The sequence below is a fragment of the Allobosea sp. Root670 genome (assembly GCF_001429415.1).
In the GTDB taxonomy this organism is placed as follows: domain Bacteria; phylum Pseudomonadota; class Alphaproteobacteria; order Rhizobiales; family Beijerinckiaceae; genus Allobosea; species Allobosea robiniae.
In genome coordinates this window covers 1-53860 of sequence record NZ_LMJU01000004.1, presented here as the reverse complement: position 1 = coordinate 53860, position 53860 = coordinate 1, and the positions used below count along the sequence as shown (strand labels likewise).

59 protein-coding genes, 4 pseudogenes and 1 other annotated feature (1 of these 64 cut by a window edge) are annotated in these 53860 nt (G+C 63.1%); of the genes and pseudogenes, 39 read left to right on the top strand and 24 right to left on the bottom strand.

What is annotated here, in order from left to right; all coding sequences use genetic code 11:
- Positions 1–109, top strand: the 3' portion of a protein-coding gene (locus ASE61_RS07830) for a hypothetical protein (RefSeq protein WP_156407014.1). 98 nt of this gene lie to the left of the window's left edge; the window shows 109 of its 207 coding nt (coding positions 99–207); the start codon falls outside the window, past its left edge; it ends in the stop codon at positions 107–109.
- 12 nt (positions 110–121) lie between these two features.
- Here the strand turns inward: ASE61_RS07830 and ASE61_RS07825 are convergent, their stop codons facing one another.
- Entirely contained in the window at positions 122–349 is a 228-nt protein-coding gene (locus ASE61_RS07825; RefSeq protein WP_061966334.1) for a hypothetical protein, read from the bottom strand.
- Between the two features lie 221 nt (positions 350–570).
- Between ASE61_RS07825 and ASE61_RS07820 the strand changes: the two genes are divergently transcribed.
- The 4 genes from ASE61_RS07820 to ASE61_RS07805 all read left to right on the top strand — a co-directional run bounded on the left by ASE61_RS07820 (position 571) and on the right by ASE61_RS07805 (position 3740).
- The gene (locus tag ASE61_RS07820; RefSeq protein WP_244492757.1) at positions 571–1182 is read left to right on the top strand and encodes a peptidase S14; all 612 of its coding nucleotides are present in this window, start codon (positions 571–573) and stop codon (positions 1180–1182) included.
- A gap of 217 nt (positions 1183–1399) precedes the next feature.
- Positions 1400–1702 carry a general stress protein gene (locus ASE61_RS07815; RefSeq protein ID WP_061966333.1) on the top strand — a complete coding sequence of 101 codons (303 nt, stop codon included), beginning with the start codon at positions 1400–1402 and terminating at the stop codon, positions 1700–1702.
- Positions 1703–1763: 61 nt separating this feature from the next.
- Positions 1764–2933 carry a zinc-dependent alcohol dehydrogenase gene (locus ASE61_RS07810; RefSeq protein WP_061966332.1) on the top strand — a complete coding sequence of 390 codons (1170 nt, stop codon included), beginning with the start codon at positions 1764–1766 and terminating at the stop codon, positions 2931–2933.
- Positions 2934–2945: 12 nt separating this feature from the next.
- Positions 2946–3740 carry an SDR family NAD(P)-dependent oxidoreductase gene (locus ASE61_RS07805; RefSeq protein WP_061966331.1) on the top strand — a complete coding sequence of 265 codons (795 nt, stop codon included), beginning with the start codon at positions 2946–2948 and terminating at the stop codon, positions 3738–3740.
- A 248-nt stretch (positions 3741–3988) separates the two neighbouring features.
- On the opposite strand, the gene ASE61_RS07800 is transcribed toward ASE61_RS07805, so the two are convergent.
- Positions 3989–4264, bottom strand: a complete 276-nt coding sequence (locus ASE61_RS07800) for a hypothetical protein (RefSeq protein WP_061966330.1) — start codon at positions 4262–4264, stop codon at positions 3989–3991.
- A 54-nt stretch (positions 4265–4318) separates the two neighbouring features.
- Complete coding sequence (locus ASE61_RS26340) at positions 4319–4480, bottom strand: hypothetical protein (protein WP_156407013.1); 162 nt, start codon at positions 4478–4480, stop codon at positions 4319–4321.
- A gap of 338 nt (positions 4481–4818) precedes the next feature.
- Here ASE61_RS26340 and ASE61_RS07795 point away from each other — a divergent pair, with 338 nt between their 5' ends.
- From ASE61_RS07795 to ASE61_RS07765, 7 genes are all read left to right on the top strand, one after another.
- Positions 4819–6342: a glucan biosynthesis protein gene (locus tag ASE61_RS07795; RefSeq protein WP_244492756.1), complete on the top strand. Its 1524-nt coding sequence runs from the start codon at positions 4819–4821 to the stop codon at positions 6340–6342.
- Between the two features lie 28 nt (positions 6343–6370).
- Complete coding sequence (locus tag ASE61_RS07790) at positions 6371–7651, top strand: phospholipase D-like domain-containing protein (protein ID WP_061966328.1); 1281 nt, start codon at positions 6371–6373, stop codon at positions 7649–7651.
- A 215-nt stretch (positions 7652–7866) separates the two neighbouring features.
- Complete coding sequence (locus tag ASE61_RS07785; RefSeq protein WP_061966327.1) at positions 7867–8616, top strand: Crp/Fnr family transcriptional regulator; 750 nt, start codon at positions 7867–7869, stop codon at positions 8614–8616.
- Positions 8617–8649: 33 nt separating this feature from the next.
- Entirely contained in the window at positions 8650–8922 is a 273-nt protein-coding gene (locus ASE61_RS07780; RefSeq protein ID WP_061966326.1) for a DUF6894 family protein, read from the top strand.
- Between the two features lie 161 nt (positions 8923–9083).
- Positions 9084–10580: a sensor histidine kinase gene (locus ASE61_RS07775; protein WP_061966325.1), complete on the top strand. Its 1497-nt coding sequence runs from the start codon at positions 9084–9086 to the stop codon at positions 10578–10580.
- Between the two features lie 26 nt (positions 10581–10606).
- On the top strand, positions 10607–11020 hold the full coding sequence (locus tag ASE61_RS07770) for a response regulator (RefSeq protein WP_061966392.1): 414 nt from the start codon (positions 10607–10609) through the stop codon (positions 11018–11020).
- A 22-nt stretch (positions 11021–11042) separates the two neighbouring features.
- Positions 11043–12110 carry a histidine kinase dimerization/phosphoacceptor domain -containing protein gene (locus tag ASE61_RS07765; RefSeq protein ID WP_061966324.1) on the top strand — a complete coding sequence of 356 codons (1068 nt, stop codon included), beginning with the start codon at positions 11043–11045 and terminating at the stop codon, positions 12108–12110.
- Positions 12111–12131: 21 nt separating this feature from the next.
- On the opposite strand, the gene ASE61_RS07760 is transcribed toward ASE61_RS07765, so the two are convergent.
- Positions 12132–14660, bottom strand: a complete 2529-nt coding sequence (locus ASE61_RS07760) for an HWE histidine kinase domain-containing protein (RefSeq protein WP_061966323.1) — start codon at positions 14658–14660, stop codon at positions 12132–12134.
- Complete coding sequence (locus ASE61_RS07755; protein ID WP_061966322.1) at positions 14657–15205, bottom strand: biliverdin-producing heme oxygenase; 549 nt, start codon at positions 15203–15205, stop codon at positions 14657–14659. The genes ASE61_RS07760 and ASE61_RS07755 overlap by 4 nt, the downstream gene beginning before the upstream one ends.
- Positions 15206–15387: 182 nt before the next feature.
- Here ASE61_RS07755 and ASE61_RS07750 point away from each other — a divergent pair, with 182 nt between their 5' ends.
- Entirely contained in the window at positions 15388–16620 is a 1233-nt protein-coding gene (locus ASE61_RS07750; protein WP_061966321.1) for a putative DNA modification/repair radical SAM protein, read from the top strand.
- Positions 16617–18056, top strand: a complete 1440-nt coding sequence (locus tag ASE61_RS07745) for a UdgX family uracil-DNA binding protein (protein ID WP_061966320.1) — start codon at positions 16617–16619, stop codon at positions 18054–18056. The genes ASE61_RS07750 and ASE61_RS07745 overlap by 4 nt, the downstream gene beginning before the upstream one ends.
- A 135-nt stretch (positions 18057–18191) precedes the next feature.
- Here ASE61_RS07745 and ASE61_RS07740 read toward each other — a convergent pair whose 3' ends face one another.
- A complete protein-coding gene (locus ASE61_RS07740) occupies positions 18192–18479 on the bottom strand; it encodes a hypothetical protein (protein WP_061966319.1) in 288 nt (95 codons plus the stop codon).
- A gap of 349 nt (positions 18480–18828) precedes the next feature.
- Between ASE61_RS07740 and ASE61_RS27380 the strand changes: the two genes are divergently transcribed.
- The 3 genes from ASE61_RS27380 to ASE61_RS07730 all read left to right on the top strand — a co-directional run bounded on the left by ASE61_RS27380 (position 18829) and on the right by ASE61_RS07730 (position 20283).
- A complete protein-coding gene (locus ASE61_RS27380) occupies positions 18829–18954 on the top strand; it encodes a hypothetical protein (protein WP_274532850.1) in 126 nt (41 codons plus the stop codon).
- 316 nt (positions 18955–19270) lie between these two features.
- The gene (locus ASE61_RS26775) at positions 19271–19939 is read left to right on the top strand and encodes a peptidoglycan-binding protein (RefSeq protein WP_061966318.1); all 669 of its coding nucleotides are present in this window, start codon (positions 19271–19273) and stop codon (positions 19937–19939) included.
- On the top strand, positions 19936–20283 hold the full coding sequence (locus tag ASE61_RS07730; protein ID WP_061966317.1) for a L,D-transpeptidase: 348 nt from the start codon (positions 19936–19938) through the stop codon (positions 20281–20283). The genes ASE61_RS26775 and ASE61_RS07730 overlap by 4 nt, the downstream gene beginning before the upstream one ends.
- Before the next feature lie 234 nt (positions 20284–20517).
- Here the strand turns inward: ASE61_RS07730 and ASE61_RS07725 are convergent.
- The 4 genes and pseudogenes from ASE61_RS07725 to ASE61_RS07710 all read right to left on the bottom strand — a co-directional run bounded on the left by ASE61_RS07725 (position 20518) and on the right by ASE61_RS07710 (position 22264).
- Positions 20518–20951: pseudogene (locus ASE61_RS07725) on the bottom strand (pyridoxamine 5'-phosphate oxidase family protein).
- Positions 20952–21280: 329 nt separating this feature from the next.
- Entirely contained in the window at positions 21281–21508 is a 228-nt protein-coding gene (locus tag ASE61_RS07715; RefSeq protein ID WP_061966315.1) for a hypothetical protein, read from the bottom strand.
- A gap of 155 nt (positions 21509–21663) precedes the next feature.
- A complete protein-coding gene (locus tag ASE61_RS26335; protein ID WP_156407012.1) occupies positions 21664–21870 on the bottom strand; it encodes a hypothetical protein in 207 nt (68 codons plus the stop codon).
- Between the two features lie 190 nt (positions 21871–22060).
- Complete coding sequence (locus ASE61_RS07710) at positions 22061–22264, bottom strand: DUF3606 domain-containing protein (protein WP_061966391.1); 204 nt, start codon at positions 22262–22264, stop codon at positions 22061–22063.
- Between the two features lie 219 nt (positions 22265–22483).
- On the opposite strand from ASE61_RS07710, the gene ASE61_RS07705 reads away from it, so the two are divergent.
- Positions 22484–22735, top strand: a complete 252-nt coding sequence (locus ASE61_RS07705; protein ID WP_061966314.1) for a hypothetical protein — start codon at positions 22484–22486, stop codon at positions 22733–22735.
- A 1-nt stretch (position 22736) separates the two neighbouring features.
- On the opposite strand, the gene ASE61_RS07700 is transcribed toward ASE61_RS07705, so the two are convergent.
- The 3 genes from ASE61_RS07700 to ASE61_RS07690 form a co-directional block, all read right to left on the bottom strand.
- The gene (locus ASE61_RS07700) at positions 22737–23087 is read right to left on the bottom strand and encodes a SemiSWEET family sugar transporter (RefSeq protein ID WP_061966313.1); all 351 of its coding nucleotides are present in this window, start codon (positions 23085–23087) and stop codon (positions 22737–22739) included.
- Positions 23084–23341 carry a hypothetical protein gene (locus ASE61_RS07695; RefSeq protein WP_061966312.1) on the bottom strand — a complete coding sequence of 86 codons (258 nt, stop codon included), beginning with the start codon at positions 23339–23341 and terminating at the stop codon, positions 23084–23086. The genes ASE61_RS07700 and ASE61_RS07695 overlap by 4 nt, the downstream gene beginning before the upstream one ends.
- Before the next feature lie 297 nt (positions 23342–23638).
- Entirely contained in the window at positions 23639–23827 is a 189-nt protein-coding gene (locus ASE61_RS07690; protein WP_061966311.1) for a hypothetical protein, read from the bottom strand.
- A gap of 266 nt (positions 23828–24093) precedes the next feature.
- Between ASE61_RS07690 and ASE61_RS07685 the strand changes: the two genes are divergently transcribed.
- The 4 genes and pseudogenes from ASE61_RS07685 (at position 24094) to xth (ending at position 26471) form a co-directional block, all read left to right on the top strand.
- Positions 24094–24618, top strand: a complete 525-nt coding sequence (locus ASE61_RS07685) for a cupin (protein ID WP_061966310.1) — start codon at positions 24094–24096, stop codon at positions 24616–24618.
- Between the two features lie 172 nt (positions 24619–24790).
- Positions 24791–25030, top strand: a complete 240-nt coding sequence (locus tag ASE61_RS07680) for a DUF2171 domain-containing protein (RefSeq protein ID WP_061966309.1) — start codon at positions 24791–24793, stop codon at positions 25028–25030.
- Positions 25030–25671 carry a dienelactone hydrolase family protein gene (locus tag ASE61_RS07675; protein WP_061966308.1) on the top strand — a complete coding sequence of 214 codons (642 nt, stop codon included), beginning with the start codon at positions 25030–25032 and terminating at the stop codon, positions 25669–25671. The genes ASE61_RS07680 and ASE61_RS07675 overlap by 1 nt, the downstream gene beginning before the upstream one ends.
- 23 nt (positions 25672–25694) lie before the next feature.
- Positions 25695–26471, top strand: a pseudogene (gene xth / locus ASE61_RS07670) (exodeoxyribonuclease III).
- Positions 26472–26619: 148 nt separating this feature from the next.
- Here xth and ASE61_RS07665 read toward each other — a convergent pair.
- The 3 genes from ASE61_RS07665 to ASE61_RS07655 form a co-directional block, all read right to left on the bottom strand.
- Complete coding sequence (locus tag ASE61_RS07665) at positions 26620–26823, bottom strand: CsbD family protein (protein ID WP_061966307.1); 204 nt, start codon at positions 26821–26823, stop codon at positions 26620–26622.
- 46 nt (positions 26824–26869) lie between these two features.
- Positions 26870–27271 carry a PRC-barrel domain-containing protein gene (locus ASE61_RS07660; RefSeq protein WP_061966306.1) on the bottom strand — a complete coding sequence of 134 codons (402 nt, stop codon included), beginning with the start codon at positions 27269–27271 and terminating at the stop codon, positions 26870–26872.
- 233 nt (positions 27272–27504) lie between these two features.
- A complete protein-coding gene (locus tag ASE61_RS07655) occupies positions 27505–27921 on the bottom strand; it encodes an Lrp/AsnC family transcriptional regulator (RefSeq protein ID WP_061966305.1) in 417 nt (138 codons plus the stop codon).
- 327 nt (positions 27922–28248) lie between these two features.
- Here ASE61_RS07655 and ASE61_RS07650 point away from each other — a divergent pair.
- Both ASE61_RS07650 and ASE61_RS27545 read left to right on the top strand, forming a co-directional pair.
- A pseudogene (locus tag ASE61_RS07650) lies at positions 28249–29475 on the top strand (M20/M25/M40 family metallo-hydrolase); the annotation flags it as partial.
- Positions 29476–29569: 94 nt separating this feature from the next.
- The gene (locus ASE61_RS27545) at positions 29570–29680 is read left to right on the top strand and encodes a hypothetical protein (RefSeq protein WP_413813528.1); all 111 of its coding nucleotides are present in this window, start codon (positions 29570–29572) and stop codon (positions 29678–29680) included.
- Between the two features lie 29 nt (positions 29681–29709).
- Here the strand turns inward: ASE61_RS27545 and ASE61_RS07645 are convergent, their stop codons facing one another.
- A complete protein-coding gene (locus ASE61_RS07645; RefSeq protein WP_061966303.1) occupies positions 29710–30591 on the bottom strand; it encodes an alpha/beta fold hydrolase in 882 nt (293 codons plus the stop codon).
- A 321-nt stretch (positions 30592–30912) separates the two neighbouring features.
- Between ASE61_RS07645 and ASE61_RS26330 the strand changes: the two genes are divergently transcribed.
- The 4 genes from ASE61_RS26330 to paoC all read left to right on the top strand — a co-directional run bounded on the left by ASE61_RS26330 (position 30913) and on the right by paoC (position 35124).
- The gene (locus ASE61_RS26330; protein WP_156407011.1) at positions 30913–31185 is read left to right on the top strand and encodes a hypothetical protein; all 273 of its coding nucleotides are present in this window, start codon (positions 30913–30915) and stop codon (positions 31183–31185) included.
- Positions 31186–31372: 187 nt separating this feature from the next.
- Positions 31373–31966 (top strand): aldehyde dehydrogenase iron-sulfur subunit PaoA, encoded by a 594-nt coding sequence (gene paoA / locus ASE61_RS07640; protein ID WP_061966390.1) that lies wholly within the window; start codon positions 31373–31375, stop codon positions 31964–31966.
- The gene (locus tag ASE61_RS07635) at positions 31963–32913 is read left to right on the top strand and encodes an FAD binding domain-containing protein (RefSeq protein ID WP_061966302.1); all 951 of its coding nucleotides are present in this window, start codon (positions 31963–31965) and stop codon (positions 32911–32913) included. The genes paoA and ASE61_RS07635 overlap by 4 nt, the downstream gene beginning before the upstream one ends.
- Before the next feature lie 3 nt (positions 32914–32916).
- Entirely contained in the window at positions 32917–35124 is a 2208-nt protein-coding gene (gene paoC / locus ASE61_RS07630; protein WP_061966301.1) for an aldehyde oxidoreductase molybdenum-binding subunit PaoC, read from the top strand.
- 233 nt (positions 35125–35357) lie between these two features.
- On the opposite strand, the gene htpG is transcribed toward paoC, so the two are convergent.
- The 4 genes from htpG to groES all read right to left on the bottom strand — a co-directional run bounded on the left by htpG (position 35358) and on the right by groES (position 39974).
- Entirely contained in the window at positions 35358–37253 is a 1896-nt protein-coding gene (gene htpG / locus ASE61_RS07625) for a molecular chaperone HtpG (RefSeq protein WP_061966300.1), read from the bottom strand.
- Positions 37254–37687: 434 nt separating this feature from the next.
- A complete protein-coding gene (locus ASE61_RS07615) occupies positions 37688–37918 on the bottom strand; it encodes a hypothetical protein (protein ID WP_156407010.1) in 231 nt (76 codons plus the stop codon).
- 57 nt (positions 37919–37975) lie between these two features.
- Positions 37976–39601: a chaperonin GroEL gene (groL, locus tag ASE61_RS07610; protein WP_061966297.1), complete on the bottom strand. Its 1626-nt coding sequence runs from the start codon at positions 39599–39601 to the stop codon at positions 37976–37978.
- Positions 39602–39659: 58 nt separating this feature from the next.
- The gene (gene groES, locus ASE61_RS07605) at positions 39660–39974 is read right to left on the bottom strand and encodes a co-chaperone GroES (RefSeq protein ID WP_061966296.1); all 315 of its coding nucleotides are present in this window, start codon (positions 39972–39974) and stop codon (positions 39660–39662) included.
- Positions 39975–40235: 261 nt separating this feature from the next.
- Here groES and ASE61_RS07600 point away from each other — a divergent pair, with 261 nt between their 5' ends.
- Both ASE61_RS07600 and ASE61_RS07595 read left to right on the top strand, forming a co-directional pair.
- On the top strand, positions 40236–40505 hold the full coding sequence (locus tag ASE61_RS07600; protein WP_061966295.1) for an usg protein: 270 nt from the start codon (positions 40236–40238) through the stop codon (positions 40503–40505).
- 174 nt (positions 40506–40679) lie between these two features.
- The gene (locus ASE61_RS07595) at positions 40680–40973 is read left to right on the top strand and encodes a DUF982 domain-containing protein (RefSeq protein ID WP_061966389.1); all 294 of its coding nucleotides are present in this window, start codon (positions 40680–40682) and stop codon (positions 40971–40973) included.
- A gap of 317 nt (positions 40974–41290) precedes the next feature.
- On the opposite strand, the pseudogene ASE61_RS07590 reads toward ASE61_RS07595, so the two are convergent.
- A pseudogene (locus tag ASE61_RS07590) lies at positions 41291–42188 on the bottom strand (MBL fold metallo-hydrolase).
- 394 nt (positions 42189–42582) lie between these two features.
- Here ASE61_RS07590 and ASE61_RS07585 point away from each other — a divergent pair.
- The 8 genes from ASE61_RS07585 to ASE61_RS07550 all read left to right on the top strand — a co-directional run bounded on the left by ASE61_RS07585 (position 42583) and on the right by ASE61_RS07550 (position 50690).
- Positions 42583–43500, top strand: a complete 918-nt coding sequence (locus ASE61_RS07585) for an MBL fold metallo-hydrolase (protein WP_061966294.1) — start codon at positions 42583–42585, stop codon at positions 43498–43500.
- An 87-nt stretch (positions 43501–43587) separates the two neighbouring features.
- Positions 43588–44340, top strand: a complete 753-nt coding sequence (locus ASE61_RS07580) for an SDR family oxidoreductase (protein ID WP_061966293.1) — start codon at positions 43588–43590, stop codon at positions 44338–44340.
- Between the two features lie 36 nt (positions 44341–44376).
- Entirely contained in the window at positions 44377–44802 is a 426-nt protein-coding gene (locus ASE61_RS07575) for a cupin domain-containing protein (protein WP_061966292.1), read from the top strand.
- 72 nt (positions 44803–44874) lie between these two features.
- Positions 44875–45822, top strand: a complete 948-nt coding sequence (locus tag ASE61_RS07570; RefSeq protein ID WP_082617285.1) for a mechanosensitive ion channel family protein — start codon at positions 44875–44877, stop codon at positions 45820–45822.
- A gap of 170 nt (positions 45823–45992) precedes the next feature.
- Positions 45993–48914, top strand: coding sequence for a PAS domain-containing protein (locus ASE61_RS07565; RefSeq protein ID WP_156407009.1), 2922 nt, complete (start codon positions 45993–45995; stop codon positions 48912–48914).
- The gene (locus ASE61_RS07560; protein ID WP_061966290.1) at positions 48904–49545 is read left to right on the top strand and encodes a response regulator transcription factor; all 642 of its coding nucleotides are present in this window, start codon (positions 48904–48906) and stop codon (positions 49543–49545) included. Before ASE61_RS07565 ends, ASE61_RS07560 begins: the two co-directional genes overlap by 11 nt.
- Positions 49546–49547: 2 nt before the next feature.
- Positions 49548–49910 carry a response regulator gene (locus tag ASE61_RS07555; RefSeq protein ID WP_061966289.1) on the top strand — a complete coding sequence of 121 codons (363 nt, stop codon included), beginning with the start codon at positions 49548–49550 and terminating at the stop codon, positions 49908–49910.
- 87 nt (positions 49911–49997) lie between these two features.
- Entirely contained in the window at positions 49998–50690 is a 693-nt protein-coding gene (locus ASE61_RS07550; RefSeq protein ID WP_061966388.1) for a response regulator transcription factor, read from the top strand.
- A 124-nt stretch (positions 50691–50814) separates the two neighbouring features.
- Here the strand turns inward: ASE61_RS07550 and ASE61_RS07545 are convergent, their stop codons facing one another.
- Positions 50815–51564: an SDR family NAD(P)-dependent oxidoreductase gene (locus ASE61_RS07545; RefSeq protein ID WP_061966387.1), complete on the bottom strand. Its 750-nt coding sequence runs from the start codon at positions 51562–51564 to the stop codon at positions 50815–50817.
- 425 nt (positions 51565–51989) lie between these two features.
- Here ASE61_RS07545 and ASE61_RS07540 point away from each other — a divergent pair, with 425 nt between their 5' ends.
- The gene (locus ASE61_RS07540; protein ID WP_061966288.1) at positions 51990–52820 is read left to right on the top strand and encodes an alpha/beta fold hydrolase; all 831 of its coding nucleotides are present in this window, start codon (positions 51990–51992) and stop codon (positions 52818–52820) included.
- A 105-nt stretch (positions 52821–52925) separates the two neighbouring features.
- Here the strand turns inward: ASE61_RS07540 and ASE61_RS07535 are convergent, their stop codons facing one another.
- Positions 52926–53552 (bottom strand): tyrosine-type recombinase/integrase, encoded by a 627-nt coding sequence (locus ASE61_RS07535; RefSeq protein ID WP_061966287.1) that lies wholly within the window; start codon positions 53550–53552, stop codon positions 52926–52928.
- A 239-nt stretch (positions 53553–53791) separates the two neighbouring features.
- Positions 53792–53847 (top strand) — a sequence feature (sul1 is cis-regulatory element that is thought to sense ions involved in sulfur or methionine metabolism; They are found in Alphaproteobacteria).
- The last annotated feature ends 13 nt before the right edge of the window (positions 53848–53860 follow it).

Here is a 53860-nt window from a genome sequence, read left to right as displayed (position 1 = left end):
CCGGCAGATACTCGAAAAGAATTCGGAGTTGCCTTCCGGCAAGGCCGATATCGACGATCTTCCGATGGCTGGCGTGCCGGAATTTCTCGGCAAGCTGCACAAGGATTGAAGCAAAGGGCTTTTATCCCGACTTCGACCCCTTGGTATCGCGCTCACGCCCGTGACCTTCGCCTTGCGTCGCGTCGCCCGATCCTGAGAGCACCACCGGGTTGGCGCTGACCAGGCCGCCTGCGTTCGGCTCGGCTTCCGTCGGAGCGAACTGGCCTTTCGCATCACGTTGCGCGGCCTTTCCCGTCTTCGCCTGCTGATCCAGCTTCTCGTCCAGCTTGTTCTTCCCGCGTGTGGGCATTGCGTTTCCTCGCTTTGTGAAGTGGCTCTGGACCATCAAAGCCGCCTTCTCTTCAACCCGGCGGGCGACCGATGGTTTCCGATTCACAGCCCGGCCGGCAGGGAGCGTTCGGCACAGCACGGTCGGAAGCTGAGCGCGGGCGCCGCCATCCGATTCCACGTGGGAACTGGCCGTAGGGCTCGCGAGTTTCGGCGCCAAATCAATCGATTGATGGAATGAGAATGAGCCTGTCCCTATCCACCGGGCCCGACGATGCCTCGCCCGACCTCTTCCGCCCGCTGCAGGCTCGGGATTTCCTGAACCCGCCGATCCTGCTGGCCGGCGTCGTCGATAACCTGATGTATGCCTTCTTCCGGGATCGTCTGATGACGGCGCCGCTGGAAGGTGTCGTCGTCATCGAGCTCAGCACCTTGGGAGGCGACCCAGAGGTGGCACGGATGATGGGAGAGGATATCCGATTCCACAGCGAGCAGGAACCGAACCGGCGCTTCGTCTTCCTCGGCAAGGCTGCAATCTACTCGGCCGGCGCCACATTCATGAGCTTCTTCGCCCGCCCGAACCGTTACCTGACGCGCGGCACACGGCTCATGATCCACGAGCGCAAGCTGCAGGCCACCGTCACGCTCGACGGCCCGCTGACCATGTGCATCGCCAACCTCAAGGCGAAGCTCAACGAGATCGAGCAGTCGATCCAGATCCAGAACGAAGGGTTCCAGAATCTCATCGCCGGCTCATCGGTCACCATGGAGCAAGTGCTCAAGCTGGCGCCCGAGAACTGGTATATCGAGGCCAACGAGGCGATGAATCTTGGCCTCATCGAAGGCGTCATCTGAGAAGCGGGAGCTGCGCACGGCCGCTGGCGTGATGCTCGACCGTCTCCCCTTTAGATGCCCGCGCTCGAATAAATCCACGAGGATACGGTTCGACCTGGCGGCGTACTCGGTGCGTTAGCGCACCGAGTTCCACGGCCCTCGAACATCTGAAGGCCTCCATCGGTTCCTCTCCCGAGCCTTCGGGTTCTCCCAGCAACCGAACAATTGGAGGTTTGCCATGGCAAACAACAACGACCAGCGCGGCTTCGGCTCCATGGATGAGGACAAGCAGCGCGATATCGCGTCGAAGGGCGGCCAGAGCGTGCCGGCCGAGAAGCGCAGCTTCTCGCAGGATCACGACCTCGCCTCCGAGGCCGGCCGCAAGGGCGGCGAAAACAGTGGCGGCGGCGACCGTCAGCAGCAGGCGAGCGGCAACGACCGCAGCCAGCAAGGCGGCGATGGCAACCGCGGCGGTTCCGGCAACTTCGCCAACGATCGCGAGCGCGCCTCCGAGGCCGGCCGCAAGGGCGGCCAGAGCTGATCTGGCGGTGGCTGTCCCGCTTTCGGCGGGACAGCCAGTTCCATCTCATCGGGAGGGTACCGTGAAGGCTCTGGTTTGGCATGGAAAGAACGACATACGCTGCGAGGCGGTGCCTGATCCCGCGATCGAGCACCCGCGCGATGCCATCATCAAGGTCACGGCCTGCGCCATCTGCGGTTCCGATCTTCATATATTCGACGGCGTCATCCCGCAGATGAAAAGCGGAGACGTGATCGGCCATGAGACGATGGGCGAAGTCGTCGAAGTCGGTTCCCAGAACAGCAAACTGAAGGTCGGTGACCGTGTCGTCGTGCCCTTCACGATCTCCTGCGGCGAATGCTTCTTCTGCCAGCGCGGCTATTTCTCCGGCTGCGAACGCTCGAACCCCGACCGGGAAAAGGCCGCCAAGCTCTGGGGCAATTCGCCGGCTGGGCTGTTCGGCTACTCGCATCTGCTCGGCGGTTATTCGGGCGGCCAGGCGGAATATCTGCGTGTGCCCTATGCCGATATCGGCCCCCTTAAAGTCCCGTCAGGCCTCTCCGACGAGCAGGTCCTGTTCCTCTCCGACATCTTTCCGACCGGATACATGGCAGCCGAGTTCTGCGATATCCAAGGCGGCGAGACCATCGCGATCTGGGGCTGCGGGCCGGTCGGGCAATTCGCGATCAAAAGCGCCTTTCTGCTCGGCGCCGAGCGGGTGATCGCCATCGACACGGTGCCTGAACGCCTCGAACTGGCGCGCCGGAGCGGCGCACTCACGCTCGATTTCATGAGTGAGGATATCTACGAACGCATCATGGAATTGACCGCCGGGCGCGGCGCCGATGCCTGCATCGATGCTGTCGGCACCGAGCCGGAAACCATGGCAAGCGCCGATTCGATCCTCGATCGGATCAAGGTCGCGACTTTCATGGGCACGGACAGGCCGCATGTGCTGCGCCAGGCTATCCACTGCTGTCGCAATTTCGGCGTCGTCTCGATCGTCGGCGTCTATGGCGGCTTTCTCGACAAGATACCGATGGGATCGGCGATCAATCGCGGCCTGACCTTCCGCATGGCCCAGACACCGGTTCAGCACTACATGCCGAAGCTGCTCCAGCTGATCGAGGACGGGAAGATCGACCCCGGCTTCGTCATCACACACCGGGCTTCGCTTCAGGAAGGCCCCGAGCTCTACAAGACATTTCGCGCCAAGCAGGACGGCTGCATCAAGGCCATCATGACCCCGTGAAAGGAGGATTCCATGGGACAGGCAACGCCAACGACCAAGCTCGCCGTGGTCACCGGCGCATCCTCGGGCATCGGCTATGAACTCGCCGTGCAATGTGCCGGGCAAGGCTTCGACTTGATCATCGCCGCCGACGAGGCGGAGATCGACCAGGCCGGCGACAAGTTGCGCCGGATGGGCGTGGCCGTGGAGGCTCTCGAAGCCAATCTCGCGACGACCGAAGGCTGCGACAAGCTCTACGCCGCCCTTCGGGGTCGCCCCGTCGATGCCTTGCTCGCCAATGCCGGGCGGGGCCTCGGCCGGGCCTTCGTCGATCAGGACTGGCAGGATATCCGCTATGTCATCGACACGAACGTCACCGGCACCGTCTATCTGATCCAGAAGATCGCCCGCGACATGCGCGATCGCGGTGCCGGCCGCATTCTGATCACCGGCTCGATCGCCGGCTTCATGCCGGGTACTTTCCAGGCCGTCTATAACGGCACGAAGGCGTTCCTCGATTCCTTCTCCTTTGCGATCCGTGCCGAACTTGCCGAGACCGGCGTGACCGTCACCTGCCTGATGCCGGGCGCGACGGAAACCGAGTTCTTCGAACGCGCCGACATGCTCGACACCAAGGTCGGCACCGACGCGAAGTACGACCCTGCCGAGGTCGCGAAGACGGGGTTCGACGCGATGATGGCGGGAGAAGGCGATGTCGTCAGCGGCTGGTACAACAAGCTTCAGTCCGCGATCGCAAATGTAACTCCGGCCAGCGTCCTGGCCGAGCAGCACCGCAAGATGGCCGCTCCCGGCACCGCGAAGCGCTGAGCGGGCCAAGAGCGCGAGGAGCAAACGATGTCTGGACGCCAGAAGACAGAGACTGCTTTCGACCGAGCCCGCGAGCGGGTCGAGGGAAAGGGCGACAAGCTGACACCGCCAGCTGGCCCACACTCCAGCGAAGAGACGACGGACGAGGCGAAGACCCCGGGAAGCGGCGCGCTATCACCGCCCCGGCCGCGTCATGATCTCGAGACGGGCACGGGCTGAGGCACGCATTCTTAGACTAAACAGTTTCGTTAGCCCTGCTTGTCGAGGTCGACAATCTTGATCGTTCCGCTCGGCTTGCGTTCTTGCGCCTCCCTCTGCTGTCCTCCCCCGACTTCCGAATGATGCTTTTCGGCCGCGAAGCCTTCGGGGTCATCCGCTTCATAGGGCGCATGAGGTCCCGTCGGGTGCGTCGAGCGTGGGCTAGAACCTGCGCGATTCTCGTTTTCTTCACCCGGCTGCCCAGGCCTGCGCGCGGTATTGTAGGCGGCCGACGCATCCGTAGCTTTGTTGGGAACCTTGTTCATTGATCTATCCTCCTGTGAGGTAAATGTCCTCCACCGGGAAGCTCGAGCCGCCCACTACTGGCGAGGGGCAGGCAGCTTTTGAAGATCAGTCGGGCTTTTCGGCGCGTCCTGCGGATCGACATGCCCGGACCGCTGCTCGCGCAGTGTGTCTGCATGGTAGAGATTGAAGCCTACGAAGATCACGACGATCATCGCGGCGATGACGGCAACGATCATCAAAGCGGCTCTTCCGGCCTTGCGTGGCGGCGGCGGTACACGATTTGCGGTCATGAGGGTCCGACTTCGGCATAATCGGTGATCTTGATCGAACGCGAGCCGGCCCGGCGCGTTCCCTCGATCGAGAATCCGCCGATCTCGAAGAAGGCCGTTTTCCTCTTTGATCGTCCGGCCAAGCGCGGGAACCGGGCTCGTCTTGGTGGTGTTCTAGAAGCGCCCGCCTGTGGAGGCCGGCCGCCAATCCGGGGGATTCAACCTTGTCCGCACCGTCTCGTCGCGCGATGCTCGCCCTGTTATCCGGCGCCTGCATGTTCGGGAACAGTTCGGCGCGGGCCCAGGTGCCCGCTGGATCCAAGAAGGGCTTCGGCTACGACGACGTCGTCCAGCGGGCGACGGCGCTGGCGAAGCAACCCTTCGATGCCGAAAGCGCGAAGATCCCGGCCGAGCTCTCGAGCCTGACCTATGACAGCTATCGTGAAATCCGGTTTCGCCGCGACAAGGCCTTCTGGCGCGAGGGCGGCTCGGATTTCCGCCTGCTGCCCTTCCATCTGGGCTTTCTGCACAACAAGCCGGTCCAGGTTCACATCATCAGCCACGGCAACGCGGTCCCGATTCCCTTCACGACAGGTCTGTTCGAATACGGCAAGGTTCCCATCCCCAAGGGACTTTCACCGGCGCTCGGCTTCGCGGGCTTTGCGGTGACCACCAACCTGAACGACCCGAAGGTCCAGGACGAAGTCATCTCCTTCCTGGGCGCGAGCTATTTCCGGCTGATCGGGCGGGGGCATCGCTATGGGCTGTCGGCGCGCTCACTCGCGCTGGATGTCGGTGGCGAAGGGCCCGAGGAGTTCCCGTTCATGCGGGCGCTATGGGTCGAGGAGCCCTCGCGCGACTCGACCGAGCTGGTGATCTACGCCCTGCTCGATTCCCCGTCGGTCGCAGGCGCCTTTCGCTATGTCGTGCGCCCAGGGCGCGACACCTCCATGGACGTCACGGCAACCATCATCCCGCGCCGGGAGATTGCGCGGATCGGCATCGCGCCGCTGACCTCGATGTTCCAGGCCGGAGAAGGCGATCTCGGTCAACGAACCGATTTCCGTCCCGAAATCCACGATTCGGACGGGCTGATGATGCAAGCCGGCAGCGGCGAGTGGATCTGGCGTCCCATTCGCAACCCCAAGGCGCTGCGCATATCGAGCTTCGGCGACAAGAACCCGCGCGGCTTCGGACTGATGCAGCGCGACCGCGACTTCGGCAGCTATCAGGACCTCGAAGCGCGCTACGATGCGCGGCCGGGCTACTGGGTCCAGCCGCAGGGCGACTGGGGCGAGGGCCGGATCGACCTCATCGAGATACCGACGAATAACGAAGCCTTCGACAACATCGTCGCCTGCTGGACGCCCGGCAAGCCCCTGCCCGTCGGAGAACCCGCCGAATTCAGCTACCGCATCTCGGCACTGTCGACGACCTGGCACCTGCACCCCTATGCGCAGGTGCAGCAGAGCTTCAACGGCTCCGATATCGAGGACGGCGTCTCCCAAGGGCAAGGCACGAAACGCTTTATCGTCGATTTCGCCGGTGGCGACCTCGCCTATTACCAGCGTGAGCCCGACCGCTTGGAGCTCGTCGCGACGACGACGGCCGGCGCCATCACTACGAAGATTCTGACGTTCAATGCGCCGCTGAAAGGTGTGCGCGCCATCGTCGACGCGACGCTGCCGGACGGCCAGTCGGCCGAGCTTCGCCTGTTCCTGAAATCGCGCAATCGCACCTTGAGCGAGACCTGGACGGCGACCTGGTCGGTTCCGGCGGGCGACTCCGCCAAGCCACAGCCTTCGACGATCGAACCGGCACGCAACTGATGCCTCTGCCCTTCATTCCGATATGCTTATGACGCTCCGACGGCACCCTCTCGTCATCGCGCTCGTCTCGGCCGTTCTGGGTATCGTGGGCTGTCTCGTCGTCGGCAACCTGCTGCCGGAGCCGCAGGAGCTGAAGCAACCGCTTCCACATCACCTCGCCTCGTCGGATCGTCAGCTCAGGACGTCGATGGGCGCTCTCTTCGGCTCGAACTATGTGCCCGGCAACAAGGTCGAGACGCTGGTCAACGGGATCAGGATCTTCCCCGCGATGCTGACAGCCATTCGCGAGGCGCGGCAGACGATCAGCTTCGAGACCTATATCTACTGGCGCGGCGCCATTGCCGAGGAGTTTGCCGATGCCCTCTCGGCAAAGGCACGGGATGGATTGAGCGTGAAGGTGCTGCTCGACTGGGTCGGGAGCCTGCCGATGGACGAGCAGCTCATCCAGCGGATGCAAGACGCCGGCGTCCAGGTCGTCCGGTTTCGCCCCGTTACCTGGTATACGCTCGACCGCGTCAACAACCGCACCCATCGGAAGCTGCTGGTCGTCGATGGGCGCGTGGGTTTCACCGGCGGCGTCGGCATCGCCGATGAATGGAACGGCGATGCGCGCACGCCGAACGAATGGCGCGACACTCACTATCGCATCGAAGGGCCAGCCGTGGCGGAATTCCAGGCCGCCTTTGCCGAGCACTGGATCGAGGCGACCGGGGAGCTGCTCCTGGGCGACCGCTTCTTTCCGGAGATCGCCCCGGCAGGCGACCACGCAGCCCAGGTCGTCGTCAGCTCGACCCACCAGCGCAACACCATGCATCTCATGCTGATGACGTCGCTTGCCGCCGCGCAGAAGAGCATCCGCATCGCGACGCCCTATTTCGTTCCCGACGACCTGACGCGCCAGCAGCTCCTCGAAGCCCGCAAGCGCGGCGTCGAGATCGAGATCATCGTGCCGGGCCCCCGCACGGATGCACGCGTCGTCAGGAAGGCGTCGCGACATCTTTGGGGCGACCTGCTCCAGGCCGGCGTAAGGATCAGCGAGTATCAGCCGACCTTCTTTCACTGCAAGCTCGTCATCGTCGACGATGTCTGGGCCTCCGTCGGCTCGACGAATATCGACGACCGCGCCCTCAGGTTGAACGACGAAGCCAACATCAACCTGTTCGATCGGGACTTCGCCAGAACCCAGACGGCCCTGTTCGACAAGGATGCCGCAGCCTCCCGCCCCTATACCTTCTCGGACTGGCAAAGCCGTTCAGCCAGCGAGAAATTTTCGGACTGGCTCTCCAGCCTCGCTCGATCGCAGATTTGACGTCGCACACAAGCCCATTTGTTGAACGGTGCTCGTAAGCCACAACCAGGCAATCAAACACATCGCCGTGCCAGTGACAGGCAGCTCCACTAACCGATCATGCCGAAATCAGAATCGAGAGCTTTCATAACGCTTCGGCTCATATAGCATTTGATGCAGCGCGAGACGGCACGATCTCATATCTGCGAGACGTCATCCGACGTGGCAGGAAACGAATGGACAAGCAGCACTATCTAGAACGGCTCGTTCTCAAGCTGGAAACCCATGTCCCCCTACCCCCGGCCGAGCGGGAGAAGCTGCTGCAACTGCCGCTCACCTTGAAGCGCCTGGAAGCCAATCACGACATTGTCCGCGAAGGAGAACTTACGCAGCAGTGTTGCCTCGTCGCCGAAGGGCTGGTCTGTCGCTACAAGATTGTTGGCGACGGTGCGCGGCAGATATTGTCGCTCCACCTTCCCGGCGACATTCCGGATATCCACTCTCTCCTGATCGAGCGCATGGATCATTGCCTGGGAACGCTGACGCCGGCGGTGGTCGGTCTCATCCCGCACGAAGCGGTCAGGTCGCTTACTCGGGCTTCCTACCGCATATCGGAAGCGTTCTGGCGCGAAACGCTCATCGAAGCCTCGATTTATCGTGAGTGGATGGTCGGTATCGGGCGCCGCGCGGCGCCGAGCCGGATCGCCCATCTGCTCTGCGAGTTTATCACCAAGATGACGGCGATCGGCTTGTCCGACGGCGTGATCTGCAATTTGCCTTTGACGCAACCCGAGATCGCCGATGCGCTTGGCCTGTCAACGGTTCACATGAACAAGAAGCTCCGGGAAATCCGAGAGGCCAGACTTGTTCGGATCAGGGCCAATCGACTGACGGTTCTGGACTGGAAAGGCCTTTGCAGTTTGGCTGAGTTCGATCCGGATTATTTGCATCTCCAACCCGGCGCCGCCAAAATCAAAGACGATTGAGGAACAGGTTTGCCTTGGCTGCATTAGGCAGGCATGCCCAGCTATTTCTTTCACACGCGCGATGGACAGAAGCTCGAAATCGACGAGGAGGGTACGGATTTACCCGACGACCAAAGCGCGCGAAATGCCGCGAAGGAACTACTAGCGGCCCTGAATCGCGAAAAGCTGCCCAACGGTGATCACATGTCCCTTTCGGTCACCGTGCAGAATGACGAGGGCGTTGACATTTACGTGGTAAACTTGCGGCTTGATGGCGCCTCCGCTGACATTCCGCCCAGTCCGAAGATCAGGAAGCCGGATCGATAAAACGGGCTGGCGGCGGTTTCATGCTGATGCTTCGCTGAGGCAATCGACCGCATCGCAGACTGCGGCCATGCACAGGGAGGAGCGAGGCGCAATAGCATTTGTTATTGCTCCCAGAGCTTTGATCGTTGCAGAGAAGTGCGTCTCTCCAGCTGGTTCCGTGCATGCCTATCTCCCAGGCGTTCTTCCGACGCTCGAACGCCCTGCTTTTGGCCATCGGCATCGCGGTGCTGGTCGTTATCGTGGCGACGTCGCTATGGCTGACGAGCGCGAGCGAACGCTATTTCGGCGAGGTCACGGCTGCCCGCGCGGTCCGGAGCGCGACCGCAGACCTGTTGTCACTGGTGCAGGATGCCGAAACTGGCCAGCGCGGCTTTCTGCTGACACGAGAAGAAGCCTATCTCGAGCCTTACAACATCGCGGTCTCGAAACTGGCGGCTCAGCGGGCGAATCTGGATCGAGCCGCGGCCAAGCTGCGCGAGATCGGACCGTTGCTTCAGCGCGTCACGAGCGAGCTCGATCAGAAGATGGCGGAGCTTGCTGCAACGGTCGAGGCGAGGCGCAGAGGCGACATCGAGACCGCCATGCGGATGGTCCGCAGCGGAACCGGCAAGCGGCTTATGGACGATCTGCGGACCGACCTGAACGCCATTCTGACCAATTCTGAAGCGGAGCTGAGGGAAGCGATCGATGCGCAGCTCACCGCCTCGACGCGGCTGCGCTGGACGACGATCATCGGCGCGATCCTGATCCTCGCCATGGCTGGAGCAGCGAGCTGGACGATCGTCAGCTACACCCGCGAACTCGTCGCGGCTCGTCGCGAGGTCGAAACGCTGAATGTCGGGCTTGAGGAACGCGTGCGCGAACGAACCGATGCGCTCATCAAGGCCAATGAGGAGGTTCAGCGCTTCGCCTATATCGTGACGCATGACCTGCGCGCGCCGCTGGTGAACATCATGGGCTTCACCAGCGAGCTGGAGGCGATGTTCAAACCGATCGACACCTATGTCGCCGCGGGAAATGCAGCTTCCCCAGAGCAGAAATCGGCTGCCGAAGAGGCTCTGCGGGTCGATGTTGCCGAGGCGATCGGCTTCATCCGGTCGTCTACGCGAAAGATGGACGGGCTCATCAACGCGATCCTCAAAATCTCCCGCGAGGGGCGGCGCGAGTTGCGGGCCGAGAGCGTCGACCTTGCCGCGCTCATCGAGACGGCCGCAGCGGCGGTCCACCATCAGGCCAGTGCGGAGGAAGGCGGCGGGATCGAGATCGACTCGCAGGTTCCCCGCGTCGTCAGCGATCGCCTGTCCCTCGACCAGGTCATGGGCAATCTCCTCGACAATGCGATCAAATACCGAGCGCCGGAGCGCCCGATCAAGATCGCCGTCCGCACGCGCCGGGAGCGCCGCGGCTGGGTCAAGATCGAGATCGAGGATAATGGCCGCGGCATTGCCGCGACGGACCACGAGCGCATATTCGAACTGTTCCGGCGCTCGGGCGCGCAGAACACGGCTGGCGAAGGTATCGGCCTCGCCCATGTCCGCACGATGGTGCGCAATCTCGGCGGCGACATCGCCGTGCGCTCAGAACTTGGAAAGGGCACGACCTTTACCGTGACCCTGCCCCCCGACCTCGCGGCCTACAGACGGAGTGCCGAAGCGTGACCAATGGAAAGCCCGTCTCGATCATCATGATCGAGGATGATGAAGGCCATGCCCGCCTCATCGAGAAGAACATCCGCCGCGCCGGCGTCAGCAACGAGATCATCCCCTTCGCCAACGGCACGGATGCGCTGAATTATCTGTTCGGCTCCGATGGTTCCGGTGCCGTGAGCGCCGGCCGCCAGCTCCTGATCCTGCTCGATCTCAACCTGCCCGATATGGGCGGCGTCGACATCCTCGAGAAGGTGAAGGCGAACACGCATACCAAGCGCTCGCCGGTGGTCGTGCTCACCACGACCGACGACAGCCGCGAGATCCAGCGCTGCTACGATCTCGGCGCCAATGTCTATATCACCAAGCCCGTGGACTATGACGGCTTCGCCAACGCGATCCGCCAGCTCGGGCTGTTCTTCTCCGTGATACAGGTTCCGGAAACGCCATGATCGGCTTGCGTGGCCGCAGCTGATGCCGAACCGGCCGATCAACGTCCTCTATATCGACGACGACGCCACGCTGGGGCGGCTCGTGCAGCGCATGCTCGCGCGCCACAACTATGTCGTGGAGCATGTCGAAACCGCCGATGCGGGGCTCGCGCGCGCAGAAGCGGGCGGCATGGACGTCATCATCCTCGACCACGATCTCGGGACGGCGTCTGGGCTCGATGTCCTTTCGGTGTTGTCCAAAGACGCGGCGTCTCCCGCAGTCATCTATGTGACCGCATCATCGGAGCTGTCGATCGCGGTGACCGCGCTCAAGGCCGGCGCCATGGACTATGTCGTCAAGACGGTCGGTGAGGATTTCGAGATCCTGCTACGGGCGGCTCTGGAGCATGCCGTCGTCAAGACGCGGCTGACCCGCGCCCGTGAACAGGCCGAGCAGGAAGTCCGGGCCGCGCGCGACCGGGCCGTGACGCTGCTGGCCGAGGTCAATCACCGGGTGGCCAACAGCCTGTCGCTGGTCGGCTCACTCGTCCGGATGCAGGCCAATTCGGTCGAGGACCCCGGCGCCAAGGCGGCACTGGCCGAGACCCAGGCGCGCATCACCGCAATCGGGAACCTGCACCGCAGCCTCTATACCTCGGACGATGTCCGTTCCGTCGATCTCGCCGGCTATCTCCGCTCGCTGCTCGACGAATTCGCCCAGTCGCTCGCCGGCTCCGGCCAGATGCCGATCATTCGCTTCGAAGCGGAGCCCGTACTGGCGAAAACCGACAAGGCGATCTCGATCGGGCTGATCGCGACAGAGCTGGTCACGAATGCGCTGAAATACGCCTACCCGGACGGCAGCGGCGAGGTTCGGGTCAGTCTCTCCTGCGAGGGCGACAGGGTCATGCTCGAGGTTGTTGATGACGGTATCGGCTGGACGGGAACCGGCACGATCAGGGGAACCGGCCTCGGCAGCAAGATCGTCCGCGCGATGGCCAAGAGCCTCGCCACCGAATTGCGCTACGCGGACACGAATGGAAGTGGCACGCACGCCATCATGGAACTGTCCCTTGCCGGCTTGGCTCCTCCGGCGTCCGAAACGGCCTGAGCCGCGCCGGACGCTCATGAGTTACGCGACGCCCGGAAGCCTGCGCAGCGCTGCCTCCAGCGAAGCAAGGTTGTAGGGCTTGCGCAGTGTCATCGCCTCGGCGACGCCGAGGATGGCGAGGTCGTCGTAGCCGGTCGCGAAGAGGAAGGGCACGCCGAGTTCGCGCAGGCGGTTGCCGATCGGCTCGGAGGTTTCGGAGCCGAGATTGACGTCGAGGATCGCGAGGTCCGGCACCGTCCGGCCCAGGAACGAGAGGGCCTCGGAGACATTGGCGCAGACTTCCATTTGGCTCGCTCCGAGGGTCGCCAGCATGTCCTCGCAATCCATCGCGATGATGAACTGGTCTTCGACCAGCAGAACGCGCCCACCTTCCAGTGGCCGGCCGGGCTTGCCCTTGACCGGCACGGGAGGCTCCTCGGGAAATGCGGCATCCTCGGTCCAGCGGACGAATTTGGCGGGGATGCAGAGCTTCGCCGTGACGCCCTCCGGCTCGAATGACAAGTCGCTGCGGCCGCCGAGATCGTAGGGAATGCTGCGATCGATCAGGATGCTGCCGAAGCCTTGACGCGATGGAGGGGCGACGGGCGGCCCGCCCCGCTCCCGCCAGACGATCTCGCAATCCCCGCCGGCATTGGCCGACCAGTCGACCATGAGCTCGCCGGTCTTGACCGACAAGGCTCCGTATTTGGCGGCGTTGGTGATCAACTCATGGATCACCAGAGCGACGACCGAGAAGGCGCGGGCGTCGAGCGAGACGGACGGCCCGCGAACCGTGATCGTGCCGCCGCTTGTCCGATAGGGCGAGGCTTCCGCGTTGACGAGGTCGAGCAGCGATCCGCTCGCACGCATGGCCTGGTCATGGGCAATGGCGAGCGCCTCGATCCGCCCCTTGAGCGAGGTGACATAGGCCTCGATCGTGGCGCCCTCCGCGAGCGGATGGGCGACGATCGACTTGATCAGCGCGAGGATGTTCTTGACCCGGTGATTGAGCTCCTGATTGAGCATCTTCTGGCGGATCTCGGCCTTGTTGCGCTCGTCGGCCAAGAGTTCGCTCTGCCGCAGCACGACCTCGATCAGTGTCCGGCGCGCCGATTCCGCAAGCTCGCGCTCCACCGGCGTCCAGATCTTGGAATGGCCGGCGACCGTCTCCTTCCAGACGGCAAAGCTCTGCCGTGGCGTGAGGCGGTCGCCATGCGGGCCGGTCGCATAAGTCTTGTTGGGGTCGCCGCCCCATTCAATCGTGTGGACCAGCTCCTTGCGGAAGAAGAAGAGGTAGTCGCGCGGAAGCTGGGAGAGCGGGATGGCGAGCATGCCGGCGAACGCATCGGCATAGGCGCGCGCGGCCGGGAGCGCCTCGCCCAGTGACGTCGTAGCCCAGATCCGCCCGTCGCAGACCGATCCGGCGAAGGCGGCCAGTTCCTCCGCGAACGCGGCCGGGGGCGCGCTGCCTTCGCTCCGCCATTCGCCATTCACCCAGACGCCGACGCCGTCGCTTTCGACGAGATTGCGGAACTCGGCGAGGTGCTGGCCGAGGAAGCTCGAGGCATCCGTCACATGGGCGGCAGACGAGAGCAGGCCGTTGAGGAAATCCCGCGCCTTCTCGGCGGCGAGCAGCATCTGCTTCTGCGTCAGGGCACCGAGCTGGAGCGCGAAGAACTCGCCGAAGATCTCCGCCGCGATCCGGCGGTTCATCGAGAGCGAGCGAGGGCTGTAATGATGACAGGCGATCAGGCCCCAGAGCGCGCCGTCGACGATGATCGAAACCGACATCGAAGCCGAGACGCCCATGTTGCGCAGATACTCGCAATGGATCGGAGAGACGCTGCGCAGATGCGCATAGGACAGGTCGAGCGGCTCGCCCGCTGCATCGAGCACGGGCATGATCGGGAAGCGCTCGCCGCTCGAATCCGAGACGACGCGGATTGGGTTGAGGAGATAGAGCTGCCGCGCCTGCTGCGGAATGTCGCTGGCCGGAAAATGCTGCCCCATGAAGCTTTCGAGGTCGGGGCGCTTGGCCTCGCTCACGACCTTGCCCGAGCCGTCGGGCGCGAATTGGTAGATCATCACCCGGTCGTATTGGAGCACGGCCCGGAGCAGGCGCGCCGCATTCTTGATCAGCTGGGCCGGATTCGTCACATCCGAGAGCCGGCCGACCAGCGTCCGGGCGAATTCGAGCGGCGAACTCGGGCCAGCCGGGACGCTCTCCTCGAATTCGATGATCGCGTTGCCCTTGAAGGCATGGATCGAGATGTCGAACTCGCGATCCAGCGCGGGAAGACGATAGCGGGGCATCAAGCCGGCCCGGGAAGGCACGCCGGAACGCGCGAGCGCGTTGCGCATCTCATGGACGACCGGCCCGCCGAGAACCTCTTCGAGACGGCGACCGACGAGCTCGAACTCGCCGAGGCCGAGGAAGGCGCTGGCATTGCTGGAATGGCGCCTGATCGTCACCGCCTCGGCATCGCACACGATCATGCAGCCATGCGGCTGGACGCTGCCGGGGATATGGATCGGCTCGCGATCGCAGTTCGTCAGATCAACAGTCGTCATGCGGGAGAGAGTTCTTCCGAGGTGAAGGCCTGGATGGCATGCACGAAGACCGCCCTGCCCGCTTGAGCTGCGGCACCCCATGCCTGCCGGTCGAGCCCTTCGAGCGCGACCAGCAGCGTTCGCCAGCTGTCGAGGGAGCCGGCTTGCGCCGAAAGGTAGCGCGCTCCGTAGTCAGGCCCGAATCCCAGAGCACCCACTCCCTTCACCAGCACGCGCGCCCCCAGGGCGGAGCCTTCGAGAACATAGGCAGCCCCCAGGAACGCAGCCATGTCATTTGACAGATGGAACGGCTCGGCCGCGGGAAGCGGGAGCGCCATATCGGCGAGATCGGCCTCCAGCTCCGGCAGAAGTTGGCGCGGCTGCCAGGAGGAGAGGCGTGCGGCATCGGCGTTCAGCAACGCGGCCTCGACCGGCGCGCGATGGCGGAAAGTGCCCTGCAGAAACCGGGCATACGCGGCACGGTTCGAAAAAACGCCGACGATGGCATCCAGTTCGCGATGAAGCTCGCTCGTCTCGTCGCGCAGGAAACTTCTGATCTCAATCATTGCGTCGGCATCCAGAATTGTTCCGCATCAGCATTGCTATAACCCGATATCGACGGAATCGGCGCTGTTTTCATTGCGGATTTCCCTGTCGCCTCGATCCGCCCAGCATTCTTATCCAACGGATCGGCTTGAAACCGGGCCAAAATCGCCTTAAGAACATAGAGTGAACAAAAGGAACGGCGATGGCACAGCTCACGGCCCTGGAGAAGCTCGAAATCCTCAGCGACGCCGCGAAATACGACGCTTCCTGCGCGTCGAGCAGCACCACGAAGCGGGATTCGCGCGACGGGAAAGGCCTGGGTTCGACCACCGGTTCCGGGATCTGCCATTCCTATGCGCCGGACGGCCGCTGCATCTCGCTGCTCAAGATCCTGCTCACGAATTTCTGCAGCTTCGACTGCGTCTTCTGCATCAACCGCTCGTCGAGCAATGTCCGCCGCGCCCGCTTCTCGGTCGAGGAAGTCGTCGCGCTGACCCTGAATTTCTACCGCCGCAATTATATCGAAGGCCTCTTCCTGTCCTCGGGCATCATCCGCTCGGCCGATTACACGATGGCGGAACTGGTTCGAGTGGCCGAAACGCTGCGCCGGCAGCACCGGTTCCGCGGCTATATCCATCTCAAGCTCATCCCGGGCGCGAGCCGCGACCTGATCGAGCGCGCGGGGCTTTTCGCAGACCGGGTGTCGATCAATGTCGAATTGCCGAGCGAGGCGGCGCTCGCACGCTTCGCTCCCGAGAAACAGGCGGGCGAGATCAAGAGCGCGATGGGTGGCCTCAAGCTGAAGATCGATGAGGCGCGCGAGGAACGCGACAAGAGCACCAAGGCTCCGGCCTTCTCCCCGGCGGGGCAGAGCACGCAGATGATCGTCGGCGCCGATGGCGCGAGCGATTCCGCGATCCTGAAGCGCAGCGCCTGGCTCTATGGCAGCTTCGGCCTGAAACGCGTCTATTACTCGGCCTTCAGCCCGATCCCCGATGCTTCCAGCCAGTTGCCGCTCCAGCCGCCGCCGCTGATGCGCGAGCACCGGCTTTATCAGGCCGACTGGCTGACGCGCTTCTATGGTTTCGAGACCGAGGAAATCCTCGGGCATGGCGAGATGCTCGATCTCGATATCGATCCCAAGCTCGCCTGGGCATTGCGCGAGCGCGGCCGCTTCCCCGTCGACGTGAACCGGGCCGATCGCGAAACCCTGCTGCGGGTTCCGGGTCTGGGTACGCGCAGTGTCGATCGCATCCTGGCCTCGCGACGGTTCCGCCGGCTCAGGCTGGAAGATGTCGGTCGGCTGACTCGATCGCTGGCGACGATCCGGCATTTCATCCTGGCGGAGGGCTGGCGGCCGGGCAGCGGCCTCGATGCCCAGAACCTGCGATCCCGGCTGATGCCGCGACCGCGACAATTGACGCTGTTCCCGTGATCGCCGCCCGGCTGAACGGGCCTGCCGATTTTGCCGGTTGGCGCCGCGAAGCGCGTCGGCTGGCGCTGGCCGGCATCCCGCCGGAGGCCGTCGCCTGGCTGACGGCCGAGGACGATGCCGGATTGTTCGCGATTGAAAGCGTTGCGCCGGCTGATGCCGGCGCCGCACTGACCGTACCTCGTCGTTTCATCGAGCTTGCCGAAAGCGTCATCTGCCATCGGGACGCGGGCCGTTTTGTCCTGCTGCACCGCCTGCTGCTGCGTTTGCAGGAGGAGCCGCGCTTGCTCGACAATGCAGCCGACGCGGACGTCGCACGCGCCGAGGCGATGGCCCGCTCGGTACGCCGCGACCTGCACAAGATGACGGCCTTTGTCCGGTTCCGCGCCGTGTCGGGCGCGGACGAGGACGGCCCCTTCATCGCCTGGTTCGAACCGGAGCATTTCATCCTCGAACGAGCCGCGAGCTTCTTCACGGCACGCTTCGGCGCGATGATCTGGTCGATCCTGACACCGCAGGGGTCGCTGCACTGGGACGGGGTAGCTTTGCAATACGGTCCAGCCGCCAGCAAGGCCGATGCGCCGGACGGCGATGCCATGGAAGACTATTGGCTCACCTACTACGCCAACATCTTCAATCCGGCCCGCCTGAAGCCGAAGGCGATGAAAAGTGAAATGCCGGTGAAATACTGGCGAAACCTGCCTGAGGCCGAATTGATTGTACCTCTGATCGCGAGCGCCGCCCGGCGAGCAGAGGATATGGTGATGCGCGCGCCGACGCAGCCGCCCGAGCGGCATGTCAGGCAGCTTCGGCATCGCCCCGAGTTGCCGACCGAAGATTCCGTGATCACGTCCTGGCAGGATGCGGCCGCTGCGGCGCAACGCTGCAAGCGCTGCGAGCTTCATTGTCACGCCACGCAGACGGTCTTTGGAGAAGGTCCGCTGGATGCACCCGTTGTCTTCGTCGGCGAACAGCCCGGAGATCAGGAGGATCTTGCCGGCCGGCCTTTCGTCGGGCCCGCAGGGCAGGTTTTCGACCGGGCGATGCAGGAAGCCGGTCTCGATCGTGCGCGCGCCTATGTCACCAACGCGGTGAAGCACTTCAAGTTTCAGCAGCGCGGCAAGCGCCGCATCCACGAGAAGCCCAATGTCGGGGAGATCAAGGCCTGCCGCTTCTGGCTCGATCTCGAATTGCAGTTCGTGAAACCACGCCTCGTCATCGCGCTCGGCGCCAGCGCCCTGCGATCGCTGACGGGGCATGCCGGTTCGCTGGCCAGCGCGCGGGATCGCGAGCTCGCGCTCGAAGACGGCACGCCGCTGCTGGCCACCGTCCATCCTTCATTCCTGCTGCGTCTTCCGGATGAAGAGGTGCGATCGCGCGAACATGCCCGGTTCGTCGCAGACCTCACTCGCGTTCAGCAACGTATATTCCGGCATTGAGCAATATCGGGGAGGCCTATACGGCCAACCGGACGGCTTTCTTTTTTGCCTTCGATTGGAGGCGAGCAGCGGTTGTTGTGGCTGCTCCCGATTGGCGGCAGCCGGGCTTCAGCATTGGTTGTCGTTGCAGCGAAGCTACCGCTTGCGCCATTTCGCCAGGCGGCCGGCCAGTGCCCGGAAGCCGGCTGGTTTCGCTGGCTTGACCATATTGCGGGGTGCTCCCTGTCCTGCTTCCTCCATCACATCGCGGTAGGCTCTTTCAGCTTCCGGCGTGAACTGGACTTGCGCACCCACACGTTGCGCCATGCGCCGAGCGATTTCGAAAGAGTGCTTGATGTCGTCGGATCGGCCATACTCGGCACCCGTCACGTCGCGAAAGCCCCACTCCGTATCGATGCGGCACAGCGTCAAGATTTGAACCATTGTCGTTCCTGAGCGAGACGGCATTGAACGCCGCGAAGAAGCCGAGGTTCCCGCCGCTACTATCAGTGCAGGAAACTGGCCGCCGGGTTCATGGTCTTCACAAATCCAGTCTGTCTTATCGGTGGCATCGGAGCAGCCACGAAGAACGGAACCTCCGGTCGAAGCCGGCGTTCACCTGTCTCTCGTTTCACCTCGGCACCAAACTCGCCCCGGCAGCTCGACTGGCGGGGCTTTCTTGTTCAGGCTTTGCCGCGGATCCAGTCTATCGCGCCCGACCAAGCGCGGCTGTTTCCGGGTCCTGGGTCGCAACGACGAGTTTCCGCCCTGCATAACGCAACATGGCGGAACCATGGCGAGGTTGAAGCTGTTGCTTGCCCAGCATCGGGAGGAGCACATCATGGGCTTGCTTGAGATCAGCGTCGTTCTGGCCTGCGCTTCGGCCTTTGGCTTCTACATAGCAGACCCGCTGGAATAAGATTACAGTCCGGACTGCATTGCGCCCCTCGCCGATACCGGCTCAATCAGTTCGACGATGTCGAAACTATCGGTCTTCTCGGTCGGAGCACGCCAAGAGCTTACCTTTTTGCGAGGATCAGGCGCAGCAGGTCGGGTATTGGGATGTCTGATCAAACTGAGTTGACGCATCCCATAGTCGCATCCGGGAAACCAGTTCCGCGAAATCGGCGTAGCCAACCTTCCCGCGGCAGCTTTTTGCCCTCGCTGCTGGCCTCGGTTGCACCGTCGCGGAACTCAGGAACAAGCCATCGCGTTGCCGCTGCACGAATCGAGCGATGGTGAGGGCCGTGCCGCGACCCAATTTGAAGCTGCTAAAGTTCTTCTCGGCAGCGATGTTGTATGGATGCGTGTCGCTGGTACCATCCGCCGCGCAAGCCTTGACTGCTGACGATGAGAACCAAGCCGGTCGCCCGGCCGCCATAAAAAGCAAGGTAAAGCGCCCCAACCCGTCGATCATCAAGGCTCAGGTCCTGCTGGCGCGTCAGGGCGTTTCTCCCGGAGAGATCGACGGGCTGGACGGCGCGAACTATCGGAAGGCCATCGACCAGTTCCGCCGCCGCGAAAATCTCGGAAATGGCGAGATTATTGACGCTGCAACCTGGCGGGCGCTCAAGGGGGATAGCAGTACAGACCTTATCTCGAGTTACGAGGTGACCAAAGAGGATATCAAAACCCAGTTCGTCAGGCGCATTCCTCACGACTACGCTCGACAAGCGCGGATGAAACAGCTCGGCTACCGGAACGCACAGGAGATGTTTGCCGAACGATTTCACATGAGCGAAGGCCTTCTCAGGGCATTGAACTCGCGGGCGCATTACGGAGGCGCCACGAGGCTCTCCACGTTGTCTCGATTGGACGAACTCGGCCTGGGGATGGAGCAGCGTCGATCGAGGCCGATAAAGCGAACGGGGTGGTTCGGGCTCTGGATGCGACCGGAAAGGTGATCGCCATATACCCGGCCACCATCGGCAGCGAGGAAACTCCGTCGCCGGAGGGCGATTACCAGGTGATGAGGATCGTAAAGAACCCGGCTTATCACTACGATCCGGTCAAGAACTTCCAGCAGGGAAAGAACAAGCGCCGGCTGGTGCTTCCAAGGGGACCCAACAACCCAGTAGGGACAATCTGGATCGAACTATCGAAACCGACCTTCGGCATTCATGGTACGCTGGAACCCTCGCGGATAAGCAAGGCCTCGTCGCATGGCTGTGTCCGGCTCACCAATTGGGACGCCGAGGAATTGGCACTCTTGACCCGGCCCGGCACGACCGTTCGATTCCTGCAATAGGCGGAGCTATCGCGGCTGCGGACCTCCCCTATGCGTGGCGACACAAGTGCTCGCAGATCCTGCGATCGATGAGACGATTCGATTTCGCCCGAGGCTCCAGGCTCCATAAAGGGCCTTGGTTGCACGAACAGATTGCGCGACGTCATCGACTTCGATCTGCGCCCCGTCTAGCGCGGTACAGTTATAATCGAGCTCCATCGGAGCGCCATTTTCTCGATTACGCAGCGCAAGCCGTCAAATCTCAACCTCTCCTTCCTCCTCGCCATCCCAATAATGGACCCGGGACGCATGCACTCTCAGCAATACGATACCAGGAGTCTCGATTCCTTGGGGAACCAACGTTCCATATCATCGACCCAGTGCTCCTCGAAAGCGAGGCGGTCTTTGGTCAGACTGGCCTTGCCTTCGACCGCGATGAAGATTCCGGGTTTGCCAAGCAGGCTCTTGTTGCCGGCGAAAGTCAGCCCGACCGGATCGTTAGCTTGGACATCCTGAATGAACCGGGCGCTGTCATAGGCAAAGAACCAGGAATCACCGTCGTATTCGACGTCCCGGTTATTGCTCATGGGGCGACTCGACAGCCTTCCACCGTCGGTCACGGTCGTAAGCATACAGAAGTCGATATCCTTCATCTTCTCCGCGATGTCGCTGAGGGTAAGCTCGCCCATCTTTTTCTCCGAGGTGAGTATCAGTCTTCGTGGAGATCGAACGGGCCGGCGCGAGGCATGTTCCGCCAGGCCGAAAGAACGCTTCTAGGGCAGATTAGCTGGGAGGGGGCAGTTGCTAGGCAGGGTGTCCAATAGCGTGCCATTCGCAAACCTCCTCGCGGCAATCCGGGCAGCAACTTGGTCCTCAAACGACCTGAGGCTTTTGGAAATCTCGCGGAGCTCGCTTGCTTCGACCGAGCCCTCGGCCGCACCGAAGAGTTCTTCAAAGCGCTTTAGCGCTCGGGCGAGGTCGTCGAATGTTCTGATCCTGTACATCGAGACACCGCGGGCTAAAGCGTCCCTCCGTCGCGATCGACTTCGGCTTTCGCAAGAAGTAGCCCCGCTGCCGTGAGCATCGCTTGGGGCGGAACCATTTCCTCCTGGTGATGCCATTCGACATAGTCGAGAGAACAGCCGGAGCAATCCATCAGCGTCGCGATCCACTCGCGACCGGGGAAAGCCGCATTCATGCGAAGCGCGCGCTCGCAACCATTCGTGATCGGCTCGGAGGGATCCATACTGTGCTCCTTGCGTCGCCATTCGAAAGCCCAAGTCACGGAGGAACTTCACGGGTGTCGCTACCGTTCCGAAGATGCGTGGCCCCTTCAGTGTCGCGCCTGAAACCGCGCAGGAGGGGACTGGCAGCTGCCGGTCCCCTCTTCCGTTGATGAGTTCAGTGAATCTGCTGATGCTCCATCTGCTCCAGATTTGCGCGGTCCAGCAGACCTTCGAGCTGAGCGAGCTGTTGTGGAGCCAAAACGAGCTCTAAACGCTGTCCACCGGCGCAATGCATGGCGATGACAGCGCCATCGGCTCCGTCCGGGCTGACCACGAGCTTCGTGATTTCGAGAACCTCGTAGCTATGCGTTCGCGCTGTCACGACGCTCCCTCCCGGCGCGGCGGCCGTTGGGGCGACACCGGCCGCGCGTCGGGACGCGAGCGGTTTTTATGCTCCCACTGATCGACGAAGTGCTCTATGATGCCGACCCTCGGCTTGGTTATACGAATGCGAGTCGATCCATCGTCGATGATCCACTCGTCGCCGTCGCGGCGAATCTCGATTGTCGCACTCACTGCTTCGGTCCACTGGCAAGCATCGACTGGCGAAGCTCGGTTTCAACCGCATCTGCAGAAGCACCAACCTCGCGCAACGCGAATTCAAGCTGAGCCTTCGACGGCTCCAACTTGTCGGTACAATACTGAACCTCGTAGTCCTCGCTCAGATTGATCTGAGAGCGGTTCTGGGGGCTTCGATGTGTCATGTCGTCCGCCATCGTCTCTCCCATCTCGAAATTTAATCGACAGGAGCGCCTCAAGTTCCAACGCACTTTTCCGCGTAACAACCTCCAGTTTCGGAACCTTTTTTAGCCTCGTGCGTAAATGCCTGCGGGTTTCGGAGCGGGCCATGGATGAGCCGGTTTTCGTCGCAGTTGGGATGATGGCGGTGGCAATACTGGCTTGGTACGCCTCTCAGGTTTGGGACTTATAACCTCATGCTCCGATCTACTGAGCCGAACCCCTTCGCCATTCTGGAGGATGCCGATGCGATCGCACGGGCGACGTCAGCATGGGAAACAGCGTGGAGCTATGTTGAGCAAGGTGTGCCGCCGGATGATCGCGAGCGGCAAAGCCAGCGCATGAAGTTTGTCATCGCCTCTGTAGCGTTGGGCACGCAGGACACCAGAGAGATGGCCAACAAGGCGATTCAGCGGTTTCTTGCAGAAGCCCGCACACGACATCCCTAGATCATCGGGCCGCCGGCTGGAGCTGGCGGCGCTGGTTGGCCCAGCATGCCAGCTGTGAGGAGGACGGATCGATTTGATCCGCTACGGCGTCCTTCTGTTTACGGGGTAGGAGCGTCATCATGAGGATGAAAGCGGAAATAGCGAAGCAGATGCTATTCGTTAGAATGAGAGGCCATTCACCCAGGCCCAGGCCGTAAGCGGTCCATAGAGCAAAACCCGTGACGGTGAAGCCGTATGTCACCGGAGATATTGCCCGGGTATCGCGCGTCCTGACGATCCGCCAAGCCTGAGGCACGAAACTGATTGTCGAACACAGCGCCGCAAATGTGCCAACGACCGCGATCCAGTTCATCGCAGCCGCTTATCCGACAAGCGACGAGCGTTTGCCCGCACCTTGCGCCGAAACCCACGAACAATAGCTATCGGTGCCGTGCCCGTTGCGGCCTTCAAAACGGCCTGCTGACCTACCGTGGCTTTTTCGTCGACCATCCTCACGGCCTCTCGTTGCGCGGCCGAACCACCCTTCGTTAATTCAATCCCGCGCAGCCACATGACCTGCTGCGCCTCGAATGCAAGCATCGACATCTCGAAAAACAGCTTAAACATCCGCAAACTCTTTTTCGGCAGGTTTGCGTGACGTTCTGCGATTTCGACGCGGCCGAGAGGTCGAGCTGCGCGCAGTCCCTTCTGAGCCAGCCTTCGGCGAAATATCCCTTGCGCGCGAAGCCCGCGCTTCCAGATTGAGCCGATACAAGCTGTATCCGACCGCCCCAGCAAGGATCACCGGCGTGGGCAGTCTGATTGCCAGTAGCGTCAATGGAACAGCAAATCTCTCGGGGATTTCGCCTCGCTCGACGTTTCGAGCGATCCAGGCCCCCGCCAAACTGGAGAATGCAGCCCGGATCATTTCGTTTCCTCTGTCGCACCCGGCGTGATCGGAACCTGCTCGGCAACAGGGTCGCTCGCCGGAAAGGTATCCTTCAGTGCCCTCTCCAGCTTCTGATCAGGGGTCAGTTCTCGCTCCTCCCTGCGCTGAGTTTTCTGTTCCTGGCGCAGGCTCTCAACTGCAGGGTTGTGCTCTTTATTCTCCATGGATGCCTCCTCGGCCGTTTGACGGAGTGGAGACTGAACGCTGCGCCCCCACCCTCGTTCCGTGGCAGCTCGCCGATCGCCAAATCAACGCCTGGTCTTTCCGAAGCCGATGCCCACAACCTCACCTCCCGATCGACAGGCAGCTAGGTGTCGTCATGGCACCCGCTGCTTTCCGCGATCGGCCCCTAGCTAGGGCCAGCTGACGCGGGAACGCCCGTTGGCACATCGGAGTTCAGGAGGCTTCTTGCTTCTCTGGAGATGCTGCCATGACCCGGGTTACGGTGACCGCCTTGCATTTCGAACCGCGGGGCTTCGTTCCGAATAATCTCAGGTTGCCGGTCCTCATCTACGAAAAGGCGTTCGATCCTGCGGCGATCGGTGACCTCGCCACGTTCATGGAAAAGCGCTTTCAAGACAACGGATGGCCGCCACAGTGGCGAGATGGGATTTACGATTTCGAGCACTATCACGCGGAAGGGCATGAGGTTCTCGGTATAGCAACCGGAGCGGCCGAACTGGTTCTTGGCGGAGATGGCGGCCGTGAGATCAGGGTGGAAGATGGCGACATCCTGGTGCTGCCCGCGGGGACTGGGCATCGGCGGCTCAAGCAGAGTGAAGATTTCCTCGTGGTCGGCGCATACCCGCCCGGCCAGGCTGGAGATATCGTTCGTGAGGAGGCGTCGCCTGCGATGAAACAGAGGATTGCCCTCTTGAGCTATCCACCCAAGGACCCGGTTCTGGGGGATGAGGGTCCGATGCTCCGCCTCTGGGCGAAGACCAGCATCACTTGATGTTCGCGAATGGCGGTCTTGCCTCTCGGCTGACATGTGACGAAGCGCGCGAAATCGACCCGCTGTGCCGTCGCTAGCTCTCCTTCTATGTGTCTTCGCCACGTCGGCACAGTGGAACTTCGGTGCCAGACGGTCCGTTGCCGTTCCATGACGTTCGGAAGGAGAGCAACGCATGATGTTCGTAGAGCAAATCAAGGAAGGCCAGCGTGTCATCGGCTCCGACGAAGGACATGTCGGAACCGTCGATTCTTTGAGTGGCCAGCTTATCAAGCTGAAGAAGAATGATCCCGAGTCGGGAGGAGCCCATCATTACCTCGACCTGGCGCTCGTCGTTGCGCTCGATGACGATACGATCAAGCTGATCGTCCCGGCCGCTGAAGCCAAGGAGAGATGGTCGGAGGCGGCCGAGTAATGGACCGACGCCATTTCGTTGCTGGAGCCGGCGCGACCATCGTCGCTGGCCCCGCTCAGGCGAGCGTCGCAGTCGACCGCTTCGGTCCGAGCGTTTCCGGAGGCAGCGTCATCCTCCTCTATGGTTCGGACGGTCTGACGAATAGTGGCCGATATCAGTTTGCCGCGAACATGATCGCGGGAGCTGGCTACAATGTCCTGCACCCGCGGTACTTCGAGGCCACCGGCGATCAGCGGGCCCGCTACGGCGAAATCAAAAGCAAGTTTCCGGTCTGGCTGGAAGCGATCGAGACGATCACGGGCGATCAGCAGGCCCGTTTCGCCGTTGTCGGCTTTTCGCTTGGCGGCGCATTGGCCTTGGCTCTGGCGGCGCGCGATCGCAGGATCAAAGCCGTTGTCGACTTCTTCGGATTTCTGCCGCCGGGCCTGGAGCGAGCTTCGCTGCCCCCTACGCTTATTCTGCATGGGGATGCTGACCGAGTGGTGCCAGTGTCCAACGCCGAAGCCATCGAGAGACTGGTCAAGAGCAATGGGGGCTCTGTCCAGAGCCATATCTATCCCGGCGAAGGACATGGCCTGTCTCTGGCGAGCTGGCCCGACGCGATCGCGAGGACGCAAGCATTCCTGCGCGAGCACCTCTGACAAGCGTGTTGGAGGAGCCTTCGTTGAAGATCGCGACCTATAATGTGAATGGCATCAATGGCCGGTTGCCTGTTCTGCTCCGGTGGCTGAAGCAGGACCATCCTGATGTCGTGTGCCTGCAAGAGCTTAAATGCTCAGACGACCGCTTTCCCGAGCGCGAGCTGCAGGAAGCCGGCTACGCGGCGGTTTGGCACGGTCAGAAGAGCTGGAATGGCGTCGCGATCCTCGCAAGGGGCGGACCGCCGGTCCTGGCGCGCCGAGGATTACCGGGGGATCCTGACGACAGCCATAGCCGCTATATCGAGGCGGCGGTCAACGGCGTACTAATTGGCTGCCTCTATCTTCCCAATGGGAATCCCGCCCCCGGCCCCAAATTCGAATACAAGCTCCGCTGGTTCGACCGGCTACTAAGCCATGCAGACGAGCTTCTCTCGTACGGTGTGCCGATCGCGCTCGTAGGCGATTTTAATGTCATGCCAACGGAGCTCGACGTTTACGCCCCCGAACGGTGGCGAGATGACGCCCTCTTTCGTCCAGAAGTCAGAAACGCCTTTGCCGACTTGATCAATTAGGGTTGGACGGACGCCGTCAGGCACCTTCACCCGAGAGAGCGCATCTACACGTTCTGGAAGTACTGGCGGAACTCGTTCGAACGTGACGCCGGCCTTCGCCTCGACCACCTCCTGCTTAGCCCTACCCTGGCGCCGCGGTTGAAATCCGCGGAGGTCCGACGGTCGCCGCGAGGCTGGGAGCACACGAGCGACCACGCGCCGGTGATGGTCGATCTTCTGCCGGCATAGGCTTGGGTGCGCCAGAGCTTTCACCGTTTCACAGGCTCTCAACACAATGCCCGGCCCTTAACGCGCGAAAGCCCGGCCCACTGGAAAGGGCCGGGCTTCCTCACGCGGCGAGCATACGCTGGGCAGCGAGGGGCTCAGCCGTCGGTGATCACCATGTCTGGCGATTGTACCAGGTGTCGACGTCAGTCTTCACCTTGTCCTTCTCGATGCCGTAACGCTCCTGGATCTTGCCTTCGAGCTGATCGCGCTTGCCGGCGATGACGTCGAGATCGTCATCGGTCAGCTTGCCCCACTGCTCCTTGACCTTGCCCTTGAGCTGCTTCCAGTTTCCTTCGACGCGATTCCAGTCCATCGGGACCTCCATCAGTCTTGAGTTGCGGATAAAGGCGAACGGCGCGTTAGCGCTTCCAGCGGCCTTCGTACTTGAACTCCGGCGCGGCCTTCAGGGCATCCTTGGTCGTGTCCATGGTCGCGGACCACTTCTTGTCGTTCTCGGAGTAGACGACCTTCACCGCGGGCGGCGCGACGACGACGTAGCGCTCGCCGATACCGAGGAAGCCACCCACCGAAAGGATCAGCCCGGACAGGCTGCCATTGGAAACGACGAGATCCTTGATCTCACCGACGTTGTCCTTGGCGTTATTCTGAACGTTCAGGCCAATGAGATTGCTGCTGAGAACGTCCGTCGGCTGCGCCTTGATATAGACTTCACGCGCAGTAGTCGTCGCAGTCTGAGCATAGGCCATGCTACCTCCGAAGATCGTCGAGGTAACAGCGAGGGCGACGAGCATTTTACGCATATTAGAATTCTCCAGACATATATCCCAGCCGTCTCCACAACTGATCTAGAGCTCCAATGTTCCTACCGGAACATTGAGGATCAAAAACGGCCACGCTAGCGCGTGAGCTCGATCGGTCGGGGTGAAACAGGAAAAGGGCACCCAACAGTGATCCTGACTGCTTCCTCCTCATATCGAGCGCCCGTGCTCGAGCTGCCGCCACTCGCGCCACTCCCAGCAATGAGCCCTGCTTGCTACGCTGGACCCAGGAGGATGTGCGTTTCGGATTTCGAGATGCCTTCCATAATCCTGATGCCGCTCACCAGCCGGTTGAACGCGGGCATGTCCGCGACCTCGATTTCCGCTACGAGGTCCCACAGACCGTTCGTAGTATGAAGCCCTGAAAATCCCGGGTTCTTCCGCAAGGCCGCTACAACGCTCTTCACGTTGCGCCCCTCCAACTCGATCATCATGACACCGCGTATTCGATCGGTGGATTCCATCTCCTTCAGCCGCACCGTGAACCCGGCAATGATCCCGCTCGCGAGCAAGCGATCCATCCGGGTTTGAACGGTGCCGCGGGCGACGCCGAGAAGCTTGGCCAATGTCGGAACCGTGGATCGGGCATTGACCCGAAGTTCAGCGATCAGGCGGTGGTCGAGGTCGTCCATCGAGTTGCCGATTCAGGCAGTTGATCTGTCGATTTCGACAGTATCAGCTTCATATCGAACGAACACGTCGTTCTTCCAGAATGAGAGATCGCGTAACGTCGCGCCGAGCTCTGCCGTGGAGGAAACATCGCCGTGGAACACGATCTGAAGCCGGAGTTCGGACCCCGCGTTCGAGAACTTTCGTGTCGACTGGTCGGCTGGGGGAGCGAAACCGGAACTCCCGGCGAAGCAGTGTTTGGAGAGAGGCTGGCTGGCCTCCTGCGCGAACTGCCCTATTTCCGCGATCATCCGGATCAGGTCCGCCTTGTCGACAGCCATGGCGATCCGATGACCCGGAGCGTGGTTGCCCTCGTTCGAGGGAAAGGAGCGCGGACGCTGGCGCTGGCCGGGCACTATGACGTCGTTTCGATCGAGAACTATCGCGAGCTCGGGCCGCTGGCCTTCAAGCCGGATGAACTCCTGGCGGCTTTGATCGCGGACCTCAAGAGCAGGCCGTTGAACCTCGTCGAGCAACGAGCCTTGGAGGACTTCGACAGCGGCGCGTTTCTGCCGGGGCGGGGCATGCTCGACATGAAGAGCGGGATTGCCGCCGGCATCGCCGTCCTGGAGTCCTTCGCCGCGGAACTGGATCGGTCAGGGAATCTACTTCTCATCGCGACGCCCGATGAGGAGAGAGGCTCCAGGGGCATGAGAAGCCTTCGGGACGCGCTTCCCGGCATCGCCCGCGAGTTCGGCCTCGATATCCAGGCGGGCATCAACCTGGATGCGACGAGCGACCAAGGAGACGGCGATGAAGGTCGCGCGATCTATCGAGGGACCATCGGCAAGGCGCTGCCGTTTGCTCTTATCATCGGGCATTCCTCGCATGCGGCCTATCCGTTCGAGGGCGTGAGCGCGCAGTTGATTGCGTCGGAGATCGTCAGGGCCGTGGAAGCTAACCCCGCGCTGTGCGACACGGGCGAGGGCGAAGTATCTCCACCACCGATCTGTCTCGAGGCCAAGGATTTGCGGGGCGGCTACGAGGTGACCACGCCTGAGCGGGTCTGGCTCGGCTTCAACTGGCTTTCGCACAAGTGGACGGCACCGGAGCTGCTCGACCTCTTTGAACAGAAGGTCCGCGCCGCAGCAATCGAGGCCATTGAGAATTTCAACCGTCAAGCGCAAAGCTACGCGACGATGCTCCGGACCCGGGAGCCAGCCGCCCCCAGTGCCGCAGTCATTTCGGCGGCGGATCTACTGGAACGTATCGAGCGTGTCAGCGGTCTCGACGCCTTGGCCAGGGTTCGCGCTATCGAGACTGCCTGGCTGGATTCAGACGATCCCTTGGCGCAGACGCGCGCGGTCGTCAGTGCGATGGTCACGGAAGCCGGCTTGGTTGGCCCTGCCATCGTCTACGGGCTCAGCAGCCTCGTGTATCCCGCCACCCATCTGGCGAGAGTGGACGACCATGCTGGTTTTGCCGCCGCGATCGAAGCGGCGCGCCGGGCTCAGGAGGAAACGGGGCGTCCGCGTCCGCCAATCAAGTACCGCGAGTATTTCACCGGCATCTCGGATATGAGCTTCCTCGGTCACCGGCCGCCGGAAGCCGAACGAGACCTGATCGCGGCCAACACCCCGATCGCTTCGCTCGTCGACCGGGCGGGTGCGGATGCGCTTGTGTTTCCTGTCGTCAACATCGGGCCATGGGGACGCGAATTCCATCAAAGGCTGGAGCGCGTTTATGCGCCCTACGCCTTCGAGGAGCTGCCGAGATTCCTGAGGGAGATCGTCCGGCAATTTCTGCGGTAGTCACACCCGACCTGCAAACTGCTCAGGGGCGCGGAAAAACGCATCGAGAGCGTGCGCGAGCGCCTCGGGGGCTTCCTCCGCCATATGATGTCCGCTCGGGATCGATGCGCCGCGAATGTCGTCGGCCCATCGCTTCCAGACCCCTACGACATCATCATAAAGGTCCGGCAGATCATCTCGTTCCGACCAGAGAACCAGGAGCGGACACTGAAGTTTGCGTCCATCGGCGAGGTCCTCGCGATCGTGCTCGACGTCGACGGTTAGGCCCGCCCGGTAATCCTCGAGCATCGTGTGAATGGTGCTCGGGTCCGAAACGGCGCGGGCAAAGTCCGTAAAGTTCTCTTGCGCCATCGTTTCGGCGCAGCCGCCATACCAAGCCAGTGGGTCGGCTCCGATCGCGCGCTCGGGCTTCTCCGGCTGGGCGTAGAAGAACCAGTGCCACCAGCGGCGGGCAAACTCCTCGCGACAACGCTCCAACGCCTCCAGGATTGGGACGCCATCCAGAACGGCCAGCTTGCTAACGCGACCGGGGTGGTCCATCGCCATGCGAAATGCGACGTACGAGCCTCTGTCATGGCCGGCGACGCTGAAGGTTTCGTAGCCGAGTCCGTTCATCAACTCGACGAGGGCGAGCGCCTTTGCGCGCTTCGACGAGTTTGCATGGTCCGGCTGGTCCGCAGGCTTGAACGAACTGCCGAAGCCCGGCAGATCGGGGCAAACCAGCGTAAAGCGCTCCCCCAAGTGCTCGGCGACCTTATGCCATGTCGTATGGGTGCGCGGATGGCCGTGCAGCAGCAAGAGCGGCGGGCCGCTGCCGCCCAGGCGAAACCGGATCGATCCCCCGGTGACCCGAGCCGCACCCAGCTTGAACCCCTCGAACATCCGAACGCCTCCATCGCTTGCGGCCGCGTCCATCGTGAAGCGGCACTCCCGGGAACCGATCCTTCGACCGATCCTTCGACCGATCGTTCCGGAATCCGATCGCGGCGGTTGCCGCCGGGCTGGCGAAAACCGGGAACTGTAAGATGCGTCAGGAAGGATTCGAGTGCGAAGCGTGCGGGTCGGCAAGCGTGTGCATTCCCCGTGACCTCATGCCCAACAGTGAGGTGCGCTGTAGCGGGTGCATGCGGCCGCTGGCGACCTGGGCGGATTACCGGGCCACGATCGCGGCGTTGCCATGCGTGATTTCGCGGCGATCAGGACTTGTTGTCGGCGCTCGATTCAAAGGGGTCTGCGACGAGCCTGTCTTTTGCTCGAGTCGGCGTGGAAGCCGTCCGCGGCAGTTCGGCGGAAAGCCGCGGACTGACCATGGGAATTTACACGGTCTTTCTTGATATTGCGATGGCAGCCGGAAGTCCGGCGTTGGGTTGGATTGCGGGCAAAGCCGGAATACAGGCAGCATTCCTGGTCAGCGCCATCGTGACTTTCTCGGCGGCCGGAATAGCTCTTCGCTTGAACCGGCTCCCTGCTGCTTGATCGGAGCATATCGCTGCGGCTGGCGAATTCGCGCGAGCGGTATTTTAGAACCGGAATGAACTAGGCGCCGCTTCGCCGGTTCTTCTCGCCATGCATCGCAGCGCGGCGGATCGGCCGGGTGCATCTGCAACCAGCGGAGGCGGATATGCCAACTCCAGGAGGATTCCCATTGAACAGGCGCGACCTCATGGCCGGCGCAGGAGCGTGTGCGGCCTTGCCCTCCCTTCCCGGATCGCCGCGCGCCCAGCCTGCGCCGATCGGCCAACCGGCGATGGCCAGGGTGGCGTTCGAGGTGAACGGCGACGTCCGGACGCTCGAGCTCGACACCCGGACCACGCTGCTCGACGCCTTACGGGAGCATCTTCACCTCACTGGAACCAAGAAGGGGTGCGATCACGGCCAGTGTGGAGCCTGCACGGTGATCGTCGACGGCCACCGGATAAACGCGTGCCTGACGCTGGCGGTGATGCATCCAGAAGCCAGGATCACGACCATCGAAGGCCTGGGGAGCATCGATCGGCTTCATCCGATGCAGGCCGCATTCGTGAAGCATGACGGCTTCCAGTGCGGCTATTGCACGCCCGGCCAAATCTGCTCGGGCGTGGCCATGCTCGAAGAGATCGAGTCGGGGATCCCGAGCCACGTGACCTCGGATCTGAACGCGCCGGCACAGGTGTCGGAGGCGGAAATCCGCGAGCGCATGAGCGGCAATATCTGCCGCTGTGGAGCATATTCGAACATTGTCGAGGCTATGCTCGAGGTTTCGGGGAGGCGCGCATGAGAGCCTTCACCTATGAACGGGCTGAAACGCCAAAGGCGGCGGCCGCCGCTGCGGCGGGCAGGCCGGAAGCGAAATTCATCGCGGGCGGGACCAACCTGCTCGACCTGATGAAGCTGCAGATCGAGACCCCGACCCATCTCATCGACGTCAACCCGCTGAAGCTCGATAGGATCGAGCCGACGGCCGAGGGTGGATTGCGCATCGGCGCCCTCGTTCGCAATACCGCTCTTGCTGCAGACGAGCGGGTCCGTCGCGACTATGGCGTTCTGTCGCGGGCCCTGCTGGCCGGTGCCTCCGGGCAACTACGGAACCGTGCCACGACCGCCGGAAACCTCCTCCAGCGGACACGCTGCCCCTATTTCTACGACCCTGCCCAGCCCTGCAACAAGCGACGGCCCGGAAGCGGTTGCTCCGCCCTGGGCGGCTTCAGCCGCCAGCTCGGCGTGATCGGCGTCAGCGACGCCTGCATTGCCACCCATCCTTCCGACATGGCGGTCGCGATGCGCGTCCTCGATGCCCGGGTCGAGACGGTCAAACCGGACGGGTCGACAGGAACGATGGCGATCGCAGATCTCCATCGGCTGCCCGGCGACACTCCGCATATCGAAACGGCGCTGGAGAAGGGCGAGCTGATCACAGCGGTCACTTTGCCGAAGCCGGTCGGCGGCACCCAAATCTATCGCAAGGTTCGCGACCGGGCCTCCTATGCATTTGCCTTGGTCTCCGTGGCGGCGATCGTGCAGCGCGACGGGTCCGGCCGCGTAGCGCTCGGTGGCGTCGCACCCAAGCCGTGGCGAGTGGAAGAGGCGGAGGCGGAGCTGTCGCGCGGCGCCAAACCCGCGGCGGCGGCGCTGCTCGATGGCGCCAGGGCCACCAGGGAGAATGCATTCAAGCTGCCGCTGGTCGAGCGCACGCTCGGCGCGGTGCTGGCGCAAGCGAGGGCCTGAGCCATGAAATTCGACAAACCCGCCACGACCAATCCGATCGACGAGCTGAAGGTCGTCGGTCAGCCGCGCGACCGTATCGACGGCCCCCTGAAGGTTACGGGCGGTGCACGTTACGCCTACGAGCAGCACGATGTCGTCGCGAACCAGGCTTATGGCTATGTCCTGGGCTCGGGCATCGCGAAGGGGCGGATTGCGCTTCTCGATGCCGAGCCGGCCCGCAAGGCGTCCGGCGTCCTTGCCGTGGTCACTGCCGGGGAAGCGGGCAAGCTCGGAAAAGGGAAGAGGAATACCGCTCGTTTGCTCGCCGGCCCGGACATCGAGCATTACCATCAAGCTGTCGCGGTCGTGGTTGCCGAGACCTTCGAGCAGGCCCGCGCCGCCGCGAGCCTGATCCGGGTCGAGTACACCGAGATCGAAGGACGCTACGATCTGGAAGCTGCCCGAAGCGCTGCCTCCGAGCCCGAAGGCGACGATCCCAGCCTGGCCGATACGCGGGTCGGCGACTTTCCCGGCGCCTTCGGCGAGGCTCCGGTCAAGCTCGACGAGACCTACAGCACCCCGGACGAAAGCCATGCGATGATGGAGCCTCATGCCACGCTCGCGGCATGGGATGGCGACAAGCTTACATTGTGGACGTCGAACCAGATGGTCGCCTGGGCTGTCGCGGACATGGCAGCGACGCTCGCCATTCCCAAGGACAATATCCGCGTCGTCTCGCCGTTTATCGGCGGCGGGTTCGGCGGAAAGCTCTTCCTGCGCTCCGACGTGCTCCTGGCGGCGCTGGGAGCGCGAGCGGCGAGGCGCCCCGTCAAGCTCGCCCTTCAGCGGCCGTTGATGATGAACAACACGACCCACCGGCCGGCAACAATCCAGCGCATCCGGATCGGCGCGACCAAGGACGGAAAGATCACGGCGATCGGCCATGAGAGCTGGTCGGGCGATCTGGAGGGCGGCGGGCCCGAGCTTGCCGTCCAGCAGACGAGACTGCTCTATGCCGGCCCGAACCGCATGACCGCGATGCGTCTGGCCGTGCTGGATCTGGCCGAGGGCAACGCCATGCGCGCTCCGGGTGAGGCGCCGGGTCTCATGGCGCTCGAAATGGCCATGGACGAGATGGCCGAGAAGCTCGGCATGGACCCGATCGCCTTCCGCCTGCTCAACGACACGCAGGTCGACCCGGAGAAGCCGGAGCGGCCCTTCTCGATGCGCCGTCTCGGCGAATGCTTCAAGGTCGGCGCGGAGCGCTTCGGCTGGGACCGGCGTTCGGCGCGGCCCGGCCGGGTGCGCGACGGGCGCTGGCTGGTCGGGTGTGGCGTCGCCGCCGCCTTCCGCAACAACCTGGTGATGAAGTCGGCCGCGCGCGTGCGGCTCGAAACCGACGGCACGCTCACCGTCGAGACCGACATGACCGATATCGGCACCGGCAGCTACACCATCATCGGCCAGACCGCGGCCGAGATGCTCGGCGTCGAGCTCGGCAAGGTCGTGGTCAAGCTCGGCGATTCCCGTTTCCCGGTCTCCGCCGGCTCGGGCGGGCAATGGGGCGCCAACAGCGCGACGGCCGGCGTCTATGCGGCCTGCGTGAAGCTGCGCGAGGCGATCGCGCAGAAGCTCGGCATCAATTCCACCGAGGCGGTCTTCGCCGGCGGCGAGGTGCGTTCGGGCAATCGCAGCGTGCCCCTGGCGCGCGCCGCGCAGGACGCGCCGCTGCTGGGCGAGGACAAGATGGAATATGGCGACCTCGACAAGACGCACCAGCAATCGACCTTCGGCGCGCATTTCGTCGAGGTAGCGGTCGACGCGGCGACGGCCGAGACGCGGATCAGGCGGATGCTCGCGGTCTGCGCCGCCGGGCGCATCCTGAATCCAAAGACAGCGCGCAGCCAGGTGATCGGCGCGATGACAATGGGCGCCGGCGCCGCCTTGATGGAAGAGCTCGCCGTCGACACCCGCCGCGGCTTCTTCGTCAATCACGACCTCGCCGGCTACGAGGTGCCGGTCCATGCGGACATTCCGCATCAGGAGGTCGTCTTCCTCGACGAGACGGACCCGATGTCATCGCCGATGAAAGCAAAGGGCGTGGGCGAGCTCGGCATCTGCGGCGTCGGCGCCGCCGTCGCCAATGCGATCTACAATGCCACCGGCGTTCGTGTTCGCGATTATCCCATCACGCTGGACAAGCTCGTGAGCCGGATGCCGGACGCAGCATAGTCTCTGCCCTCGCAGGATAACCGGCTCGGAGCTTTCCCAAATGGGCGCCTGATCGATTGGTCTCGTTGACGATAACGTCGCGAAGCACGTCCTGCATCGGGCCAGAGCATTTCATGGCTGAGGGGGCAGCCTTGGATCGTCCAAGCGCCTGTTCTCGACGACTTCGTTATGTTTCTTCGAAACAGCACGACATAGTTGTCTGCCAGATTGAGCCACGCTCTGGCTTTGAGACGCTAGCTTAGCCCTCCCCTATCGCCGAAGCTTCGCGTCACCAGCCGGTTGAGCCTTTCAGCGAATGCGTTCGCGTTTGTCGGGCGATCGCCGTCCAGGACGCGCGCGGTATCCAGGAGCAGATGGGCGACGTCGCTACGCAACGCATCATCTTCGACAGACGCGAGGGCTGAGACCATCGCATGGCGCGGGTTGACCTCGAGGATCGGCTTGGCCTCGCTGTCGACCCGGCCGGCGGCGCTGAGCAAGCGTTCGAACTGGCGATCCGGCCCCTTGTCCGATGCAACAAGGCAGACCGCGCTCTCGGTCAATCGATCGGAGGTTCGGACGTCAGCGACCTCGTCCGCCAAGATCTCCTTCATCGACGCGAGCAGGGCGCCGATTGTCTCATCCGTTTCAGCGGAAGCAGGCGTTGCGCCGTCGAGCAGCGGGATGAGACCGAGATCGGCCGCACCTTGGGTCACGGATTTGAACGGCTTGCCTTCGAAATCCGGTGCTGCCGAGGCCCAGAAGCTGTCGATCGGATCCGACAGCAGCAGCACCTCGATGCCCCGCGCCCGGAAACCTTCGAGCTGCGGGGAGTTGGCGATCCGGGAGGCGTCGTCGCCGGCGATGTAGTAGATCGCGGTCTGGTTGTCCTTGAGCGCGCCGATATAGTCCTTGAGGCTGCGCGACTCTTCGCTGGAGGTTGTCGTCCGGAAGCGAGCGAGGCCGAGCAGCTGCTCGCGGCGCGCAAAATCCTCGTACAGTCCTTCCTTGATGACGACGCCGAAGTTTTCCCAGATCAGTCGGAAGGTGTCCGGTTCCTGTTCGGCCAGTTTCGCGAGATCGGCGAGGACACGGCTGGTGACGCCCTTCTTGATCGCACCGAGCAGTGGGCTGTCCTGGATCATCTCGCGGGAGACGTTGAGCGGCAAGTCGGCTGTGTCGACGATACCGCGAACGAAGCGCAGGTAGCGCGGCAGGAGTTCGGCTTCGTCCGTGATGAAGATGCGCTTCACATAAAGCTTGATCCGCCCTTTGCGGTCGGCGTCGAAGAGATCGAACGGACGCGCGCCCGGGACGAAGGCCAGCGCGGTATATTCGTGCAGGCCTTCCGCGCGAAAATGGATCGTGGCGGCGGGCTCGTCATATTGTCCCGCAACGCTGCGGTAGAAATCGGCGTATTCACTCTTCGTGATCTCGCTTTTCGGCCTGGTCCAGAGCGCGGCTCCGTCGGAGAGGGCGACCGCATCGGCACCCGGCTCCGTGATCAGCGAGATCGGAACCGGTACATGACCGGACTGTTCCTTGACGATGCGCTCCAGGGTCCAGCGCTCGGCATAGGACTTGGCCTCCTCCATCAGGTGAAGCGTCACGCGCGTCCCGCGGGACGGAGCCTCGTCCAGCGCCGCAGGCGCCACGGTGAATTCGCCCTTGCCGTCGGAAGACCAGGTCCAGGCTTCGGCGCTGCCGGCACGGCGGCTGACAACCTCGACCTTCTCGGCCACCATGAAGGCGGAATAAAAGCCGACGCCGAACTGGCCGATGAGCTGCGCGCCGTCCTTGCCATCAGCGGTTGCTACCCGCTCCATGAAGCTGCGCGTGCCGGAGCGGGCGATCGTGCCGAGAGCTTCGATCATCTCGTCATGGCTCATACCGATGCCGTTGTCGGCAATGGTCAGCCTGCCAGCCTCCGGATCGGCCGAGATGGTGATCGCGAACTTCGGGTCATCCCCCAGAAGCTCGGGGTTGCCGATCGCTTCGTAGCGCAGCTTCTCGCAGGCATCAGCTGCGTTCGAGATCAGCTCGCGCAGAAAGACGTCCCGGTCGGAATAGACCGAATGCACCATCATGTGCAGAAGGCGGGAGACGTCGGCTTCGAAGCTGCGATGCTCGGCTGTGGCGATCGTTGTCATTCGGATTTCTCGAATAGATTGGCAGCGGGGAGACTCTGGCAGAGAGCGATATCGCGCGGGACCGTGGCGAGCCAGCCTGTTTGCTGACGGCCGGGGGCTATAGAGGGCGAAGCTCACCCGCTCCCGGACGTTTGTCGGTTGGATAGCGTCCTGATCAGAGCAAGTATGGCGTTCAGGCGCGCCGTCGCGAACTCGCCGGCGCCAGGCAACTGAGCTTCGATGTGAGCGGCGACGGTCTGCCACGTTACTGATCCATCCCGCGTCATGACGGCTAGGAGATTATCCTTGAGCCCATACGTTGCGCTCTCAGCATTGGTGATGAGGGCCTTGAAGCGGTCGGAAGGCGAGAGGTCCTTAGGTTCTTGTGGGGCATCGGTCATGTCGGATATCTGATGCGATTGAGGAAATGTCGGGGATTTCATGCGGCCTCTCGCCTAGGCCTTCTCGCGAAACCGGTCGATCGCGCGCTGTGCGAGATCGTCCTCGTCGAGCGCCAGCGGAACCAGCGAAGCAACGATATAGGCGAGGTTGTTTCGCTCTAACTCGTCCGAACCTTCCGGAAGCGCCGGCTTGAGTTTCGACCACGCCTTTTCCAAAGCAGCTTCGGCGCGGGCCAAGTCGATGGGATCGGTCAGTGATGAAAAGGGCATGGCTCCCCTCAGCATGCCTAGAAATTTGGACGTCAGGAGTGGGCGCCGCGGAAACCGCGGCGCCCACGATGCTCAATAGTCCATTCCGCCGGCGGGCATGGCCGGCGCCGGGTCCTTCTTCGGCGCCTCGGCGATCATCGCCTCGGTGGTGATCAGCAGACCCGCGACCGATGCCGCGTCCTGGATCGCCGTGCGGACGACCTTGGTCGGGTCGATGATGCCGGCCTTGACCAGATCGCCATACTCGCCAGTTTGGGCGTCGTAGCCCCAGGCGTAGTCCTGCGACTCCAGCAGCTTGCCGACCACGACCGCCCCGTCGCCGCCGGCATTCTCGACGATCTGGCGGGCAGGCGCGGTGATCGCCTTGCGGACGATCTCGACGCCGGTCTTCTGGTCGTCATTGCCGGGCACGAGCCCTTCGAGCGCCTTGACCGCGCGCAGCAGGGCGACGCCGCCGCCCGGCAGGATGCCCTCCTCGACCGCTGCGCGGGTGGCGTTCAGGGCATCGTCGACGCGGTCCTTCTTCTCCTTGACCTCGACCTCCGTCGCCCCACCGACGCGGATCACCGCGACGCCGCCGGCGAGCTTGGCCAGACGCTCCTGCAACTTCTCGCGGTCGTAATCCGAGGTGGTTTCCTCGATCTGCGCCTTGATCTGCGCAACCCGGGCGTCGATCTCGGCCTTCGCGCCAGCGCCATCGACGATGGTGGTGTTCTCCTTCTCGATCCGGACCTTCTTGGCGCGGCCGAGCATGTCGAGCGTGACGGTTTCCAGCTTGATGCCGAGATCCTCGCTGATCGCGGTGCCGCCGGTCAGGATCGCGATGTCCTCCAGCATGGCCTTGCGGCGATCACCGAAGCCCGGAGCCTTGACGGCCGCGATCTTCAGGCCGCCACGGAGCTTGTTGACGACGAGCGTGGCGAGAGCCTCGCCCTCGACATCTTCCGCCACGATCAGCAGCGGCTTGCCCGTCTGGACAACCGCTTCCAGCAGCGGCAGCATCGCCTGGAGGCCCGAGAGCTTCTTCTCGTGGATCAGGATGTACGGGTCTTCCAGCTCTGCGACCATCTTTTCGGAATTGGTCACGAAGTAAGGCGAGAGATAGCCACGATCGAACTGCATGCCCTCGACGACGTCGAGCTCGGTCTCGGCGGTCTTGGCTTCCTCGACGGTGATGACGCCCTCGTTGCCGACCTTCTTCATCGCCTCGGCGATCATCTCGCCGATGGTGCGGTCGCCATTGGCCGAGATGGTGCCGACCTGCGCGACCTCCTCCGAGCCGGTGATAGTCTTGGAATGCTCGCCGAGCGACTTGGTCACCGCCTCGACGGCGAGATCGATCCCGCGCTTCAGGTCCATCGGGTTGATGCCGGCCGCGACCGCCTTGGCGCCTTCGCGGACGACCGCCTGCGCGAGTACAGTCGCGGTCGTGGTGCCGTCGCCAGCGGCGTCGTTCTGCTTCGATGCCACCTCGCGGACCATCTGGGCGCCCATGTTCTCGAACTTGTCGGAAAGCTCGATCTCCTTGGCGACGGTGACGCCGTCCTTGGTGATGCGTGGCGCACCGAACGACTTCTCGATCACGACATTGCGGCCCTTCGGACCCAGTGTGACCTTCACGGCGTTGGCAAGCGTGTCGACGCCGCGCAGCATCCGCTCGCGCGCGTCCTGCGAAAACTTCACGTCCTTCGCAGCCATGATTCCTCACTCCTTCAGACTTGAGGTTTCAGGTTGATGATGTCGGATAAAGGCCCCGTCAGGCGGCCTTCTTGAGCGCGGCCGTCGTCTCGACGACGCCCATGATGTCGGACTCCTTCATGATCAGGAGATGCTGGCCATCGATCTTGACCTCAGTGCTGCTCCATTTGCCGAAGAGCACGCGGTCGCCGACCTTAACGTCGGGCGGCACGAGCTTGCCGGTCTCGTCACGCGCGCCGGCGCCGACGGCGACGACCTCGCCCTCCTGCGGCTTTTCCTTGGCGGTGTCGGGAATGATGATCCCGCCCTTGGTCTTCTCCTCGGCGTCGATGCGCTTCACGACGACGCGGTCATGCAGTGGCCGAAACTTCATGAGTTCCTCCAGTTTCCATGTCGGTCACATGTCAAAGCGGGCCGGCCCTGTGCAGGTCTTGCGGCGAGTTCCGCGCGCCCTGAGGCGCCGTGCCCGCGCGATGATTTGGGTTGCCCGATTTTTGCCTTCAAGAGGTCGGCAGCACTTTTTTTGATAGAGTGCTAAGGGGCTGAAAAGGCAGCACAAACGCAACCTTTTCATCTTGCCAGGGCGTTGAGAATCCGCTGCCATCGGCGCAGTGAAACTAGGGAGCTAAAAGGAATGGCTTCGACAGACTTCGCCCTCCAGATCGCCGGCTACGGACTGACCACCGCCGGCATCCTCTACCGCCTGCCCGACCACCCATCGATCCTGCAGGAATATATATGGCAGGACTACGATCTCGCCCCCCGCTTTCCCGAGCTCAACAAGTTCCTCGCCTTCTGGCAGGCCAAGCTCGACGGCAAGCTGTTCCGCATCACGGTCGCTCATAAGGACCTGATCGGCCCCGCCGACCTCAGCGCGGTCAGTGGTGAATTTCGGCTCCAATGACGTCGATGTTTCGGCAGGCTTGATCCGGAGAGAATACATCCCAAAATTATAGCCGCCGCCGATAGCGATAGCGCGCTCGACGCGGCGATCAACCAAACCGGATCCATGTTGCTTCCAGGAGGATATGGCTATGGCAACGTTGGCAATCGCTCCCCGCCGAGGGAGGACTGCATGATGACATCAGACGATTTCGAGCGGCCGGTCGTAATCCTGACCGGGCTGGGGCATCCCGCGGCGATCGCGTCTGCCATGGAGGCCTATATGTTCCTGGCCGACTGGCCGGCGAGCAGGCGCGATCCGGTCCACGGCTTCGCGTTGAAGGCCTGCCTAGCAGCCATCCGCGGCGAGATCGAGCCGGAGACGGCGCGCGGCCTGTTTGCGTCATGGGCGGAAAAGCATGATCTCCTTGCGCCCGACGTGGCCGCGTTCGCCAGCAGCCGCAAGGAAGGCTCGCGCGGCCACGCCTAACGAGGAGCCCGGCGCCGCACCAGGGGGTCCGGGCTACCTCAATTGTTGCAGCCGAGGCGCGCCAATAGCTGACCTTGGATCAATGCCGGGTAGCGGACATCCTGTGCGCCGGCCAGGGCGACTGACGTCGGTCCGCAACCGTCAAGTCTGCGTTACAGGGCGGTGGAGCCATCGAACCTCTGCGACGTGAACTGCGACTGGCTGGCTCCACTCAGGATGGATAGCGGGCGCGATCTCGGTACGTTCGTGAGGTTCAGCCGAGATCTTCCACGCTCTGGCGCTGCCAGCTTTCAACCTGGCAGCGTCCGATCAGCCGCTTAGTAGTCCCACCAGGCGGGCACCCAGCGAAAGAGCTTGCCCTCCGCCGCCACGCGCCCGACGGACGGGAAGGGCATATGCGTAGAAACCAGCCAGGAGCCAGTCGTCGCCAGCTCCTGCATCAGGCGCAGCCGAACGCGGGTCGCCTCCTCGGGATCGTGTTCGAAGCCGTTATGCCATTCGGGATGGTCGAACGAGACCGGGAAGATGGCGTCGCCACCGAACATCAGCCTGTCGCTGCCGGACGCGATGCGGACCACGCTGTGCCCAGGGGTATGGCCTCCAGTGCGCGTGACGACCACGCCCGGCGCAACCTGCTGCTCCTGCTCGAATGTGCGCAACTCGGCATGGTACATATCCAGGAAGCGCCTCGACGCATTTCTGGCGATCTCCGCAAGCGCCGGCGGCATGCCGGTGCGGGAGAAATCGGGCGCTTTCCAGAACGCGGCTTCCGCGGCGGAGACATGGATCCGCAGGTCCGGACGCAATTGCTCCTTCACCCCTTCGACGAGCAGCCCGCCGACATGGTCGAAATGCATATGCGTCAGCACTACATCGGTCACGGAAGCCAGATCGACGCCTGCGGCGGCCAGCCGGTCGCCGAACAACCCGGCGCGCGTGAAGTCCGGAACTTCACCACCAATCCCGCTATCGATGAGAATGGTCTGAGCCCCGCTGTGCACCACGACCGCATTCAGCGCCCAATCGAATGTGTCATGCGCCAGGAATGAACGGTCGAGCCACAGCCGGGTCGGCATTGGTCGCCATCGACTCGGCCGGCGGCTCCAGGACGCCGTCGCTGATCACGAGGACGTCGATCTCGCCGACCCGCACCGCGTAGCGCGAGGGAACGAGATCGTCGGGTCCCGGCCCGTCGTCGGTCTTAAAGGTCTTCATCGTTTGTGGCTGTCCCACGGGAGCCTCCTGGCAATCCTGCAACTGAGCCGTATCGGCCACGTCCTTGGTGGCAACGGCGTCGGCACATAGGCTCGGAACGGGTGCCCGGCGGAATCAGGCAACGGTCTAGTCGATGCACACCAATGGATAGGAGCGCCCGCTTCTGCGCCCAGTATTGGAAGGGCGCGTTCTCGCGCCGCCCGCGTTCTTGCTTTCAACGGCGGTCCATCTCGATGTGTTTGAGCGGCGCGCCCTGGGCCAAGGCAGCCAGCCTGACGATGCGAACCTATGATTTGGTATGGCTCGCCCTATTCCTTGACCTAATCGACCGGAAAACGGGGTCCCAATAGCGTCTCCGGTGCCGTGAGCAGAGCGGCGTCATTAGGAGATAGTCATGAGCCTGGACACCGCCTCACGCCCAAGCAGGACAGGACCCGAGGAACTCGTTCCATCGCGCTATGCGGTGCAGATCGGCGATATCGAGGTGCTGATCATCAGCGATGGCGTATTGCCGCTTCCGACCAAGATGCTGGGTCACAACGTCGCCGCGACCGAGCGGGCGACGTGGCTGAACGAGATGTTCCTGCCGCAGGATGCGTTCGACTGGTCGCTGAACGTGGTCGTGGTCCGCCGCGGTGACCAGACCATTCTGGTCGATGCGGGACTGGGGCTGGACCCGAACCTGAACCTGCCCAAGGCAGGCCAGCTGATCAAGCGATTGGCGGCTGCCGGTATCGACCTCGCATCGGTCACCGATGTCGTGCTGACGCATATGCACATGGACCATGTCGGCGGGCTTCTGGTCGAAGGCGTGAAGGAGCAGTTGCGCCCGGACCTGCGGATCCATGTCGCTGCCGCCGAGGTCACGTTCTGGGAAGCGCCGGACTTCAGCCATGTCAACATGCCCGAAGGCTTCCCGGATGCGCTGCGCGCCACCGCCAAGCGGTTCGCACAGGAATACCGGAGCTATCTGCGGCCGTTCGACGAGCAGCATGAGGTCGCGCCGGGGGTGATCGTCCGCCGCACAGGCGGCCACACGCCTGGGCACAGTGTGGTCCGCCTGGCATCCGGAGGCGATCGGCTGACCTTCGCCGGCGACGCCGTCTTCTCTGTCGGTTTCGACCACCCCGATTGGCACAATGGCTTCGAGCACGATCCCGAGGAGGCCGCCCGCGTCCGGGTTCGCCTTTTGACCGAACTCGCGGCGACCGGCGAGCAGCTGGTGGCGACCCACCTGCCGTTCCCGTCCGTCGGCCGGGTGGCTGTCGATGGCGACGCCTTCCGCTGGGTTCCGGCCTTCTGGGACTACTGACAGCTGGTCTTTCGCGCCGGCAGTGCCGTTCGCCCGCGAGTTGGTGAACGGCGCGCCGCACGAATGCTGCGAGAACGGAGATATCAAATGAAAATCGTGATTATCGGCGGAACCGGCCTAATCGGTTCCAAGACCGCGGAACGCCTGCGCCGGAAAGGGCATGACGTCGTTGCCGCCTCGCCGAATACCGGTGTGAACACCATCACGGGCGAAGGCCTGGCGGAGGCGCTGAAGGACGCCGAGGTCGTGATCGACCTCGCGAACTCGCCGTCCTTCGAGGACAAGGCCGTGCTCGAATTCTTCCAGACCTCGGGCCGAAACCTGATGGCGGCGGAGAAGAAGGCCGGCGTGAAGCACCACGTCGCGCTCTCCATCGTCGGCACCGATCGGCTGCCGGAAAGCGGCTATCTTCGTGCCAAGGTGGCGCAGGAAACGATCATCCGCGCGGCCGGCATTCCCTATACGATCCTGCGGTCGACGCAGTTCATGGAGTTCCTCGGCGGTATCGCCCAGTCAGGAACGGTCGACGGGACAGCCCATCTGTCGACGGGCAACCTACAGCCGATCGCCTCCGACGATGTCGCCGATTTCGTGGCGGAGGCGGCGCTGGCGGAGCCGGCCAATGGCATCATCGAAATCGCCGGCCCCGAACGCGCACGCCTCTGCGATTTCGTCGCGCGCTATCTCCAGGCGATCGGGGATTCGCGCACCGTCGTCCCCGATCCGGATGCCCGATACTTCGGGACCAGGCTGGAGGCCGGTTCGCTCGTCTCCGACAACAATCCCCGCATCGGCCGCATCGATTTCGATCGCTGGTTCGCGACCGCTCCCCGGAAATAGCGGTTCATCCATCTCAAACACGAAAGGACGATCGACATGGCCAAATCATTGGCATGTGCCGTTGCGTTGACGGCTCTCCTGTCGGCCCCAGCTCTGGCGCATGACACGCCCGGTGGCGGCGAAGGCGCGAAGGTCACATTGGTCTACGACCACGAGCTCCCGAACGTGCCGGGCAAGAGCATGAGGGGCGTTCTCGTCGAATACGCTCCGGGCGGCTTCTCGGAGGGACACACGCACCCCGTCTCAGCCTTCATCTATGCGACCGTGCTCGAAGGGGCGATCCGCAGCCAGGTCAATGACGGGCCTGCCACGGTCTACAAGGCCGGCGAAAGCTTCTCGGAGCTGCCGGGCGACCGCCACGGCGTCAGCGAGAATGCCAGCAAGACGCAGCCGGCAAAGCTGCTGGCCGTCTTCGTCGTCGATACCGCCCAGCAGGAACTGACGTTCCCGCTCAAGAAGTAGATGGGCTAGCCGGGCTTTGGCCCGGCACAGCTCCTTTCAGTCATTGGCGATCGTGATCGAGGCCCCCCTTCCATGTTCGGCGATGACCATTTCCTCCCACTTCTTCTGATCAACGTTCTGGGCATTGCCGGTATCGTCATCTGGCACATTCAGGGCTGCGACCGCCCGACCGGTCGCCTGATCGTCCAGATCCTGTTCTTTGCCGGCATGAGCCTCGTGCTCTACCTGGGCGGCATCGCTCCGCATCAACCCGATGATGCCTATGCCGAGGGGCTGACCGCGCTGCTTTCCAAATCCGCCAGAGTTCTCTGGTGGACGCATCTCGCCTGGACGATCATCGGCTTCATCCACATCTATGTCAGGCTGAACCGGAAGCCGCAGGAAGCGCATCTGATCCTCGATATGGCCGTTGCCGCCATCTATCTCGGCGTGGCGTTGTCGGTCATGGGCTTCGTCTTCGGCCTGCCGATCGCCACCCTGGTGACGACCTCGGGTGTCGTCGCGCTCATCCTGGGCCTGGCATTGCAGAACACGCTCGGCGACGTGTTCTCCGGCATCGCGCTGACGCTCGGCAAGGCCTATTCCATCGGTGACTGGGTGCAGTTGAACGACGGCACTGCGGGGCGCGTCACCGAAACCAACTGGCGCTCCACCAACCTGCTGACCGGCTTGAACAATATCGTGGTGCTGCCGAACAGCCTGCTGGCCAAGCAGAGCCTGACCAGCTTGAGCCGACCCGACGAGTCCCATCTCATCACCTTGGGCGTCCGCTTTACCGCAGGGCAAAGGCCGCGCGTCGTCGAGGACGCCATGCGATCCGTGCTGGAAGCCAGCACCCGGATCGTCAAGGAGCCGCCGCCCGCCGTCGCCTTGAAGGGCATCGACGCGACGGCCATCGAGGTGGAGCTGCAGTTCCGCGTCGCCAGCCTCGTCACGGGCACCTCCGCCAGGAACGAGATCATCGACCTCATCCACGATCGCTGCGAAGCAAGCGGCCTTTCGCTGGCCGAGCCCGCCTAGGCACCTCCCTTCGCGACTCGATTTCCCGGCAAGTCATGGATTTCCATAAGTGCGGCTGCGGCTTCCCGGCGCTAGTTTCCGGTGAGTTAGCCAGTCACGCCTCAGAGAACTGGTGCTAGACGAAGCTGTGACGGTTTCCAGGCATTCCGTCTCCGAAAGGGCAGCCGATCATGGTAGCAGCGCTTCGCCGAACGCCGTCGGCGTTGATGGTCGTCACGCTGGCTGTCGGCGTCGCGGCGTGCTGGTCGACCGGAACACTCTTCGGCGTCCTGGCCCCGCTTGGCGCATTGTTTCTCTACGCGCGGGGCTATTGGCTCCTGACGCTCTGGATCGGGCTGCTGATCGCCTTCTCCGCGTCGGTCATCGCTGCTCTGCTTTATCCGGGCAGCATAAGGGAGGCCGCGCTTTCGCTCGGGGCGCTTGCGGCGGTTGCCGCTTGTATCGGCTTGCTTCTCGTCGCCGGCCCGCTCCGTCGCAGCAACCGCCTCACAGCCCCGCAGCGACAAGAACCTGGGCAGCCGGAGGGGCTCGGGCCCGCTCCGGCGCCCGGCGCGATCCATCCCGATGATCGGGCCGCGATCGCGCATGCCGCAGCCTATGCATTCTGGACGGGCGTGCCGCAGGTGACGGGCTATCGGCTGCGCCAGCTGGACGGCAGCTACCACTGGACGGAGTTGCGCGCCGAGCCCGGCTATGGCGTGAGCGTCGACGTCGATGCCATGATCTCCCGACCGGATGATCGCTGGACCGTTGCGGAATCCCTTGGAACGACTGTCGAGGCGGTCAAGGCGGCCAAGGTGATCGAGAGCCTGCACGGCAAGGCCTGGGCCTTCGATGCGATGGGCAAGTTCACCTATGTCACGCCGGCCGCCCAGGTCGTCATCGACATGGCCCTGGAGGACCTCAATCGCCGCCTCGGCGAGCGCGAGTTCATCGACGGGGGCGAAGCCGGCTGGATGCGTGGTGTCCATCCGGATGATGTCGACAGGGCTGCCTCGACCCTGCGCCATTGCCTCAGGACGGGCGAGCCGTGGAACATCGAATACCGGATGCTGCGCACGACCGGGCAATATGTCTGGCACCGCATTTCGGCGCGGCCGACGCGCGATGACGATGGCCACATCACGGGCTGGTTCGGCACCTCGATCGATATCGACGTCTACAAGAAGACCGAAGCTGCCCTGCGGGCCCGAGAGCAGCATCTGGAGCAGCTGATCGACACGGTCCCGGCCATGATCTGGAGCATGACGGAGGAAGGCCATCCCGCCTATCTCAACAAGCGGATGATGGAAGTGACCGGCGCGACGCTCGAAACCGTCATGGCGCCAGACGGATCGCTCACCTTGAAGCGGATGATCCACCCCGATTTTCTGGAGATGGCGGAGCGGACATTCGCCAGATCCGTCGCGACGGGAACGCCGTACACGATCAAGTATCTTCAGCACCGCGCCGACGGCACCTATCGCTGGACTGAAACGCGAGCGGAGGCCCTGCGCGACGAGGCGGGCCGGATCATCCGGTGGTACGGGGTATCCGTCGATATCCACGACCTGATCACCACGCAGACGGAACTGCATCTGCGCAAGCAGGAACTGACGCGGCTCGTCGATCTCGTGCCGAGCTTCCTCTGGCGGCTGACTCCGGACGGGGCGCCGAACTTCTTCAACCGCCGCTTCATCGATTTCCTGGGCCTTGACGATGGCAGCTCCGAGCAACCCCAGACGGAGCAATACGCGGCGGCGCTGAAGGCCGCGGTCCATCCGGACGACGCCGCTCGCGTGTGGGCCGGTCTCAAGGCTTGTCTGAGCAGCGGCCGGCCTTTCGCCATGCGCTATCGCCTGCGCCGCCACGATGGCGTCTATCGCTGGATGGATGGGCGCGCGGAGCCGCTCCTGGACGAGGATGGCAGCATCATCCAGTGGCACGGCCTGTCACACGACGTCGACGATCAGTTGCGGGTGGAGGAGGCTCTTCGGGAAAGCGAGCGTTCGCTGCGCCAACTGGTCGAGACGCTGCCCGCCCTCATCTACTGCGCCGCACCTAACGGGGAGCCGATCTATCGTAGCGAGAAGCTGCGGGAATTTCTCGGCTTCGGGCTCGGCGACAAGGATGAGAAGGGCAAGACACGCCTGACCGGCACCCTCGACGCGATCATCCACCCCGACGATCTCCCCGACGTCAAAGAGCGATATGCGTATTCATTGGCGATGGGCACCCCCTATGCGATGAAGCACCGCCTCAGGCGAGCCGACGGCGCATACCGCTGGGTCGAGACACGAACCGCCGCGATGCGGAATGCCGAGGGCGAGATCGTCCAATGGAACGGCATCTGCTTCGAGATCGAAGATCAGGTGCGGGCGCAGGAGGCGCTGACACTGACGCAGGAACGGCTCGCGCGCGCGGCACAGGCCGCTAGCTTGGCAGAGCTCTCCGCCTCGATCGCCCATGAGGTCAACCAGCCGCTCGCCGCGGTCGTCGCCAACTCGCATGCATGCCAACGCTGGCTCACCTCCGACCCACCCAATCTGGAGCGGGCGCAGAAGACCGTCGAGCGCATCATCCGGGACGCGAATTCCGCTGCCGATGTCGTCGGCAGAGTCCGCGCCCTGTTCAAGCAGACTGTCGAGGCGCGGAGCCTCTGGCAGCTCGACACCATCCTCCACGAGGCCAGGGACCTGATGCTGGAAGAGGCGACCCGGCGGCGGATCCGCATCGAGATCGATGTCGAGCCGGGGCTACCGCCGCTGGCCCTGGACCGCATCCAGATCCAGCAGGTTCTGGTCAATCTGATCCGCAACGGGATCGAGGCGATGGAGCCGACACAGCGCAGGGCGCTTCATATCCGGTCGTTGCGCGACGGCGATCTCATCCGGACCGAAGTCCGCGATACGGGCGCGGGCATCAGCGCCCCAGAGAAGGTCTTCGAGCCGTTCTTCTCGACCAAATCCAATGGCATGGGCATGGGGCTCGCGATATCGCGCACCATCATCGAATCCCATGGCGGGCGTCTCTGGGCCGAGGACAATCAGCCCAGCGGAGCGATCTTCATCTTCACCCTGCCTGTCGAAGCGAAAGCGGATCATGAGCGTTGACGACACCATCGTGTTCATCGTCGACGATGACGAGGCTCTGCGCGAGGCGCTGGGCGAATTGCTCGAGGCCAACGGAGTCCGGTCGGCGCTGTTCCGATCCGCCGGCGACTATATCGGCGCCGACAAGCCCGATCTCCCGGCCTGCCTCATCCTCGATGTCGAGCTTCCCGATATCAACGGGCTCGAATTGCAACGGCAGATCGCGCGGGACGACCATCCGCCCATCGTGTTCATCACCGGCCATGGCGACATTCCCTCATCGGTGCGCGCCATCAAGCATGGCGCCGTCGACTTCTTGACCAAGCCGTTCAGCGATACCGCACTCATGGGGGCGATCGGTTCGGCGATCGCGCAGGACCGGGAAACCAGGGCGAAACGTGCCGAGGTCGCGCTGCTGCGCCAGCGCTATCAGGAGCTGTCTCCGCGCGAGCGTGAAGTCCTGCCTCTGGTGGTGAGCGGGCTGCTCAACAAGCAGGCTGCAGCCGAGCTCGGCATCAGCGAAGTGACCCTGCAGATCCACAGAAGAAACGTCATGCAAAAAATGGCGGCATCATCGCTCGCCGACCTGGTGCGAATTGCGGAGCGGTTGGCAATCCCGATCCAGCATTCGCGCCGGATGGGAGGAATCTAGGCTTGGGCACGCACAAACATATCGTGGCTGTCGTCGATGATGATCCGCGGTTGCTGGAATCGCTTGAAGATCTGCTCGAATCCGCCGGCTATGCGGTTCGCAGCTTCCCGTCGGCGACAGCCTTGATTCAGGCCGGCCTCTCCGGGCTGGACCTCCTCATCACCGATATCGGCATGCCGGGCCTGGACGGCTTCGAGCTGCGCGACCTCGTGAACAGGGAGCGCCCGGAACTGCCGGTCTTTCTGATCACCGGGCGCCATGAGATCGCCGACCAGATCAGGGCGCGTGCCGTGGAGAGCTTCTTCTGCAAGCCCTTCGACGGTCAGGCGCTGCTCGCGGCGATCGCGCGTGCCCTGCGTCGGTAGTGCGTCTTCCAGCGAAATGAGCGCCGGTTCGCGTTAACAAGAGCGACAGGGCGCAGACAATGCTTCTGAGAGATGTGGAAGGTGAACATGATTATTGATCGCTCACTCTCGCCAAGGTCGAGGGCGCTGCCGGCACAACGCCAGGACGGGACGAAGCATCCCCTCGTCATCATCGTCGATGACGACGCTTCGGTTCGCGAGGCGCTCTGCGAATTGATGCTGTCGGCCGGCTTCGAGGCGATTTCGCTCAGCTCGACCAAGGCACTGCTTGAGACCAGCGCCCTCGATCAGCCAGGGTGCCTGATCCTCGACGTCCGCATGCCCGGTTCGAGCGGGCTCGACTTGCAGCGGCATCTGACGTCGAGCGGAAATCCCAAGCCGATCATCTTCCTGACGGGGCATGGCGATATCCCGATGACCGTTCAGGCCATGAAGGCCGGCGCCGTCGACTTTCTGACGAAACCGGTCCGCGATCAGACTTTGCTGGACGCGGTCAACGCTGCGATCGCACTGGATGCGGCACGACGCGCGGAAGCGGCCAGGATCAAGGGCTATGTCGAGCGCGTGCAGACGCTGACGCCGCGCGAGCGCGAGATCATGCATGAGGTGACGCGGGGGCGTCTCAACAAGCAGATCGCCTTCGACCTCGGCATCAGCGAGGTCACGGTCAAGCTGCACAGAGGCAATCTGATGCGGAAGATGGAGGTCGCCTCGATCGGCGAACTCATCCGGGCCTGGGAGGCGCTGCCGGTCAGGATGCGCGCGACCAACGCCGCATAGGACCTTCGAGCGAAACCGGAAGCGGTCGCGGCGGCGTGATGGGATGAGCAACGGGATGGAGCAGACTCCAGGCGCGGCAGTCCGATCACCGCGCCCGATGCGCAAGAGCGCGCTATGCCTGCGGTCAGGTCAGCGCCATGCCGCCATCGACAGTGAGATTGACGCCCGTCACGAAGTCGCTCTGCGCCGAGCACAGGAAAAGCGCGGCTTGAGCGAGTTCGTCGGCCTCGCCCATCCGGCCAAACGGGATCGCCTGTGCGGCCATGTCCTCGACCTGTGACAGCGCTTCGGCCGGGATGCCGAGCTTTCCGATGATCGGCGTTGCGGTCGGACCGGGGCTGAGCACGTTGACGCGGATACGCCGATCCTTGAACTCCAAAGCCCAGTTGCGGGCGAATGCCTCGATCGCAGCCTTGCTGCCGGCATAGACGGCGTGGCCGTCCAGCACCTTGCGGCTGGCGATCGAGCTGGTCAGCAGGATGACGGCGCCATCACGCAGCATCGGGGCGATCTTCTGCACGCCGAAGAAGGTGCCGCGCGCATTGGCGAGGAACTGCGCGTCGTAATCCTGCGGCGTCACCGCCAGGCTCGGCTGGACCCGGATACCCCCGGCATTCGCCATGTAGATATCGGCCTTGCCGAACCGTTCCGCGACGAAGGCGGCGACGCGTTCATGCGTGGTGAGATCGGCAACGTCGCCGGCGAGACCGATCGCCCTTTGCCCGAGCGCCTCCACGGCTTGATCGACCGGTTCCCGGCGGCGCCCGACGATCAGGACATTCGCGCCTTCCGCCACGAAGACGCGCGCCGTCGCGAAGCCGATGCCACTATTGCCGCCGGTGATCACAGCGACCTTGTTCGACAGTTTGCTCATGCGGACCTCCATCTGGAAAGATCCGAGATTGAGGAGATGCCGTATTAAAACAAATATTCAAAAGTCGATATGACCTATACGTCAGCATAGAACGAACCGACGCCGAGTTTATTGATTGAAAATATGCTTGGTCCAAGCTCGGAGAGCTTCGATAAGCCGCAAGAATCTCAAAATATTTGTAGCGGCCTCAAAGCCGGCTCTTCAGGGGATGCTCAGCCAGGCATCGCCCGGAGGCGTCGATCGCAGCCCAAAGCCGCGCCTCGGAGGCGCCAATGCCGAACGATCCATCGTCCAGCCCAACTGATTGCAGCCGGCGCGGCCTCTTGTGCGGCGGCGCCTGCGTGGCGGCGGCTGGCACGCTTCCGCTCTCGTCTTTCGCACAACCCGCCACCGTTTCCCCTCGGAACAGCAGAAGGAGCCAACGCATGAACTATGTGACGACCCGTGATGGCGTCGAGATCTTCTACAAGGATTGGGGCCCGAAATCGGCGCAGCCGCTCGTCTTCCACCATGGCTGGCCGCTCAGCGCCGATGACTGGGACGCGCAGATGCTGTTCTTCCTGGCGCAGGGCTTCCGGGTCGTCGCGCATGACCGGCGTGGGCATGGCCGTTCCAGCCAAGTCTCCGACGGTCATGACATGGACCATTACGCTGCCGACGTCGCGGCCGTGGTCGAGCATCTCGACCTGCGCAGCGCCGTCCATATCGGCCATTCGACCGGCGGCGGCGAGGCCACGCGCTATGTCGCCCGTCACGGCAAAAGGCGCACGGCAAAGCTCGTCCTGATCGGCGCGGTGCCGCCGATCATGGTCAAGACCGACCGAAACCCCGGCGGCCTGCCGATCGAGGTCTTCGACGGGTTTCGCAAGAGCCTCGCCGCCAATCGCAGCAGGTTCTACACCGATCTCGCGGCGGGACCGTTCTATGGTTTCAACCGGCCGGGGGTTGAGGCGGATCCGAGCCTCGTCCAGAACTGGTGGCGCCAGGGCATGATGGGTTCGGCCAAGGCCCACCACGATGGCATCAAGGCCTTTTCGGAGACCGATTTCACCGAAGACCTCAAGGTGATCGAGGCCCCGGTGCTGGTGATGCATGGTGATGACGATCAGGTCGTCCCGATCGGCGACAGCGCTCCGCTCACCGCCAAGCTGCTCAAGCGCGCGACTCTGAACATCTACAACAAGCTGCCCCACGGCATGGCGACGACCCATGCGGATGTCGTGAACAGGGATATCCTGACATTCGTCCGGGGCTGACATGCATGGGCGAGGCGGCAATCAAAGCCGCCTCGCCCATGTTCACCGCAGGGCCACCATTGGAATTCCGCAAGCGGCACGGCTTCTTTTGCTAGACCGGAAAGCTCATAGATCCGTCTGCTCGGACAGGAGCAGAGCATCATCGACTTCAATGCCGAGGTATCGGACCGTGCTTTCGAGCTTGGAATGGCCCAGTAGCAGCTGACAGGCACGAAGGTTGCCGGTTCGCTTGTAGATCAGCGCAACTTTTGTCCGCCGGAGGCTGTGTGTCCCATAGAGTGCGGGATCGAGGCCGATCAAGGCGACCCAGCCATCGAGAAGCCGGCCGTATTGCCTCGTCGTCAAGTGATCGCCGGGTCGGCTGCGGCTCGGGAAGAGCCATTCACCGGTTGCCGCTGGTCGTCTCCTAAGCCAGGCTGTCAGCGCCTCTCGGGTCGGATCCGTCAGCTCGAAAGGCACTGGCCGGCCGGTCTTCTGCTGAATGATCGATGTTCGCAGCCGCACGGTTCCGCCGAGCATGACATCGCCCACACGAAGCCGGACGAGATCACAACCACGTAGCTTGCTGTCGATGGCGAGATTAAACATCGCCAAATCTCGCACGCGTCGGTCGTGCTGAAGCCGTGTCCTGATCGCCCAGATATGACGCGGCTTCAGGGGCGGCTTCGGACCTATGATGCGGCCGGTATTCCAAGCCGGACGCTGATGGGTCTGCTGAGCTTCGACAAGCATGACGCATCCTCCATCGGGATGCCGCATCCGAAGCGCATTATACTGCATCTGTCGCTCGTCTGATGCGCCACAAGCGGACGCTGGGTACTTGCCCTGGAGCGGACATTACATATCAGCGGCTGAACGGCCTATTTCGCCCCAAGGCGGACTCATCAAAGTCTTGCAGTCAGGCAGTTAAGCAGTTGCCGCTCGATCGGCGGTTGTGCCGCTCGATCTGGTGGTTATAACGCTCCCACTAACTCGGACCCGGTGAAATCCCGGGTGGCTCTTCCGGCCGCCGATCCGCCGGACCACGCAACAGGCCTCTC

Excerpts from the sequence above, each read along its gene's own strand:
- ASE61_RS07700 (WP_061966313.1), bottom strand. The coding sequence starts at position 23,087 with ATGAACTGGATCGCGGTCGTTGGCACATTTGCGGCGCTGTGTTCGACA.
- ASE61_RS07535 (WP_061966287.1), bottom strand. The coding sequence starts at position 53,552 with ATGCTTGTCGAAGCTCAGCAGACCCATCAGCGTCCGGCTTGGAATACC.
- ASE61_RS07550 (WP_061966388.1), top strand. The coding sequence starts at position 49,998 with ATGATTATTGATCGCTCACTCTCGCCAAGGTCGAGGGCGCTGCCGGCA.
- ASE61_RS07765 (WP_061966324.1), top strand. The coding sequence starts at position 11,043 with ATGCCGAACCGGCCGATCAACGTCCTCTATATCGACGACGACGCCACG.
- ASE61_RS07685 (WP_061966310.1), top strand. The coding sequence starts at position 24,094 with ATGACCCGGGTTACGGTGACCGCCTTGCATTTCGAACCGCGGGGCTTC.
- ASE61_RS07665 (WP_061966307.1), bottom strand. The coding sequence starts at position 26,823 with ATGGACTGGAATCGCGTCGAAGGAAACTGGAAGCAGCTCAAGGGCAAG.
- ASE61_RS07560 (WP_061966290.1), top strand. The coding sequence starts at position 48,904 with ATGAGCGTTGACGACACCATCGTGTTCATCGTCGACGATGACGAGGCT.
- ASE61_RS07695 (WP_061966312.1), bottom strand. The coding sequence starts at position 23,341 with ATGTTTAAGCTGTTTTTCGAGATGTCGATGCTTGCATTCGAGGCGCAG.
- ASE61_RS26775 (WP_061966318.1), top strand. The coding sequence starts at position 19,271 with ATGGTGAGGGCCGTGCCGCGACCCAATTTGAAGCTGCTAAAGTTCTTC.
- ASE61_RS07635 (WP_061966302.1), top strand. The coding sequence starts at position 31,963 with ATGAGAGCCTTCACCTATGAACGGGCTGAAACGCCAAAGGCGGCGGCC.
- ASE61_RS07740 (WP_061966319.1), bottom strand. The coding sequence starts at position 18,479 with ATGGTTCAAATCTTGACGCTGTGCCGCATCGATACGGAGTGGGGCTTT.
- ASE61_RS07750 (WP_061966321.1), top strand. The coding sequence starts at position 15,388 with ATGGCACAGCTCACGGCCCTGGAGAAGCTCGAAATCCTCAGCGACGCC.
- ASE61_RS07825 (WP_061966334.1), bottom strand. The coding sequence starts at position 349 with ATGCCCACACGCGGGAAGAACAAGCTGGACGAGAAGCTGGATCAGCAG.
- ASE61_RS07770 (WP_061966392.1), top strand. The coding sequence starts at position 10,607 with ATGATCGAGGATGATGAAGGCCATGCCCGCCTCATCGAGAAGAACATC.
- ASE61_RS07780 (WP_061966326.1), top strand. The coding sequence starts at position 8,650 with ATGCCCAGCTATTTCTTTCACACGCGCGATGGACAGAAGCTCGAAATC.
- paoA (WP_061966390.1), top strand. The coding sequence starts at position 31,373 with ATGGCCGGCGCAGGAGCGTGTGCGGCCTTGCCCTCCCTTCCCGGATCG.
- ASE61_RS07565 (WP_156407009.1), top strand. The coding sequence starts at position 45,993 with ATGGTAGCAGCGCTTCGCCGAACGCCGTCGGCGTTGATGGTCGTCACG.
- ASE61_RS07600 (WP_061966295.1), top strand. The coding sequence starts at position 40,236 with ATGGCTTCGACAGACTTCGCCCTCCAGATCGCCGGCTACGGACTGACC.
- ASE61_RS07710 (WP_061966391.1), bottom strand. The coding sequence starts at position 22,264 with ATGGCGGACGACATGACACATCGAAGCCCCCAGAACCGCTCTCAGATC.
- ASE61_RS07815 (WP_061966333.1), top strand. The coding sequence starts at position 1,400 with ATGGCAAACAACAACGACCAGCGCGGCTTCGGCTCCATGGATGAGGAC.
- ASE61_RS07760 (WP_061966323.1), bottom strand. The coding sequence starts at position 14,660 with ATGACGACTGTTGATCTGACGAACTGCGATCGCGAGCCGATCCATATC.
- ASE61_RS07790 (WP_061966328.1), top strand. The coding sequence starts at position 6,371 with ATGACGCTCCGACGGCACCCTCTCGTCATCGCGCTCGTCTCGGCCGTT.
- ASE61_RS07595 (WP_061966389.1), top strand. The coding sequence starts at position 40,680 with ATGACATCAGACGATTTCGAGCGGCCGGTCGTAATCCTGACCGGGCTG.
- groES (WP_061966296.1), bottom strand. The coding sequence starts at position 39,974 with ATGAAGTTTCGGCCACTGCATGACCGCGTCGTCGTGAAGCGCATCGAC.
- ASE61_RS07775 (WP_061966325.1), top strand. The coding sequence starts at position 9,084 with ATGCCTATCTCCCAGGCGTTCTTCCGACGCTCGAACGCCCTGCTTTTG.
- ASE61_RS07545 (WP_061966387.1), bottom strand. The coding sequence starts at position 51,564 with ATGAGCAAACTGTCGAACAAGGTCGCTGTGATCACCGGCGGCAATAGT.
- ASE61_RS07805 (WP_061966331.1), top strand. The coding sequence starts at position 2,946 with ATGGGACAGGCAACGCCAACGACCAAGCTCGCCGTGGTCACCGGCGCA.
- groL (WP_061966297.1), bottom strand. The coding sequence starts at position 39,601 with ATGGCTGCGAAGGACGTGAAGTTTTCGCAGGACGCGCGCGAGCGGATG.
- ASE61_RS07690 (WP_061966311.1), bottom strand. The coding sequence starts at position 23,827 with ATGGAGAATAAAGAGCACAACCCTGCAGTTGAGAGCCTGCGCCAGGAA.
- ASE61_RS07645 (WP_061966303.1), bottom strand. The coding sequence starts at position 30,591 with ATGTTCGAGGGGTTCAAGCTGGGTGCGGCTCGGGTCACCGGGGGATCG.
- ASE61_RS07585 (WP_061966294.1), top strand. The coding sequence starts at position 42,583 with ATGAGCCTGGACACCGCCTCACGCCCAAGCAGGACAGGACCCGAGGAA.
- ASE61_RS07785 (WP_061966327.1), top strand. The coding sequence starts at position 7,867 with ATGGACAAGCAGCACTATCTAGAACGGCTCGTTCTCAAGCTGGAAACC.
- ASE61_RS07705 (WP_061966314.1), top strand. The coding sequence starts at position 22,484 with ATGCTCCGATCTACTGAGCCGAACCCCTTCGCCATTCTGGAGGATGCC.
- ASE61_RS07580 (WP_061966293.1), top strand. The coding sequence starts at position 43,588 with ATGAAAATCGTGATTATCGGCGGAACCGGCCTAATCGGTTCCAAGACC.
- ASE61_RS07680 (WP_061966309.1), top strand. The coding sequence starts at position 24,791 with ATGATGTTCGTAGAGCAAATCAAGGAAGGCCAGCGTGTCATCGGCTCC.
- ASE61_RS07540 (WP_061966288.1), top strand. The coding sequence starts at position 51,990 with ATGAACTATGTGACGACCCGTGATGGCGTCGAGATCTTCTACAAGGAT.
- ASE61_RS07800 (WP_061966330.1), bottom strand. The coding sequence starts at position 4,264 with ATGAACAAGGTTCCCAACAAAGCTACGGATGCGTCGGCCGCCTACAAT.
- ASE61_RS26340 (WP_156407013.1), bottom strand. The coding sequence starts at position 4,480 with ATGATCGTTGCCGTCATCGCCGCGATGATCGTCGTGATCTTCGTAGGC.
- ASE61_RS07660 (WP_061966306.1), bottom strand. The coding sequence starts at position 27,271 with ATGCGTAAAATGCTCGTCGCCCTCGCTGTTACCTCGACGATCTTCGGA.
- ASE61_RS07575 (WP_061966292.1), top strand. The coding sequence starts at position 44,377 with ATGGCCAAATCATTGGCATGTGCCGTTGCGTTGACGGCTCTCCTGTCG.
- ASE61_RS27545 (WP_413813528.1), top strand. The coding sequence starts at position 29,570 with ATGCGCTTGTGTTTCCTGTCGTCAACATCGGGCCATGGGGACGCGAAT.
- ASE61_RS07615 (WP_156407010.1), bottom strand. The coding sequence starts at position 37,918 with ATGCTGAGGGGAGCCATGCCCTTTTCATCACTGACCGATCCCATCGAC.
- paoC (WP_061966301.1), top strand. The coding sequence starts at position 32,917 with ATGAAATTCGACAAACCCGCCACGACCAATCCGATCGACGAGCTGAAG.
- htpG (WP_061966300.1), bottom strand. The coding sequence starts at position 37,253 with ATGACAACGATCGCCACAGCCGAGCATCGCAGCTTCGAAGCCGACGTC.
- ASE61_RS07655 (WP_061966305.1), bottom strand. The coding sequence starts at position 27,921 with ATGGACGACCTCGACCACCGCCTGATCGCTGAACTTCGGGTCAATGCC.
- ASE61_RS07820 (WP_244492757.1), top strand. The coding sequence starts at position 571 with ATGAGCCTGTCCCTATCCACCGGGCCCGACGATGCCTCGCCCGACCTC.
- ASE61_RS07715 (WP_061966315.1), bottom strand. The coding sequence starts at position 21,508 with ATGGATCCCTCCGAGCCGATCACGAATGGTTGCGAGCGCGCGCTTCGC.
- ASE61_RS07675 (WP_061966308.1), top strand. The coding sequence starts at position 25,030 with ATGGACCGACGCCATTTCGTTGCTGGAGCCGGCGCGACCATCGTCGCT.
- ASE61_RS07755 (WP_061966322.1), bottom strand. The coding sequence starts at position 15,205 with ATGATTGAGATCAGAAGTTTCCTGCGCGACGAGACGAGCGAGCTTCAT.
- ASE61_RS27380 (WP_274532850.1), top strand. The coding sequence starts at position 18,829 with ATGGCGAGGTTGAAGCTGTTGCTTGCCCAGCATCGGGAGGAGCACATC.
- ASE61_RS07570 (WP_082617285.1), top strand. The coding sequence starts at position 44,875 with ATGTTCGGCGATGACCATTTCCTCCCACTTCTTCTGATCAACGTTCTG.